Here is a 57,671-nt window from a genome sequence, read left to right on the forward strand (position 1 = left end):
TGGTTCCACTCGCTGGTTCCGTCCGCTGTACCCATTAGCTCCACACATGCCAGACGCGGGTCCACGTGCACTCGCGCTACAACGACACCAACAGGCAAGCTCAAACAGGTCCTCCCATGAACAAGCCCTCGCTCAACACGCTGCTGCAGAATTTCGAAGCCGAGCAGATCACGCGCAAGCTGCCCGACTTCAGCCAAGGCGACACCGTCGTCGTCAACGTCAAGGTCAAGGAAGGCAACCGTGAGCGCGTCCAGGCCTATGAAGGCGTGGTTATCGCGATCAAGAACGGCGGCCTGAACTCGTCGTTCACCGTGCGCAAGATCTCGCACGGCTACGGCGTCGAGCGCGTGTTCCAGACCCACAGCGCGACGATCGACTCGGTCGACGTCAAGCGCCGCGGCAAGGTCCGCTCGGGCAAGCTGTACTACCTGCGTGGCCTGGAAGGCAAGAAGGCGCGCATCAAGGAAGACCTGGCCGCCTACGCCAAGGCCAAGGCTGCCCAGTAAGTTTTGCAACCATTGGCGCCGCGGGTCCACCCGCAGCGACACCTCCAACGGCCGCCTCAGGGCGGCCGTTGGCGTTTGTGGATCGCCGGCTTCACCAGCGTGGGACTTCACCAGCGCTGGCGTAAGCTTTGGCGGCGGCCGAACGCCGCGTCGCGCGAGAGTCCATCCGTGGCCCAGGCGCTGCGCCACTGCGAATTCCGCTTCTACGAAGAACTGTGCGACTTCCTGCCGCCCGCCTGCAGGAAGCAGACCTTCACTCACGTGTTTGAAGGTACGCCCACCGTAAAGGACCGCATCGAATCCCTGGGCGTACCGCACACGGAGGTCGACCTGATCCTCGTGGATGGAGAGCCCGTCGATTTCGCGCACAAGCTCCACGGCGGTGAGCGGGTGACGGTGTATCCGATGTTCGAGTGCTTCGAACTGGGCGACACGTGCCGGCTGCGTCCGGTTCCATTGCGCGAACCGCGGTTCGTGCTCGATGTGCATCTTGGCCGCCTGGCGTCGTACCTGCGCCTGCTCGGTTTCGACTGCCTGTATCGCAACGACTACGATGATGACGAATTGCTGTGGATCTCGCGTTCACAGCACCGGATCCTGCTCAGTCGCGACACCGGCCTGCTCAAGCGGGCGGCGTTGACCCATGGCGCATTCCTGCACGCCACCGATCCGCGAAGGCAGCTGCGTGAGATCTGCGACCGCTTTCAGCTCAACGACAGGATCGCACCGTTCACGCGTTGCGCGCGCTGTAACGGCGTGGTGGAGCCGATGTCGGCCGCGACCTCGCAGAGCGATGCGCCACCACGCGTCGTTGCGGAGCATGGCCATGGCGCGTTGAGTCGCTGCAGCGGATGCCGCCAGGTATATTGGCCGGGCAGCCACCTGGTGCGTTTGCGACAGCGACTGGCGGAAGTGGGGGTGTCGATTTGAAGTTGGACGACCAGCAAGAGACGATTGTGCGAGATGAATACCGAAGCTGCTGAAAGTAGCGTGCGCCTGGACCTGTGGCTGTGGGCCGCGCGCTTCTACAAGACCCGATCGCTGGCCAAGCAGGCGATCGACACCGGCAAAGTCGATATCGGCGGTCAGCGGGCCAAGGCTTCGCGCGCCGTTCGCATCGGCGATGAGCTACGCGTGGTCAGGGGCGAGGAGACGTTCGAAGTGGTCGTGCGCGCGCTCAGCGACGTGCGCGGTCCGGCCAGCGTTGCGCAGACCCTGTACGAGGAAAGCGAGTGGTCGAAGCAGGCACGCGCGCAATTGCGTGCACAGCGCATCGCCGAGCGAACGGGTTACCAGGCGCCTGCGACCAAGCCGGACAAGCGCGCGCGGCGTCTGATCCGCGCGCTGGGCGACATCGACGCCATGTGATACAGACGGGCAGGCGAGCAAACGCCCGCCCGAACAGGATCAGCGGGGTTTGCCGAGGAACGAACCGGCCAGGCCGAGCAGGTCGGTGAAATCGGTATCGCCGTCGCCATCGCGATCCAGGACGGCGCCCAGCAGGTCGCCGCCCAAACCGCCTTGTTGTGCGATATTGCTGTGTTCCTGTCCCAACACCTGGCCCAGCAGTTGCGGCGATACATCGTTCGATGCGAGCTGCGGAGCAACCGCGTTTCCGCCTTGCGCAAACATCCGCTGCGCCAGGAACGCGAGCACGATCGGCGCCAATACCTTCAACAAGCCTCCGGCCTGGTCGCTGCCTAGCCCGGTGGCCGCGCCGAGGCCCTGCGCCGCGCCTTGCTGGCGGGCGCCGAAGATGTGGCCGAGGATCTGCGATCCCTGGCCGCCGCCGCCGAGCACCGACCCAAGCACGCTGCCGATATCCAGGCCCGAATGGTCGCGTTGCAGCGCACCGAACAACGCTTCGGCACCTTGCGCCTGACTGGCATTGCGACCAAGCGCACCGAGCAGTAAAGGCAGGGCAGCGGCAACCGCGCCACTGGCCTGCGATTGCGAAAGACCGAGTTGGCTGCCGATGTCGGCCAACGGTTGGCCTTGCAACTGGTTGAAGAGTTCGTCGGTAAGAGAAGCGCTCATTGCGGCCAGTCCTTTGTGGGGTGGGGTTCGATCCTAGCGCCAATGCAATCGGCGTTGCTGACTGTGTGATGCATTCGCTGCAACTGACATTCTTTCGCGCATAAGGAAGCCCGACGCATTGCGTCGGGCTTCCTGGCATAAGACCTCAGTGTCCAGCCTGAAATCATGCAAGGTCGAAACGATCGAGATTCATCACCTTGCTCCAGGCCGCGACGAAGTCCTTGACGAATTTCTCCTGTGCGTCGGAGCCGCCATAGACTTCCGCCAATGCACGCAGTTGCGAGTTTGAACCGAAGATGAGGTCGACGCGCGTGCCCGTCCACTTCAGCTCACCGGTCTTGCGGTCGCGCGCCTCGAACACGGCTTCGTCACCGGTCTTCGCCTTCCACTCCGTTCGCATGTCGAGCAGGTTGACGAAGAAGTCGTTCGTCAGCGCCTCAGGGCGCTCGGTGAAAACACCGTGCCTGGTCTGCCCGACGTTGCCGCCAAGCACGCGCAGGCCGCCGACCAGCACGGTCATCTCGGGTGCGGTCAGGGTCAGCAATTGCGCCTTGTCGACCAGCAGGGTCTCGGCCGGAACGCTGTACTTGCCCTTGAGGTAATTGCGGAAGCCGTCCGCGGGCGGCTCGAGCGGCGCGAACGACGCGACATCGGTCTGCTCCTGGGAGGCATCCGTTCGTCCGGGAGAGAAGGGCGCCGTGATCGAATGACCAGCGTTCTTCGCCGCCAGTTCGACACCGGCGGCGCCGCCCAGGACGATCAGGTCCGCAAGCGAGACCTTCTTGCCACCGGGCTGCGCGTCGTTGAATTCCTTCTGGATGCCTTCGAGCTTCTTGAGCACGCCTGCCAGTTGCGCGGGCTCGTTGACCTCCCAGTCCTTCTGCGGCGCCAGCCGGATGCGCGCGCCATTCGCGCCGCCGCGCTTGTCGGATCCGCGGAACGTGGATGCGGACGCCCACGCGGTCGACACCAGCTGCTGCACCGTAAGCCCCGACGCCAGGATCTTCGCCTTGAGGGAAGCGATGTCCGCTTCGTCGATCAACGGATGGTCGACCGCCGGAACCGGGTCCTGCCAGATGAGTTGTTCGGCCGGCACTTCCGGGCCGAGATAGCGCGCGCGCGGACCCATGTCACGGTGCGTGAGCTTGAACCACGCCCGAGCGAAGGCGTCGGCGAACTGGTCAGGATGATCGCGGAAGCGCCGCGAGATTTTTTCGTAGGCCGGATCGAGTCGCAGTGAAAGATCGGTGGTGAGCATGTTGGGTGCGCGCCGCTTCGACATGTCGTGCGCATCCGGGACCGTGTCCGCACCCGCGCCGTTCTTCGGCTGCCACTGATGCGCGCCGGCGGGGCTCTTGGTCAGTTCCCACTCGTAGTCGAACAGATGCTTGAAGAAATCCTGGTTCCACTTCGTCGGCGTGGTCGTCCAGGTGACCTCCAGTCCACTGGTGATGGCGTCGCCGGCGATGCCGGTGCCGTGCGTGCTGTGCCAGCCGAGCCCCTGCGCGACGATGTCTTCGCCTTCGGGTGCGGCGCCGACATGCGTCGCCTCGCCGGCGCCGTGGGTCTTGCCGAAAGTATGGCCGCCCGCGATCAGCGCCACGGTCTCCTCGTCGTTCATGGCCATGCGTGCGAAGGTTTCGCGGATGTCGCGCGCGGCTGCGATCGGATCCGGGTTGCCATTGGGCCCTTCCGGGTTGACGTAGATCAGGCCCATCTGCACAGCGCCGAACGGATTGGCCAGCTCGCGATCGCCGGAATAGCGTTCGTCGCCCAGCCATGTCGCTTCCAGGCCCCAGTTGATGTCGTGGTCCGGTTCCCATGTGTCCTCCCGGCCGCCGGCGAAACCGAAGGTCTTGAAGCCCATCGACTCCAGGGCGACGTTGCCCGCCAGGATCATCAGGTCGGCCCAGGAGATCTTGCGGCCGTACTTTTGCTTGATCGGCCACAACAGGCGCCGTGCCTTGTCCAGGCTGACGTTGTCCGGCCAGCTGTTGAGCGGCGCGAAGCGCTGCTGGCCGCGACCACCGCCGCCACGGCCATCGCCGATGCGATACGTGCCGGCGCTGTGCCATGCCATGCGGATGAAGAGCGGACCGTAGTGGCCGAAGTCGGCAGGCCACCACTCCTGCGAGTCGGTCATCAACGCGGTTAGATCCTGCTTCAGGGCCTTCAGGTCCAGGCTCTTGAATTCCTCGGCATAGTTGAATTGCGCGCCCATCGGATTGGACTTGGACGAGTGCTGGGCCAGCAGGTCCAGCTGCAGTTGATCCGGCCACCAGTCGCGGTTGGACCTGCCGCTACCGGCATGATGGAAAGGGCACTTGGCTTCAAGATTCATTGGTTCTCTCCTTCGATCGTTGGCGCCCGACTGCGGCGGCATGGAAGTCCATGTACGGATGAACGTGTTTTCCTGCGAATGACACTGCCCGATGCGTCGGCATTTCGCCTGACCGCAGCCATGTTCTTGTTGTTCGTGTCGACAGCGGGTGCAGCAACCGCGACGCAGGGATTGCTGTGCAACGACAGGCTCCCGATCGGGAAGCCCTGAGCCAACATTAGTCAGAGTCGATCGACAGGTGAAATCGAATGAATTGAACAATTCGATATGTCACGACTATGGATGGGCGCGATTTTCACGAGAACGTAACGCGCCACGACAGATATGCCCGCCGCAGCACCGCTTCGTAAATCAGGGATTTCAGGCCGAGGGCGCCAACGTGCCGAGTGTCCCCGGCGCAGGCAAGGACACGGCGCTGCGGATCAGGACAGCGCCTTCAGGCGATACAGCGCTTCCAGCGCCTGCTTGGGCGTGAGCTCGTCGGGATCGATCGATGTCAGTGCATCGAGCGCTGCGGAGGAGGGCGCAAACAGGCCGAACTGCTGGGGTGCGTCCAGTGCGGCGGGCGCGAGAGACGGCATCGGTGCGTCGCGGCTGTGCTGCTCGAGTTCGGCCAGGCGGCCGCGCGCCTGCCGCACCACCGACTTCGGAAGGCCGGCGAGTGCCGCCACCTGCAATCCGAAGCTGCGATCGGCCGGGCCGTCCTTGACCGCATGCATGAAGACCAGTTGGTCGCCGTGTTCCACCGCATCCAGGTGGACGTTGGCGATGCCGCTGCCGGGCTCGGCCAGCGTCGTCAGTTCGAAGTAGTGCGTGGCGAACAGCGTGTAGGCGCGATTGGCTTGCGCGAGATGGCGCGCGCACGCTTCGGCCAGCGCCAGGCCGTCGTAGGTCGAGGTGCCGCGCCCGATCTCGTCCATCAGCACCAGCGACTGCGCGGTGGCGTGGTGGAGGATGTAGCTCGTTTCGCTCATCTCGACCATGAAGGTCGATTGGCCGCGGGCCAGGTCGTCGCCGGCGCCGATGCGGGTGAGGATGCGGTCGATCGGGCCGATCACCGCGCGCGACGCTGGCACGAAGCTGCCGACATGGGCCAGCAGCACGATCAGCGCGTTCTGGCGCATGTAGGTCGATTTACCGCCCATGTTCGGGCCGGTGATGACCAGCATGCGGCGGTCGTCGTGCAAGACCAAGTCGTTGGGCTCGAACGGTTCGGTGCGCACCGCCTCGACCACCGGATGGCGTCCGCGCTCGATGTGCAGGCCGGGTTCTTCGGTCAGTTCCGGTTGCGCCCAGTCCAGCGACTGCGCGCGCTCGGCGAAGCAGGCCAGCACGTCGAGCTCGGCCAGCGCGGCGGCGCAGCGCTTGAGCGGCTCCAGGCGTTCGTTCAGCGCATCGAGCAACTGTTCGTACAGCAGGCGTTCGCGGCTGAGCGAACGCTCGCGCGCGGACAGCACCTTGTCCTCGAACTGCTTCAGCTCTTCGGTGATGTAACGCTCGGCGCCGGTCAGCGTCTGCCGCCGCGTGTAGTGCGTCGGCGCCTTGTCGCTCTGGCCCTTGCTGATCTCGATGTAGTAGCCGTGCACGCGGTTGTAGCCGACCTTCAGTGTCGCAATGCCGCTGCTGGCGCGTTCGCGCGCTTCCAGGTCGATCAGGAACTGGTCGGCGTGGGTCGACAGCGTGCGCAACTCGTCCAGTTCCGCGTCGTAACCCTCGGCGAAAACGCCGCCCTCGCGCGCCAGCACCGGCGGCTGCGCGACGATGGCGGAGCGCAGCAGGTGGGCGTGCTCGTCGTGCTCGCCGAGTTCGGCCGCAAGCTGGGCCAGGCGCGGCGAATCCACCGGCGCAAGCAGGCTGCGCACGTCCGGCAGCATGGACAGGCCGTCGCGCAGCGTCGACAGGTCGCGCGGGCGTGCGCTGCGCAGGGCGATGCGCGAGAGGATGCGCTCGAGGTCGCCCAGCGCGCGGAAGCGCTCGCGAATAGCATCGCTGGCGCGCGAGTCGATCAGCGCCGCCACGGCCTGCTGGCGCAGGCGCAGCGGCGCGCGCTCGCGCAGCGGGCGATGCAACCAGCGCCGCAACAGGCGGCCGCCCATCGGCGTAATGGTGGAATCCAGCACGCCCAGCAGGGTGTGGCGGCTGTCGCCGTCCAAGCGGGTATCCAGTTCGAGATGGCGGCGCGTGGCGGCGTTCATTGTGATCGCGCCGTCTCCGGATTCGACCGCGATCGAGGTCAGATGCGGCAGGCGCTGCTTCTGGGTTTCCTCGACGTAGCCGAGCAGGGCGGCCGCGGCCGCGACCGACAACGGCTTGTCTTCCAGGCCGAAGCCGGACAGGTCGTGCAGGTTGAAAAAACGCAGCAACTGGCGGCGGCCGCTGTCGGCATCGAACAGCCACGGCGCGCGACGGCGCATGCCAGTGCGTTCGGCGATGAAGGCGGGCCAGACCTCCTCGTCGGCGATCAGGGTTTCGGCCGGCTCGAGGCGGGCGAGTTCGGCCTCCAGTGCGTCGTCGCTGGTGACTTCATTGACCAGGAAGCGGCCGCCGGCGAGGTCGGCCCAGGCCAGGCCATAACCGGACTTGCCGCGGGCGACCGTCAGCAGCAGCGTGTCGCGGCGCTCGTTGAGCAGCGCCTCGTCGGTCACCGTGCCAGGTGTGACGATGCGCACGACCTTGCGCTCGACGATGCCCTTGGCCAGCGCCGGATCGCCGATCTGTTCGCAGATCGCCACCGACTCGCCCAGCGCCACCAGGCGGGCCAGGTAGCCCTCCGCCGAATGGTGCGGGACGCCGGCCATGGGGATCGGCTGGCCGGCCGACTGGCCGCGCTGGGTCAGGGTGATGTCGAGCAGCCGCGCGGCCTTGCGCGCGTCATCAAAGAACAGTTCGTAGAAGTCTCCCATCCGGAAGAACAGCAGCACGTCCGGATGCTCCGCCTTGGCGGCGAAGAACTGCTTCATCAGGGGCGTGTGCTCTTGCGGCCGGTCGGCTGGACTCATGGATCTGCAAAGGTTCGTTCAGAAAGGCCGGCCTGGGCCGGCGGCGAAAGCGGACTAGGCTAACAGCCGGAGCGGCCGCCGTGATCGCGGTCGGGCAAAAAAGCACATGGCCGGCTGGCGCGCTGATAAGCCGGAAATCCGCGCGAAAAAGCAGATATGTCCGCATTGGTGCGTTGCAGCGTGTGCCCCTACCGGCCCGCGGTTAGCTTCTTCTTAACGTTCGCCACCGTATTGCCCGCTGGGGCTGCGGCGTGCTGGGGAGCACGGGTGACGTCGGCCGCGTTCTGGGGTGCGGTCCAACTCATGAGCAGCACATCAGAACGAGGGGGAGCAATGCGTTCGATCAAGTTGGCCATGCCCGTCGGGACCCGGAAACTGCTGGCGATCGCCATCACAGCAGCGTTTACCTCCATGCCGCTGCTGGCGGCATCGGCCCAGGAGCCTGCTGGGCGAAAGGAGGAAGAAAAGGAGGCCACCACGTTGGCCGCGCTCACGGTGACCGCGCAGAAGCGAGAGGAGGCGATGCAGGACGTGCCGATTGCGATCACCGCGTTGCCCGAGCAACTGCTGCAGGACACCGGCGTGCGCGACGTCAAGGACATGCAGGTGCTGGTGCCCGGCCTGACCGTGACCAGCACGCAGAGCGAGGCGCAGACCACCGTGCGCATCCGCGGCATCGGCACGGTGGGCGACAACGCCGGCTTGGAGTCATCCGTCGGCGTGCTCATCGATGGCGTCTACCGGCCACGCAACGGCGTCGGCTTCGGCGACCTGGGCGAGATCGAGCGCATTGAAGTGCTCAAGGGCCCGCAGGGCACGGTGTTCGGCAAGAACACCTCGGCCGGCGTGGTCAACGTCATCACCAAGCATCCCCACTACGAGACCGAGGCCCAAGGCGAACTGACAGTCGGCAACTACAACGCGGTGGGGGTCTCCGGCGCGTTCAACACGGCACTGGGCGAGAGCGCCGCCTTCCGCGTCTACGCCGCCAAACGCAAGCGTGATGGGTACAACGACGTCCGAACCGGCGCCGGGCCGCGCACGGAGACCGAGGACGGCGACCAGAACTTCCACACGCTGCGCGGCCAGCTGTTGTTCGAGCCGACCGACACGCTGGACATCAACCTCAGCGCCGATTTCACCAGCCGCGAGGAGAACTGCTGCGTCGGCCTGACCACGGTGCGTGGCGCCACGGCGGCCATCATCGACAGCTTGTCGCCGGACGAAGGCGTGGCGCCGGTGGCGGACCCGTTCGCGCGCGTGGCCTACAGCAACCGCAGCACCGAGCAGGACATCAAGGACAAGGGCGTCGCCGCCGAGGTCAACTGGATCACGCCGTGGTTCGACGGGGCGACGCTGACCTCGATCACCGCGTGGCGCGACTGGGGTTCGATCAACGGGCTCGATTTCGATTTCAGCAGCGCCGACCTGCTGTATCGCAACCCCGAGGAGGACGAGTCGTTCACCGGATTCGAAACCTTCAGTCAGGAATTCCGCCTGACCGGCTCCACTGACCGAGTCGACTGGATGTTTGGCGCGTTCTATTCCGATGAGGACCTCGATCGCAACGAGACCTATCGCATCGGCAGCGGCTACGAGCCTTACTTGTCCGTCGCGCTGTTGTCGATGATCAATCCGGCTCTGGGGCGCAGTCCCACTGCACCGCTGTTCCTGTCGCAGGCGAGCGGCCGTCCGCCTGGCACGGTGTTCGCGGGTTTCGGCGCGAACGACGTCTACCGCCAGAACGCCAAGAGCGCGGCGTTGTTCACCAACAACACCTGGCACGCCACCGACGCGCTCGATCTGACGCTTGGGCTGCGTTACACCCGCGAGGACAAGGAACTCGATTCGAACTACGCCAACCCCAATGGCAGCCCGGGCTGCTCGGCGATGCTCGGACCTGGCGGCCAGGCGCGCGTGGCGCAGGCGCTGCTGGCGCGCGGCGTGCCGGCTGCCGCACTGCCGCAGGTGATTCCGCAGGTGATCGGCTTCTCCTGCCTGCCATGGGCCAACCCGCTGCACAACGGCCGGGTGACTCACCAGGAAAGCGAGGAGAAGGAGTGGTCGGGCACGCTCAAGGTTGCCTATCGCTTCAACGACCACGTAATGGGTTACGTGTCCGGGGCGCGCGGCTACAAGGCCGGCGGTTTCAACCTCGATCGCGTGCAGTCCAATACCGGCTTGTCCAGCGGCGGTTCCGGCATCCTGCCGGTCAACGACACTTCGTTCCCCGGCGAGTTCGTCGACAGCTACGAGCTCGGTTCCAAGACCACCTGGGCGGATGGCAACCTGCTGGCCAACGCCACGTTGTTCCACCAGACCTACGAGGACTTCCAGCTCAACAGCTTCCTCGGCACCAGCTTCGTGGTGCGCTCGATCCCCGAGGTGGTATCCAAGGGCATCGACACCGAGCTGCTGTGGCAGGCGACCAAGGGGCTGATGGTGCAGGGCGGCGTGACCTACGCCGATACGCGCTACGGCGACGACATCCCGGGCGGCGATTTCGTCGCACCCACCGGTGCGCTCTACAAGCTTCCCGGCAGCCGCGTCAGCTTCGCGCCGTACTGGTCGGCGGCCGGATCGGCCACCTATGAGGTGGATGTCGGCAACAGCCACATTGCACGCTTCAACCTCGGCGCCAAATACATGTCCGACTACAACACCGGCTCGGACAAGGATGTGGAAAAAGCCCAGGATGCCTACACCGTGTGGAACGCGCGGATCGGCTTCGGCGCCCGCAACAAGCGCTGGATGGTCGAGTTGTGGGGCCTGAACCTCACCGACGAGGACTACGTGCAGGTCGGCTTCGATGCGCCGCTGCAGAACGTCTCGCCGGCGCCGAACAACCCGTTCAATTCGTTCAACGCGTTCCTCGGCGCGCCGCGCACCTACGGCATGACCTTGCGGATCACGTACTGAGCCACTGCTGGTGGCCCTCCGCGCGCGGAGGCCACCGTCTGTCATCGGCGCCGCAGCGGCTTGCCGTTATAGTGGGCGCATGAAAACCGACGTCTCCGACGATTTCCTCCATCGTCTCGCCGAACAGGTCGGCGAAGCGGCCCGCGTCAACCGACAGACCCTGGTCACCGCCGAAAGCTGCACCGGTGGCTGGATCGCCAAGATGCTGACCGACATTCCCGGTTCGTCGGGATGGTTCGAAGGCGGCATGGCCGCCTACAGCTACGAAGCCAAGCAGGCGCTGCTTGGCGTACGGCCGCAGACGTTGGAGCAGCACGGCGCAGTGAGTCGGGAGACCGTGATCGAAATGGTCTCCGGTGCGCTGGTCCACTCCGGGGCCACGCTGGCCGTTGCGGTGACCGGCATCGCCGGTCCTGCCGGCGGCACCGACGACAAGCCGGTAGGCACCGTGTGGATCGCCTGGAAACGCCGCGGCGGCTATCCGACGGCCGTGACTTTCCATTTCGACGGCGACCGCGACGCGGTCCGCCGCCAGAGCGTAGCCGCCGCCCTGCATGGGTTGGCCGAGCTGATGACCTGAGGGCAGGTCGGACTGGGTGGGTGTTGACGCGCGGAAATTTTAATTAGTAGTATTGCTACTAATGGAGATCACCGACACCCAACGCGCCATCCTGGCCCTGATCGCCGAGCGGATCGATGCCGAGGGCGTGCCGCCCTCGCAGACCGAGATCGCCCGCGCCATGGGCTTCAGCAGCGTCCGCGCGGCGCAATACCACCTGGAAGCCCTGGAGCAGGCCGGCGCGATCCAGCGCATGCCGGGGCGCGCCCGCGGCATCCGCGTGTGCGTGGCTCCGGATCAGGCGGGATCGGCGCCAGTCGCGGCCGCGACGGCGGAGACCATCGCCCCTGACGATGCCCTGCGCCTGCCGGTGCTGGGGCAGGTAGCCGCAGGACGGCCGATCGGCGCGGACATCGGTTCCGACGCCGTCGTCCTGCTGGACCGTGTGTTCTTCTCGCCGACGCCGGACTACCTGCTCAAGGTCAAGGGCGACTCGATGCGCGACGAGGGCATCTTCGACGGCGACCTGATCGGCGTGCATCGCACCGGCGACGCGCGGTCGGGACAGATCGTGGTCGCACGCATCGACGACGAGATCACGGTGAAGCTGCTGAAGATCGGCAAGGACCGGATCCGCCTGCTGCCGCGCAATCCCGACTATGCGCCCATCGAGGTCGAGCCCGGCCAGGATTTCGCCATCGAAGGTCTGTACTGCGGGCTGGTGAGGCCGAACCGTTGAACGTTTCCGTCCGCGGCTTGCAGGTTTCCGCAGCACGATTGCAGCGCTTTTCCGACCCCAGCTTCGCGATATTCCCGCTAACGCCGCCGCGGCAGCACGACTAATTTTGATTCCAGGCGCTGGTGTCTCAACTGATGCGACCCGCGCCCACTAGATTGCCCGCCAACACATAACGACCTCCAAGGAATCCACGATGGACGAGAACAAGAAGCGCGCCCTGTCAGCCGCCCTGGGCCAGATCGAAAAGCAGTTCGGCAAGGGTTCGGTGATGCGGATGGGCGATCGCGTGGCCGAGCCTGCCGAGGTGATCGGGACCGGTTCGCTGATGCTCGACATCGCGCTGGGCATCGGTGGCCTGCCGAAGGGGCGCGTGGTCGAGATCTACGGTCCGGAATCCTCGGGCAAGACGACCCTGACGCTGCAGGCCATCGCCGAGTGCCAGAAGGCCGGCGGCACCTGCGCCTTCGTCGATGCCGAGCACGCGCTTGACCCCACCTATGCCTCCAAGCTGGGCGTCAACGTCGACGACCTGCTGGTCAGCCAGCCGGATACCGGCGAGCAGGCGCTGGAAATCGCCGACATGCTGGTGCGTTCGAACGCAGTCGACATGGTCGTGGTCGACTCGGTCGCCGCGCTGACTCCGAGGGCGGAAATCGAGGGCGAGATGGGCGACCAGCTGCCCGGCCTGCAGGCGCGCCTGATGAGCCAGGCGCTGCGCAAGCTGACCGGCAACATCAAGCGCTCCAATTGCCTGGTGATCTTCATCAACCAGCTGCGCATGAAGATTGGCGTGATGATGCCGGGCCAGAGTCCGGAAACCACCACCGGTGGCAATGCGCTCAAGTTCTACGCCTCCGTTCGCCTCGACATCCGCCGCATCGGCTCGATCAAGAAAGGCGACGAGATCATCGGCAATCAGACCCGCATCAAGGTGGTCAAGAACAAGCTGGCGCCTCCGTTCAAGCAGGTCGTCACCGAAATCCTCTACGGCGAAGGCATCTCGCGCGAGGGCGAACTGATCGACATGGGCGTGGACGCCAAGCTGGTCGAGAAGTCCGGTGCGTGGTACAGCGCCTACGACGAGCGCATCGGCCAGGGTAAGGAGAACGCCCGCCAGTACCTGAAGGACAACCCCGAGGTCGCCGCCCGCCTGGAGGCGGCGCTGCGCGAGAAGTACGTGCCCGCCGAAGCGCCTCGCGACTCCGCCGCAGGCGAGGAGCAGGGCGACTGACTGACGGAGCGCCCGGGTGCACGATGACGAGCCAGGCAGCGGGCACGAGGCCGGTGGAGACACCACCGGCAAGCGCAAACGCGGCCGGGGCAATAGTCGCCAGGAGCAGAGCCCGACGCAGCGTGCGCTCGGGTTTCTCGTCCGGCGCGAGCATTCGCGCAAGGAACTGACCCGAAAGCTCACCTCGCGCGGGCTGGATGCCACCGAGGTAGTGGCTGCCGTCGAGCGGCTGGCGGGAGAGGGCTGGCAGGACGACGCCCGCTTTGCCGAAAGCCTGGTCCGCAGTCGCGCCGGTAACGGCTACGGGCCGATCCGGATCCGAGCGGAACTGGCCACGCATGGCCTGGAGCGCGAGGCCATTGCCCGGGCCATGAACAGCCACGAAGGCGGCTGGGCCCAGATCGCCCGCGACCTGGTCCGGCGTCGCTTTGGCGAGGGCATCGAAGACCCGGCGGTCCGCCGCAAAGTCGCCGATTTCCTGCTGCGCCGCGGCTTCGATTCCGAAAGCGTCCGAGCCGCGACCCGGTCAGAGCCGGACGACTGACCGAGGGCGTACCCTGCCTTTATGGGAGGGCTTGATGACGCGCAGACCGCCGCGGCTCCTGCTAACCTAGCCGGCTTTCGGGTTTTGGGTTGCCTGCTCCAGTCGAGCCCCCATCTGGGTGGTATCAGGCCGGTTCTGAGCGTCCGCTCCCGGCTCCTCGAACCTGCGCAGCAATGAAGACCACTACCGAAATCCGCAGCGATTTCCTCGAATTCTTCCGTGGCAAAGGCCACACCATCGTGCCGTCCGCTCCCCTGGTGCCGGCGAACGACCCGACGTTGTTGTTCACCAACTCGGGCATGGTTCAGTTCAAGAACGTGTTCCTCGGTAGCGAGAAGCCGGGCTACGTGCGCGCGGCCGACGTGCAGCGCTGCTTGCGTGCCGGCGGCAAGCACAACGACCTCGACCAGGTCGGTTACACCGCGCGCCACCACACCTTTTTCGAGATGCTCGGCAACTGGTCCTTTGGCGACTATTTCAAGGAAGAGGCCATCGCCTGGGCATGGGAGCTCCTGACCAAGGTCTGGAAGCTGCCGGCCGAGCGCCTGGTGGTCACGGTCTATCACACCGACGATGAGGCGTTCGGGATCTGGAACCAGAAGATCGGCCTGCCCGCGGACCGCATCATCCGTATCGGTGACAACAAGGGCGCGCCGTTCGCCTCCGACAATTTCTGGCAGATGGCCGACACCGGCCCCTGCGGTCCCTGCACCGAGATCTTCTACGACCATGGCGCGCACATCGCCGGTGGCCCGCCGGGCTCGCCGGACGAGGATGGCGACCGCTACATCGAGATCTGGAACCTCGTCTTCATGCAGTTCGATCGCCAGCCCGACGGCGCCCTATTGCCGCTCCCGGCGCCGTGCGTCGATACCGGCATGGGACTGGAGCGCCTGGCCGCCGTGCTGCAGGGCGTGCATGGCAACTACGAGATCGACCTGTTCCGTCATCTGATCGGCAAGGCCGCGCAGTTCACCAGCACGTCCGATCTGCACAACAAGTCGCTGCGTGTCATCGCCGACCACATCCGCGCCTGCTCGTTCCTGATCGTCGATGGCGTGCTTCCGTCCAACGAAGGCCGCGGCTATGTGCTGCGCCGGATCATCCGCCGCGCGCTGCGCCACGGCTGGATGCTGGGCCAGAAGGGCCCGTTCTTCCATCGCATGGTGGCACCGCTGGTCGAGGTGATGGGCGACGCCTATCCCGAACTCGCTGCCAAGCGTGAGTTCGTCGAGCGCGCGCTGCTGGCCGAAGAGGAGCGCTTCGCCGAAACGCTTGATGCCGGCATGCGCATCTTCGATGAGGTCGCGGCGCGTTCGCAGGGTGCGCTTTCGAAGGGAGTGATCCCCGGCGCAGACGCATTCCGTCTCTACGACACCTACGGCTTCCCCGTGGACCTGACCGCCGACATCGCCCGCGAGCGCGGCCTGTCGGTGGACATGGACGGTTTCGATGCGGCCATGGAGCAGCAGCGCGAAACCGCCCGCGCGGCCGGCAAGTTCGGCAGTTCCACCACGATGCCGGCCGAACTGGCCGCGCAGCTGGCGCCGACCCAGTTCCTGGGCTACGAGCAACTGGCGGACGAAGGGCTGGAGGTGCTGGCCCTGCTCAAGGACGGTCGCGCCGTGGAGAAGGTCGAAGCAGGCGAAGAGGTCGCGGTGATCCTCGACCGCACGCCGTTCTACGCCGAAAGCGGTGGCCAGGTTGGCGATACCGGTGAGTTCGAGGCGGGCGCGGCACGCTTTGCCGTGCGTGACACCCAGAAGTTCGCCGGCCAGTTCCATGGCCACGTCGGCGCGCTGGCCTCAGGGTCGCTCAAGCGCGGCGATCGCGTCCGCGCCACCGTCGATGCCTCGCGCCGGGCCGCCACCGTGCTGAACCACTCGGCCACCCACCTGCTGCACGCAGCCCTGCGCGGCGTCCTGGGCGACCACGTCACCCAGAAGGGCTCGCTGGTCGCTCCCGACCGCCTGCGCTTCGACTTCGCGCATTTCGCCCCGCTCAGCACCAGCGAACTGGCTGAGATCGAGCGCCGCGTGAATGCCGAGATTCGCCGCAATTCCGCGGCCGAAGTGCATCACATGGGCATGCAGGAAGCGCTGGATTTCGGCGCGATGGCGCTGTTCGGCGAGAAGTACGGAGACCGCGTGCGCGTGCTGCGTATGGGTGATACCTCGACCGAGCTTTGCGGCGGCACCCACGTGTCACGTACCGGCGACATCGGCCTGTTCAAGATCGTCGCCGAAGGCGGTGTTTCCGCGGGCGTGCGTCGCATCGAGGCGCTGACCGGGCAGGGCGCCCTGGATTTCGTCGCCGAGGAGGAGCGCCGCCTCGAGGACGCGGCCCGCCTGCTGGGCGGAAATGTGTCCGATGTCACTGATAAGCTTAAGTCCCTGCTAGACCGCCAGAAGCGGCTCGAGCGGGAACTGGATGCCCTCAAGGCCAAGGCGGCCAGCGGTGCGACCGCCGACCTGGCGACCGCCGCGGTGCAGGTCGGGGGAATCAAGGTGGTGGCCACTCGCCTGGAGGGTTTCGACGCCAAGGCGCTGCGTGAAGCGGTAGATCGCCTCAAGCAACAGTTGGGAGATGCCGTAATCCTGTTGGCCGGGGCCAGTGATGGCAAGGCCGCTCTCGTCGCCGGAGTGAATGGTGCGGCGGCTGGCAAGATCAAGGCGGGTGAACTGATCGCCGAGGTTGCTGGTCGAATCAATGGAAAGGGAGGCGGTCGGGCGGATATGGCCCAGGGCGGAGGCGATGACGGCCCCGCGCTGGTACAGGCCCTTTCCGACGTGCCCACCTGGGTGGGTAACAGGCTGATCTGAACGATGAACGGTGATTGTCCTCGCTTGTGACCGGAAACGGCCGCTCGCTATGATGTTTCACCACACGTAGAGAATTGGAAAGCGTCCGGGGGCGATCCCGGGCGACAGAGCCGGCAAACGATTTGCCGGCAGAGGAGAATCACCATGTTGATCCTGACGCGTCGCGTCGGCGAAACCCTGATGATCGGTGACTCGGTGACGGTCACCGTGCTCGGCGTCAAGGGCAATCAAGTGCGTATCGGCATCACTGCACCGAAGGATGTTGCAGTTCATCGCGAAGAAATCTATCAGCGCATCCAGCGTGGCGAAGAACCGTCCGAGGATTCGGGAAAGAACGCAGGCTGATAAACCGCAGCCTACAAAACCGTTTGCCGTGCGGGTGCCGAGCCGTTATGCTTTGCGGCCGCAGAAAGTTGTAGATCGCGGAGACTTGCCCGAGAGGCCGAAGGGGCTCCCCTGCTAAGGGAGTATGGGGTCAAAAGCTCCATCGAGGGTTCGAATCCCTCAGTCTCCGCCAGTTTTACAGCCGCCTTGCGGCGGGTCGTTCGATGACAACATCGAAGACAAAAATTTCGGAAGGGTTTGACGAATCGGCAACGAGCCGTCATAATTTTCCGACTGAGCGCCCGTAGCTCAGCTGGATAGAGCACCAGGCTACGAACTTGGTGGTCGGGAGTTCGAATCTCTCCGGGCGCGCCACTACAAAAACACAAAGGCCAGTGAAGAAATTCACTGGCCTTTGTGTTTTTGTAGCCGAATTGCGCGTTGGAATTTGAAATGCCGGTAAGCGGTGTCGCGGCGAATCGCAGGCGCTAATCGTGGGCGCCCCCCGGCGGTGGCCATCGATTGAGCACATACCGCCCCGGTTGCTTCATGGAAATCACCTTGGCGGGATTTCCCGCGACGGTGGAATCTTCCGGCACATCCCTGACCACCACGGCGCCGGCGCCGATAGTGGCGTTGTCGCCAATCTTCACGTGTTCGACGATGCAGACGCTCGGGCCAATGTAGACGTTGTCGCCGATCTCCGCCGCTCGCTCGTAGTTGGAGCCTATGGTCGTGAACTGGCTCAGGTTGCAGTTGTTGCCGATTCTCGCCGTGTGATTGACGAGGATCCCCATCGGGTGGCCGATATAGAGTCCGTATCCAATCTCGCAATCGGAATGGATGCGCACCCCGTACTTGAACCGGAGATGCCGATGCATGAGGGCTGCGAACAGGCGCAGCGGCACGAAGCTCGTTCTTCGCAACCTCAGCCAGAAGGTGTACTTGAAGGACCTGTTGAAGGTCAGGTGATTGAGCAACGTCGCCAGCGAAGTGTCACCGGCGTATCGATAGAGATCGCTCTTGATGTACTCGTACGGTGTGATCAAGTCGGATTTCCGCGCGACAAACGCAGGCGTGCCCGGACGCTGCTCCAGGCCTTCGTGCCGCAGCGGTGGCTGCGGTTGCAACATTACGCGTATCCACGAATCGCTCGTCGTCGCATGCCGACTGCCGATCAGATGGGAACATGTTGAGGATTCACGGACTTTGGCATGAGAGCAGGCCACCGGTTGGCGACATAGCGGCCGGGAGCGTTCATGGAAACCACGCGGGCGGGATTTCCGGCCGCCGTTGCACCTTCCTCGACGTCGGAGATGACGACCGATCCGGCTCCTATCGTGGCGTTGCTGCCGATGACGACATCCTCGACGATGCAGGCGCCGGGACCAATGTAGACGTTGTCGCCGATGACGGCCGCATGTTCGTGGTTGGACCCGATGGTGGTGAACTGGCTCAGGTTGCAGTTGTTGCCGATCCTCGCCGTATGGTTGACCACCAGGCCGACCGCATGCCCGATGTAGAGGCCATAGCCAATGCGCGTGCTGGACGGAATGTGGATTCCGTACTTGATCGAAAGATGCCGGTGCATGACTTTGGCGATCAGCCGGACCAGGCCGGATTCCGCGCCACACAGCCTTAGCCAGAAGCTGTACCGGAAGCACCAGTTCAAGGCCAGGTGCCGGAGCAGTGCCGATGCCGAACTGCCGCCTTCGTAGCGATGAAGATCGCTTCGGATGTATTCGATGACCCGGCTCACGATTCGTTCCTCTTCCACGGGCGGGTTGCGCCTGCAATCCCCCTGATGGGTGAAACGACGTTCGGGCGAGCGGCCGGTCAGGCAAACCGTCGGCGCAGGAGCCTCCAGGTCGCCAGCAATCCCGGGCCAGGGTCGTCCATGCGGAAGACGTGGTAGTAGGAGCGGGTCCATTGCCCAAGGGTTTTCAGGAAAGGGCTGCGAGCAGCCGGGTCTTGCGCAAGCACCGACTTGATATCCGATACCAGGTTGCAACAACTCGCGCCGATCGGGTAGTTACGCGACGCCGGCATCACCGGCAGTTCGAGCGCATCCTCGTAGGCCATCTTGCAGACGTTGACGCCGCAACGCATGGCGAATTCGACGTACCACCATGCCCGCGTGTTGATCTCCAGCAAGCGGAATTCTCCGTTCCTGGCGTCGCGCTTGAACTCCGCGCTGAAGATGCCGCGGTACTGCAGCTTTTCAAGCAGCGTCACCAGGCTCTCCAGCGCGCTTCCCACTTCGGACAGTGGAATGCTCCGCGAGTAAGTGCTGTTCCCGAAATCCGGCGGATAGAGCCGCTCGCGGCGGCGGGCAAACAGACCCGGCAACGCACCATCGCGGTCGCGGAAGCCATCGATCAGGTAGTGGTCAGCCGAGCTGCCGGGCACGTATTCCTGCGCGACCAGCTTGAAACCTTTCTCGTCCAGCTTGTGCCAGACCTCCATGAACTCCGATTGATCCTTCGCCCATACGCCTTTCTCGCCGGTGACGCGGCTGAACGATTGCGAGTCTGCTGGCTTGATGAAAACCCGGTCGAGTTCGGCGAATGGGATCGCGGCGATATCGTCGAACGAGCGGATGGTAAAAGTACGCGGATGCGGGACGCCGATCTTCGCCAGGAACTCGCCGAATCGCGCCTTGTCCTGCAGTATCTCGAGCGTCTCGCGGCTGCTCGAGGAAACTTTGTAGCGCTCGGATAGTGTGGTGCCTGGAATATCGGCCAGCCACAGCGCTGCATCGTCCGCGCCGGGAATCAGCACCGCCCTGTCCAGCGGCATGTCCCGCAGGATTTGCCGTGCGTCCGGTCCGATCGTCCCGTCCCAGCGGGCGCCAGGCGTCGGGCGGAACCAGCGTGAGCGCGTGGCGACATCGTCCGACGGACACGCGCAATAGGTGGGAATTCCGGCCTCCGCCAGTGATCGAAGCGTGCCAAGGCCCGTATAACCTCGCCCAATGGCGACGGCTGGCGTCATTCCGGCAATGCGCTTTGCCATGCTTGCTGGCCCCTGTTCTCTGTTATGACCATATCGCCGCATTGAGAAATCGGCCCGCAGGACGCTTCGTCATGCCATGACGAAAGCCGCATTCGGGACTGCTTCGTGGGGATGGTGCTGGGCTTTGGCGCGATTGCCTAGTCACCCTGTCGGGTTACTTGCGGCAAACGGCATATGAAATCTGTCATGCTGCGCGGTTTACTTTTTTACATGACGTGTCTACGGGTTCGTTCATTCGGGTGCTGCTTCCGGCATGGTCCAACCGGAAATAGAAGCCGTAATAGCGATCGATGGAGTAGCTGGCGAAGAAGGGTATCCGCAGATCGCGCTCGAGTGATTCCCAGCGGTCGACGACGGTGTACCCCAGCGATTCGACAGCCCCGACGAACTCCGGCACGGCCATGACCCGGTATGGGCATGCGGCGACACCCATGTTCTGGATGGTGAAGTAACTGCGGGTGGGATGCATGGGCGTCAAGTTGACGAGGATGTGTTGCGGCGGCGTGGTCAATCGCCCCAGCAGTTCGGACAGGGTGTAATCCAGGTATTGCAGCGCGCCGCTGCAGACCAGCACGTCGTGCCCGTCGGCGGCCTCGCGCGAATCGGTGAATGAAAGCCGTTGCTCGGGATCCAGTTCCCTCGCGCGCTCACGTCCGGCGGCGGTCACGGCAGGCACGTCGTGCACGAGCCATCGCAGATCCTCCGGATATTGCACGTGACGACGGAAGCCGTAGTAACTGATCCCGATGTGGCCGCCAAGATCAAAGATCCGGCGCTGGCCAGCCTGCACCAGGCGGGATAGCCAGTACACCATCGGATAGTCGCTCACGCGGATCCGATCGATGCGGTCCGTGTACATGTTGCCTGCACCCGCCACGTCGTACGTGGGCGAGAGGGAGGTCGGCACCTCGGCCCGGGCTTGGTCGTAGCTGTCGAACACGCCGTAGTAAGCGTTTCCCTCCTGGAAAGGCCGTTGAAACGCGCGCCGGTAGAGCGGTTCCGCCACCAGTCGGACGATTGGGAGTTCGGCAGCCTCACAAGCGATCAGCTTGAGTTTGCTGCGAACGTGGCGAGCGATGCCTATCGTCATTTCTGGTTCCTGGTCCTTGCGGACCGAGTGAAGTCTCATTGCAGAAATACGAAACCCAGCGTGACTTGGGGACAGTTTCCTGCATCCAATTCGTCATTCGAACGCCAGATCGACGCTGATGTCCGTCTTGGAAGGCGAATTTGCGTTCTAGACAACATCGGCGCCTGCAAACTGAAGGGTGCTCCAACCCCGGGGAACCTGGTGTCGCGACGACTCTGTACTTCTCAACCATTGCCCGAAACGTCCGCGGATGCGGGCATTTCCCGGGGGTTCGACGCGTGGCGTGGTCGGGCTGGCGGGTCCGCGAGTCGACCGAAAATCCTGGTGGCGCTGGCGAAAACGCGGCCGTGGCGCCCATGGTTGTCGGAAGCCTCGCAACTGTTGGACCCGGACGAAACCGAACGGGTGCGCAGTCGCCGGGACGCAACCGACCGCGAGACGCTGACATTGGCATACGCATTGCATAGGGCAATGCTGGGTGCCGTGCTCGGAGTGCACCCGCGGGAGGTGCCGCTGCATCGTGACGATCGCGGATGTCCGCGACTGGCCGGCGATGCCGCTGCCACCAGCCTGAGCCACGCCGATGGCGCGATCGCTGTGGCGGTTGCGGTGGTGCGGGCACGGGTCGGTGTCGATATCGAGCCCAGCGCACGCCTCGATGTGATGCAGGACATCGCCTCGCGTCTATGCCACCCCAAGGAGTTGGAGGCCATCGAGGGCTTGGACGAAGGCGATCGGGCATCGGCCTTGCTGGAATTGTGGGTTCGCAAGGAAGCGGCGCTGAAGGCCACGGGCGTAGGATTTGCGGTCGAGCCGGATTCGTTCGCTCTGTCGCCGGATCGCACCGTGCGAATCGATGGAGATCCAAGGGCCTGCGCCGTGCGGTTGCTCGCGGCGGGCAGCCGCTGGAGGGTGGCCGTTGCGGGGCCAGCCGCTGCGGAAGTCGAGTACGGCTGGACCGGACCGCGAGGCGTTTTGCGTTTTCACAGGGTGAATCTGACCGGCGGCCAGGTAGTGGCAGCCCGTGTCGAGACTGCGGAGCGCGAAGTGTGAAAGCTGCTTTGACGAGCCGGAAAAGCCGAGTCATCCGCCTGCTCTGGCTTGCGGAGTCGCTACTGCTCGTCGTCGCGGTGCTGGCGGCCGCGTGGGCACGTTTCTTGAATGACCAGGCGGGATTCGACTACTTCATCAGCAACGCGCCCCTGCGCGCGGTGGTGGTCGCCACGTTCATCACCGTCTCCATGGCGGCATTCGGCCTGTACCAGGTCCACGTCCGGCTCAACCGCCTGGACTTCGTGCTGCGACTGCTGATGTCGTTCGCCTTCGGCGGCATCGCACTGCTGGTGCTCTATTACCTTGTCCCGCGGGTTTACATCGGGCGTGGCGTGCTCGCGCTCGCACTGGCATTGGGCATGGCCGGTGTGCTGCTGCTGAGGGGATTGCTGCTGTCGGCGCTGGGCGTCGATGCCTTCAAGCGGCGCGTGCTGGTGTTGGGCGCCGGCGCCAATGCATGCTTGATCACCAGCCGGCTGCGCCGTCAGGCCGATCGCCAGTCCTTTGTCCTGGTCGGATTCATTCCGGCGCCGTCACAACCCGTGCAGGTGCCGGAGGACCAGCTGCTTGCGACCAATTTCGGGCTGGCCGAGATCGCCCGCTGGCTGCACGTCGATGAGATCGTGGTGGCCGTCGATGAAAGACGCGGCGGCCTGCCGATGGCGGAAATGCTCACGTGCGCGCAGCAGGGGGTGGAGGTCTCGGATCTGTCGACCTTCTTCGAGCGCGAGGCCGGCATGGTCCGCCTGGACGTCGCCGACCCGTCCTCGCTTGTGTTTTCCGGTGGATTCGACCACTCGGTGCCACGGCGCTTGAACAAGCGCCTGTTCGATCTCGTCGCGGCGTCCGCCTTGCTGCTGGTCGCTTGGCCAGTGATGCTGCTCGTCGCCCTTGCCATCTGGCACGAATCCGGCGGTCCGATCTTCTATCGCCAGACGCGGGTAGGCCTCAACGGACGGCCGTTCGAGTTGGTCAAGTTCCGCAGCATGCGCGTGGATGCCGAGCAGGATGGGGTCGCCCGCTGGGCCCGTCGCGACGACGACCGCAGCACGCGGGTAGGGCGTTTCATCCGCATGACCCGGCTCGATGAGCTGCCTCAGTTGTTCAATGTGCTGCGCGGCGAAATGAGCTTCGTCGGTCCGCGCCCGGAGCGCCCTCAGTTTGTCGACATGCTGAGCCAGGAGATCCGCTACTACGACGTCCGACACTGCATGAAGCCGGGTCTGACGGGCTGGGCGCAGCTGCGCTATCCCTATGGTGCTTCGGTGGAGGATGCCGCCGAGAAGCTGACCTTCGACCTGTTCTACGTGAAGAACCACGGCCTGATGTTCGACCTGATGATCCTGTTGCAGACGGTCGAGGTCGTGCTGTTCCGGAGGGGGGCGCGCTGAGGAAAGTTGGATGGGCGGCGTCAGGGAACGTTTGCCTCGTCCCGTGGCGATTGGATTCCATCCTGTTCCGATGGGGGGGCGACGCGCCCCGCGGTCGGTCGGACGGGGTCGCCGAGCGAGAGGGTGTCCGCGGCCACGGCGTTTCTGGTGCCCGTTTCCGCCTGGCCTGCCACGGGAACGGCTTCAGGCACGACGCCGATCGGGGTACGAGTGAACTCATCGCCCACGTTCGATGCCAGGCGATCCCAGGAGGTCTGCAGTAGCAGCAGCAACGCGATCAACAGGATCGCGATGATCAGGGTGCGCGCGAACGGGAGCTTGGGTTCGTCCTCTTGCGCCGGAGGGGGCACGCTCGGCAGTACCCGTTTCGAACCGCTGGTCCGGACCGACGATGGGGTGATCGCATTGCGTACGTGCAAGCCGCCCGGCAAGCGCCCGTACTGACGATGAAAGTGGATGGCCGCCGTGTATAGGGCGATCAGCTCGGGAAGCGCCAGGTTTTGCGGGAGGGAATCCGGGTGGGGCCCACCTCGATCCGGATGAAGTTCCGCCACTCGCCTGCGATACGCGCGCTTGAGCTCCACCAGGCTGCAGCCCGGCCGCAGACCGAGTTCCGAGTAGAGCTGTGCGAAATCCTGTTTCATCACTTGTGCGCGGATGACAGGCCTCAGGTGCCGCATAGCGTAGCGCGATGACGAGCTGTGTACGAATTTTGCGTATGGGCCGGATGCAAAGGCCAGATTGGCCGCTGATCCTCGGTCGATACGTTCCTATCAAAGCCCTGAATGGCGCGTCCCACAGCGCAAGAGGGAGTGGAGAATGGCTGCGACGATCCTCAAGCCGGTGCCTGTCATGGCGGTCGGGCATCGACAATTGGAACCTCAGATCGAGTTCGATCCGGCGGAGTTCGATCCCTGGCGGATACAGCCTGTCCGGCACCGCCTGAGCGACCATCCTCTGCTTCAACCCGACTCGCTGCTGGCGCTGAGCGGCCGGTTGGAAGCGGTGGGCCGTATCCGCACGCATGCCAACGACGCAACGGCGGGGACGCCGTTCAACGACGCCCCGGGCCTGCACCCGAACCCGCTTTCGGCCACCGACACGCTTACCTCCCTGCGCGAGGCCAGGGCGTGGATGTCGCTGCTCAACGTGCAGACCGACGCTGTGTATCGCGAACTGGTGGGGAGCGTGCTCGACAGCGTGCAACCGCTGATCGAACCGATCGATCCTGGCATGTGCCATCGCGCCGGATGGATATTCGTTTCGTCGCCAAAGACGGTAACGCCGTTCCATTTCGACAAGGAGCACAACTTCATCCTGCAGATCCACGGACGCAAGCGCGTCTATGTCTGGGACCACCGGGATACCACCGTCGCCAGCGAGCTCGCCCGCGACCGCTTCCACCAGCGCCACGACCGCGACCAGTTGCAATGGAGCGACGCGTTCCGTGGGCGCGCCCGCGTATTCGAATTGCTTCCGGGCGATGGCGCATACATGCCGTCCACCAGTCCCCACATGGTCGAGAATGGCGACGAGCCTTCGGTCACCATTAGCTTCACCTATTACACGGATGCCACGCGCCGCGACGCGATGCTGCACAAGACCCATGCAGTGTTGCGCGACATGGGGATCGTTCCTCCGGCGGTCGGGCAATGGCCGGCGCTTGATGCGTTGACGATCTCCGCGGTGACCAACGCGCTTCGCCTACGCGGCATGGCAAAAAAACTGATTGGTCTGCCGCGCGCGACGGGATACGCGCGCTTCGCGCAGGTAGGGATGTAAACCATGGCCGTCGGGATGCCGGAGCAGGAGGGAAGGCTGTCCTTGCTCGATGTGCTGCCGCAGCGTACCGGTGCCGACGCAGGCTGGTCGCGGCTTGAATTCCCGCTCGAACCGGACCTGGGTGTAGTCGACGCTGACGCGATGCTGGCCGTACTGGCCGTGGTCGAAGCCCGCCTGACGGGCCACGACGTGCAGATGGCGACAAAACTGACCCCGGCCGGTGTCCAGCAGATCGAGGTGGGCGTCCCGCGGACAGGCTTGTGTCGCGAGTGGCGCGATCATCTCACCGGCGCGATGCGCGCGGCGACGCCGTCCCCGCTGTCCACCGCGTGGGTGGTGGATGCAACCACACGTACGGTTCTGGACAAGGCTCCCTGGGCGGCTTCGGTATGGCGCGTGTCGGCTGGAGCTTCGGTCGAGGTGGCTTTCCGCGAACCCTTGTACGCCGAATCGGTCGAGTTGGTCTGGCGCTCCGTGCAACGGGTATTGCGCTGGCTGATGGGGCCTGACGCCGCCTTCGAGGCGGTCGATCTGCTGGACGAGGCGCAGCGACGGCAGTTGCTGGACTGGAACGATACGCACGTGGCGAAGTCGGGAAGCGAAACCGTCCATGGGCGTTTCGCGGAGGTGCGCGACCGCCAGCCGGACGCGCCGGCGGCGGTCGACGACGTGGTGACGTTGAGCTACGCGGATCTGGACGGGCGCGCCGATGTCCTCGCCCACAGGCTCCATGTCGCAGGCGTGCGACCCGGCGACGTGGTCGCGCTGGCAGCGCAGCGTTCCGTGTCGGCCGTGGTCGCGGTGCTCGGGATACTGAAGGCCGGCGCCGCCTATCTTCCGCTGGATGCGCATCATCCCTGCGATCGCCTGAAATTCATGATCGAAGACGCCGGCGCGCACGTCGTGCTGGTCGACCCGGAGGGTGGCGAGCTGATGCTGCCGGCGAGCGCGCACGCACTGGCGATCGACGATGGTTGGAGCGATCGCGATTGGGCCGCCACCGACGATATCGTCAGTACCACCGATTCGCTCGCCTACGTGATGTATACGTCGGGATCGACCGGCACGCCCAAGGGCGTCGAGATCCGGCATCGTTCCATCTTGCGCCTGGTGTGCGGTGTCGATTACATCGCGTTGAGCCCCGAAACCCGGATGTTGCATGCGGCGCCCCTTGGCTTCGACGCCTCGACGCTGGAGATCTGGGGCGCCCTGCTCAATGGCGGATGCGTGGTGGTGCATGGCGAAGCCGTGCCTACCGGCGAGGGCTTGGCGAGCACGATCGGGCGGCACGGCGTCACCACCGCATGGTTGACGGCCGCGCTGTTCAACACCGTGGTGGACGAGGATCCGCGACAACTGGCCGGCCTGCGCGAGTTGTTCACGGGCGGCGAGGCGCTGTCGGTCGATCACGTGCGGCGCATGCGTTCGGTGGCGCCGCAGACCCGGTTGCGCAACGGCTATGGGCCGACGGAGTGCACGACCTTCACCTGCACGCATGCCATCGACGACGTCCCCGCGATGGATTGCAGTTCCATCCCGATCGGGCGCCCCATCGCCGATACGCAGGTCCATGTGCTCAATGCGCGGCACGAGTTGGTGCCCATCGGCGTGATCGGCGAGCTGTACGTGGGCGGAGCCGGTCTTGCGAGAGGCTATCTCAAGCGTCCGGAACTGACCGCGGAGCGGTTTGTCCCCGATCCGTTTGGTGCTCCCGGCGAGCGTCTTTACCGCACCGGCGACCAAGTCCGCTGGCGCAACGACGGCACCATCGAATTCATCGGACGCGCCGACACCCAGGTCAAGATCAGGGGATTCCGGATCGAGCTGGGTGAAATCGAGGCCACGCTGGCGCGTCATCCTGCCGTGCAGTCATGCGCCGTGCTGGCACGGGCCGACCAGCCCGGCGACAAGCGCCTGGTCGCTTATTACGTGGCCCGGCGTGAGCCACCATCAGCGACGGCGTTGCGCTCGTACCTGGCCTCGCGCCTGCCTGATTTCATGGTGCCGGTGCGCTACATCCGTCTCGGCGCGCTGCCGGTGACGGCGAACGGCAAGCTCGACCGCAGGGCCTTGCCCGCGCCCGACAGGAGCCGTCCGGAATTGGCAGTGGCCTTCGAGCCCGCCATCAGCGATTCCGAGCACAGCATCTGCGAGGCGTTTGCGGCCCTGCTCGATGTCGAACGGGTCGGTCGACACGACAACTTCTTCGAGCTGGGCGGCAGTTCCCTGGTGGGGCTGCGCCTGCTGGAGCAACTGCGGACGATGTTCCCCGGGCAGGGCCGTGCCATCGCAGCCACCGTGCTGTTCCGTTGCCCGACGCCGGCACTGCTGGCGCTGGAACTTGGGTCGCGCGCTGCGGGCACGCACAGTGACCTGCGCGTACCGGCGCCGACAATCGATCGCGGGACGGAGGAGCCCATCGCCATCGTCGCCATGGCCGGCCGGTTCCCCGGCGCCGCCAACATCGAGGCTTTCTGGCAGAACCTGTGCGAGGGACGCGATTCGATCACCGTGTTCTCCCCCGATCAACTCGATCCTTCGATCGCACTGGCCGAGCGTGCCGATCCGGCTTACGTGCCTGCTCGCGGGGTCATCGAAGGGGTCGACGAGTTCGACGCCGCCTTCTTCGGCATCAGCCCCAAGGAAGCCGAGTTGATGGATCCGCAGCAGCGCATCTTCCTGGAGCTGTGCTGGGAGTGCCTGGAACGCGGCGGGCACGTTCCCGACGCGGGCTTGGCGAGGATCGGCGTGTTCGCCGGCATGTACAACGCCACCTATTTCCAGCGGCACCTGGCCTCGCGTACCGACCTGATCGACCGCATCGGCGCATTCCAGGTCATGCTCGACAACGAGAAGGACTACATCGCCACCCGCACCGCGCACAAGCTCAATCTCACCGGTCCGGCGATCAGCGTCCATACCGCGTGCTCGACCTCGCTGGTGGCGATCTGCCAGGCCATGGACAGCCTGCGCGCGGGCCGCTGCGAAATGGCGCTGGCGGGCGGCGCGTCGGTGACTTGTCCGCCCCGTAGCGGCTATCGCTACCAGGAAGGCGCGATGTTGTCGCCCGACGGCCACACCCGCACCTTCGATGCGTCCGCGCAGGGCACGGTGTTCAGCGACGGCGCGGCGGTGGTATTGCTGAAGCGGTGGTCCGATGCCATCCGCGACGGCAACCCGGTGTTCGCGTTGATCCGTGGCGGAGCGGTCAACAACGACGGCGGAAACAAGGCCAGCTTCACCGCACCGAGCAGCGAAGGACAAGCCGCGGTGGTCGCGATGGCGCACGACGATGCGCGCGTCGATCCGCGCAGCATCGGCTACGTCGAGGCGCACGGAACGGCGACACCGCTCGGGGATCCGATCGAGATCGAGGGTCTCAACAAGGCATTCCGCCGCAGTACAACCGATGTCGGGTTCTGCCGGATCGGCTCGGTCAAGACCAATATCGGCCACACCGTCATAGCGGCCGGCGCGGCCGGTGTCATCAAGACGGCTTTGTCGCTGCACGAGGAGCGCATCCCGGGCAACGTGCATTTCCATGCGGCCAATCCGGCGCTCGCCCTGGACGGCTCGCCCTTCGTGGTCAACGCATCGCTCAGCGCGTGGCCGCGGGGCGATGAGCCGCGCCGGGCCGGTGTGAGTTCCTTCGGCGTCGGTGGTACCAACGCGCACGTCGTGCTGGAGGAGGCGCCGCCACTGCAGCAATCGGAGCCGGGCCAAGGTCCGCAATTGCTGGTGCTCTCGGCGCGCACGCCGACCGCATTGGCGCGCGCCGCGTCCGACCTCGCCGCTCATCTGCAACAGAATCCGGACGTGAACCTGGGCGATGTGGCATGGACGCTCGCGGTGGGACGCAAGGCGTTTGCGCATCGCCTCGCCGTGGTGGCGGAGAACGCGCCGAGCGCCGCAGCGGTGCTGGACACGCCAGAAATCAAAGCCATTGCCTTGCGCAGCCGACCTGCGCGGAGCCGCGATGTCGTCTTCATGTTCCCGGGGCAGGGCGCCACCTATCCCGGCATGGGGCGTGGGTTGTATGCCAGCGAGCCCGCATTCCGCGCCGCCGTGGATGAGTGCATCGAAGCGCTGGCGGGCGAACTCGACTTCGACCTGCGTGAGCGGCTGTTCTCCGATGACCAGGAGGCGCTGCTGCCGACGTCGATGATGCAACCGGCGACGTTCGTGATCGAGTACGCATTGGCACGACTGTGGATGGATCATGGCATCGTGCCCACGGCGATGATCGGCCATAGCGTCGGCGAGTTTGTCGCCGCGACGCTGGCCGGTGTGTTCGCGCTGCGCGATGCGCTGCGGTTGGTGGCGCGACGCGGCGCCCTGATGCAGGCGCAGCCCGCCGGCGGCATGCTTTCGGTGCGGCTTGCGCTGGACGATCTGTTGCCGCGGATTCCCGCCGCGCTGTCGCTGGCGGCGGAAAATGCTCCCGGCAGTTGCGTGGTGTCCGGACCGCTGGAGGAGCTGTTGGTGTTCCAGGCGCAACTGGAGGCCGACGGCGTGGCGTGCCGCGCGCTGCGCACATCGCACGCATTCCATTCGGCGATGATGGACCCGGTGGTCGCACCGTTCCGCGCGGAAGTGGCGGCGATGCCCCGTTCGGCGCCGGCCATTGCGATCATTTCCACCGCAACCGGCCAGTGGCTGGATGAGAACTCCGCGACATCTGCGGACTACTGGGCGCGCCACCTGCGCGAGCCGGTGCGCTTCGCCGCTGCGCTGCGGCAGTTGCAGGAAAAACCAGGGCAGCTGCTGTTGGAGGTAGGGCCGCGCGCGACGCTGTGCGCGCTGTCGCGGCAGCATCCGGTGGTCCAGAAGCAGCAGATACCGGCCGTTGCCACGCTGTCCGACGATGTCGCTCGCGAACCCGTGGATTTCCGAAACGCCGCGGGCGCGCTGTGGTGCAGTGGCGTCGCCGTCGATCCGGCACGCTTCGACCGGCGCGAGCGTCGCCGGCGCGTGCTGCTGCCTACCTATCCCTTCGAACGCCAGCGCTACTGGGTCGACGCCGTGCCGGCGATCCCGGCGGCTCCGGTGGGCGATGCCCCTTTCGATCCCACGATTGTGCCCGCTGTGGCCGTCGCCCAGACGGTCCTGGAGAACGTCATGCCGCAACCTGCCATGTCCGCTGCGCCCGTTGCCGACACCACGCCGGTCGATCGTCGCCCGCGCCTGATCGCGCAGCTGAAGGACGTGTTCGAGGACGTGGCGGGATTCGACATGGCCGACGCCGAAGCGGACGCCAATTTCATGGAGCTGGGCCTGGACAGCCTGATGCTGACGCAGGTCGCGCTGCAGCTGGAGAAGGCGTTCGGAGTGAAGGTCAGTTTCAGGCAGCTGATGGGCGAATGCGCGAGCCTGGGCCGGCTCGCCGGCATGATCGACGCGCAGCTGCCGCCGGAAGTCGTCGCGCCGGCGCCGGCAGCGATTCCGCCATCGCCATCGCCCGCCATTGCCGCGCCGGTTGCGGCGCAAGGCGTGCCGGTGATGGCCGGGGATGGCGATTTCACCCGCCAGGTGATCGCCCAGCAGATGCAACTGATGGCCCAGCAGCTTGCGCTGCTGAGCGGCAACGCGGCGGTCGCATCGGCGCCCGTGTTGCAGGCGCCCGTGCCGCAGGCCACGGTACCGGCGGCGCCGTCGCCGTCCGTCCAGGCCCCGGTGCAGCCTTCCACGCAGGCGACGGTGAGCGACGAGGAAGCCGCGCTGGCGCACACCAAGTACGACGTGAAGAAGGCCTTCGGCGCCATCGCGCGGATCGACAACCACGCGACGATCGAACTGAGCGAGCGGCAGCGGGCCAGGCTCGACGACTTCATCGCGCGTTACGTCGCGCGCACGCGCAAGTCCAAGGAATACACGCAGGCGCACCGCGGACACATGGCCGATCCGCGCGTGGTCAACGGCTTCCGGCCGCTGACCAAGGAGATCGTCTACCAGATCGTGATCGAGCGCTCCAGGGGATCGCACATGATCGACCTGGACGGCAATGACTACGTCGATGCGCTCAATGGCTTCGGCATGAGCCTGTTCGGCTGGCAACCGGATTTCGTGCTCGACGCGATCCGCCAGCAACTGGAGCTCGGCTACGAGATCGGCCCGCAGCATCCGCTGGCGGGCGAGGTGGCCAGGCTGGTCTGCGAGGTCACCGGGCATGACCGCGCCGCGCTGTGCAATACCGGATCGGAGGCGGTGCTGGGCGCGCTGCGCATCGCGCGCACCGTCACGGGACGCAACACGGTGGTGCTGTTCACCGGCTCCTACCACGGCATCATCGACGAGATGATCGTGCGCGGCACCAAGAAGCTGCGCGCGGTGCCGGCGGCACCGGGCATCCTGCGCAACACCGCCGAGAACGTGCTCGTGCTGGATTACGGGACCGACGAGTCCATGCAGATCATCCGCGACCGCGCCAGCGACATCGCGGCCGTGCTGGTGGAGCCGGTGCAGAGCCGGCGTCCCGACTTCCAGCCGCGCGAGTTCCTGCAGCAGCTGCGCCAGGTCACCGCCGATGCCGGCGCACTGCTGGTATTCGACGAGGTCGTCACCGGCTTCCGTGCCCATCCCGCAGGCGCGCAGGGCCTGTTCGGCATACAGGCCGACCTGGCCACGTACGGCAAGGTGGTCGGCGGTGGCTACCCGATCGGCGTGATCGCCGGCAAGCGCGACTACATGGATGCGCTCGACGGCGGGCACTGGCAGTTCGGCGACGACTCCGTGCCGACCGTGGGCGTGACGTACTTCGCCGGCACCTTCGTGCGCCATCCGCTGGCGCTGGCCGCCGCGCACGCGGTGCTGCTCCACATCAAGGAACACGGGGTCGCGCTGCAGCAGTCGCTCAATGCGCGCGCCACCGCCATGGTCGAGGAACTCAATGCGTTCTGCGCTGACCGTGGCGCGCCCATCGAGGTCCGGCACTTCGCCTCGGTATGGAAGACCTTCTTCCTCGAGGACCACCCGCTGCAGGACCTGCTGTTCGCGATGATGCGCAGCCGCGGCGTGCACATCCTAGACAACTTCCCGTGCTTCCTGACCACGGCGCATTCCGACGCCGACATGCAGCGCATCGTCGCCGCGTTCAAGGAATCGGTGATCGAGTTGCAGGAGGCCGAGTTCCTGCCCAGGCACAGCGCGACACCGCACACGGTGATGGACGCGGAGCGCCCGGCGGTGGCCGGCGCACGACTCGGGCGCGACCCGGATGGGCGCCCGGCGTGGTTCGTTCCCAATCCGGAACAACCGGGCAAGTACCTGAAGGTAGGGGGATGAACGTCGTGCAGTCATCACCGCAGAACCCGGTCGATTACGATCCCTTTGCCGAGGGCACGCTGGCGCGCGTGGTTCCCACCACGGAGCCGCAGCGCGAAATCTGGCTGGCGGACCAGCTGGGGCCGGATGCTTCGTTGGCATTCAACGAGTCCGCGCGCATGCATCTTCGCGGCGTGCTCGATGTCGCGGCCTTGCGTACGGCGCTGCAGGGGCTGCTGGACCGGCACGACGCCCTGCGATCGAGCTTCGGCCCCGATGGCGAAACGATGTGCGTGCTCGATGCAGTAACGCTACAAATCGACGAGCGCGACCTGTGCGCCCTGGACAGCCAGGAACGTACGCAGCTGGTCGAGCGCCGGCTGCGCCTGGCGGTCGATACGCCGTTCTCGCTGGAACACGATCGCCTGTTTCGCGCCGAACTATTGCGCCTGGCGCCCGACGAGCATGTCCTGATCCTCACCGCGCACCACATCGTCTGCGATGGCTGGTCGTGGTGGGTGTTGGTGCAGGAATTGGGAACGCTGTACGCAAAGCACTCCGGGGCCGCTGCCAGGGAGCTGCCCGTCGCCGAGAGTTTCGCGGACTACGCGCTGGCGCAGAGCATGGATCCGCACCCGGTACTTGCCGACGACGAACGCTATTGGCTGTCTCGTTTCAGCGGCGAAGCGCCGGTACTCGAGCTACCTGGTGACCGTCCGCGGCCGGTGCGTCGCAGTTTTGCGTCGTCGCGCGAGGACTATGAACTCGATCGCAGGCTGGTCGAGGCCCTGCGTGCGCTGGGTGCCAAGCACGGCTACAGCCTGTTCTCGACGCTGCTGGCCAGTTTTGCCGGCCTGATGTCGCGTCTGAGCGGGCAATCGCAGGTGGTGGTCGGCATTCCTGCCGCCGGGCAGGCGATCGACGGGCACGACCACCTGGTCGGCCACTGCGTCAACGCGCTGCCGCTGCTGTTCGACCTGGACATGCAAAAGCCCGTCACGCACGCGCTCGAGCAGGCGCAATCGACGCTGCTGGACGCCATCGACCACCAGCGTTACACCTTTGGCACCCTGCTGAGGAAGCTGAGGATCGGCCGCGATCCGTCGCGCCTGCCCTTGATCAGCGTGATGTTCAACATCGACCAGGCGCTCGAGCAGCAGCGCCATGCGCTGCCGGGTCTGGAGCTGGACTTCGATACCAATCCGCGCAGCCACGAGAACTTCGAGTTGTTCGTCAACGCGGTGCAAGTCGAAGGCGGGATGCGCCTGGAATGCCAGTACAACGCGGCATTGTTCGACGGCAGCACGATCCGGCGCTGGCTCGGGTACTGGCGCACGATGCTCGAAGCGATGGTGCAGGACGAGACTCAGTCTTTCGCTCGCCTGCCGCTGCTCGCCGAAACCGAGCGTCGGCAGGTGTTGGTGAAGTGGAACGACACCCAATTCGACGTGCCGCAAGACCTGTGCGTGCACGATCTGTTCGAGGCGCAGGTGCAGGAGACACCGCAGGCTACGGCAGTGCGCTTCGAAGACCAGTCACTGACCTACGCCGAACTCAACGCCCGCGCCAACCGGTTGGCCCACCATCTGCGCGAGCTGGGAGTCCGGCCCGATGCCAGAGTGGCCATCTGCATCGAACGCAGCACGGAACTGGTGGTGGCGGTGCTGGCGACGCTGAAGGCCGGGGGCGCCTATGTTCCGCTCGATCCGACCTACCCGCCGGAGCGACTGGCCTACATGCTCGAGGACAGCGGGCCGACGGTCGCGATCGTGGCGGGGCAGGCGCTGGCGACGACGGGAGAGCAGGACAGGACGCCGGCGTTCGATATGCGCGCCCTCGATATTCCAGTACTCGATCTGCGTGCACCGTCCCCGGCGTGGCAAGGTCATCGGCAGGAAAATCCCGATAGAGCCGGCATCGGACTCACGCCGCAGCACCTGGCCTATCTGATCTATACCTCCGGCTCCACCGGCAAGCCGAAAGGCGTGATGGTGGAGCACGCCGGTGTCTGCAACTACCTGCAATGGGCGCTGCGCTACTACGGCCCCGCCGACGCCATCGTGTCCTCTTCGCTGGCGTTCGATGCGACCGTAACCAGCCTGTTCACGCCGCTGTTGTGCGGGCGGGCGATCCGCATGCTGCCGGAGCGCCAGGAAATCGACGGCATGCTGGCGTTGCTCCGGCGCGGTGAGGGTTGCGGGTTGATCAAGATCACGCCCGCCCACCTGGACCTGCTTGGCCAGCGCCTGTTGGAGTCGGGCGACAAGCCCAACGTCGGCGTATTTGTCGTCGGCGGCGAGGCGCTGCCGCCCTCCACGGTGCAGATGTGGCGCCAGCTGCAGCCGGGCGTGCGCATGGTGAACGAGTACGGCCCCACCGAGACAGTGGTGGGGTGCGTCGTCCACGACATTCCCGAGGACTTCGATGCGACGCGGCCCGTGCCCATCGGCACGCCGATCTCCAACATGCGCATCTACATCCTCGACGGCCAGGGCCAGCCGGTACCGACCGGAGTCGTGGGAGAGCTGTGCATCGCCGGTGTCGCCGTCGCCCGCGGGTACCTGGGACGTCCGGAGCTGACCGCCGAGCGCTTCATTCCCGACGGCTTCTCGGGCAAGGCGAACGGTCGCATGTACAGGACAGGCGACCTGGCGCGATGGCTGCCCGACGGCAAGATCGAGTACATCGGCCGCAACGACTTCCAGGTCAAGATCCGTGGCTTCCGGGTCGAGCTCGGGGAGATCGAGAAGACGCTGGAATCGCATGCCGCGGTGGCGCAGGCGGCGGTGATCGCGCGTGAGTTCCAGCCCGGCGATACGCGCCTGGTGGGATATCTCGTGGCCAAGCCGGGCTCGCGGATCGATCCGAACGCGTTGACCGCGCACCTGCGGGCGACGCTGCCGGAATACATGGTGCCGCCGCATCTCGTGATGCTCGACGCGCTGCCGCTATCGAGCAATGGCAAGGTGGAGCGCAAAGCACTGCCTGCGCCGGAAGGAAATGCATCGGCGCACGGTCGCGTCGCCCCGCGAAACGCCCTCGAGCACGACATCGCTGGGGCGATGGCGGGCGTGCTCGGGCTTCCCGAGGTCGGCATACACGATGATTTCTTCGCCTTGGGTGGGCACTCGCTGCTGGCGGCGCAGTTGATCGCGAGGCTGAACCGGCAACTCGACCGGTCGTTGTCCTTGCGCGCGATGTTCGACCGGCCGACCGTAGCCCGCCTGGCGGAGCTTCTCGCCGACGAAGCCAACGAAGGCGTGAAGCGACCGCATGAAACGATTCCGCGCCGCGCCGACCCGACGCGCGCGCCGATGTCGCTGATGCAACAGCGGCTGTGGGTGCTGGAACAGATCGATCCGGGCAAGATCACCTACAACGGTCCATCCGCGCACCGCCTGCGCGGCCCGCTCGATGTCGACGCCCTGGAGCGAGCGTTCCAGGAGCTGCTGCGCCGGCAGACGTCGTTGCGTACCCGCTTCGTCGACCACGGCGACGGCGCGGTGCAGGAAATCTGCGAGGACGTGGGAGGCTCGCTGCTGCCGATCCAGGACCTGTCGTCGCTGGCGCCGGAGAAGCGCGAGGCGGAGCTGAGGGCGCGCATCGAGCCGCTCATCGCCACGCCGTTCCAGCTGGATCGCGTGCCGCTGTTCCGCGCCCACCTGTTCAGGCTCGACGAGCAGGACCACGTGCTGTTCTTCATGACCCACCACATCGTCTGGGATGGGTGGTCGTTCGATCTGTTCTACGCAGAGATGGCCGCGTTCTACGCGGCGTTCAGTACTGGACGGCCGTCACCGCTGCCGGAGCTCGAAGTCGACTACGGCGATTTCGCCACGTGGCACTTGGAGCGCATGGCCGCGGGCGAGTTGCAGCAGCAACTGGCTCACTGGAAGCAGCACCTGGAAGGTGAGCTCGAACCGCTGCAGTTGCCGGCCGACTTCCCGCGTCCGCCGCAGCCATCGGGTCACGGCAGCACCGAGTGGGTGCGTTTCGACCGAGCCATGGCCGATTCGATGCGCGCCATAGGCAAGCGCGCCGATGCCACGTTGTTCATGACGCTGCTTGCGGCCTACTACGTGCTGCTGCACCGGCTGACCGGGCAGCGCGACCTGGTGGTGGGCGTGCCGGTGCGCAATCGCGGCACCGAGGCCCTCGAACGCATCATGGGTTTCTTCGTCAACATGCTGCCGTTGCGGCTGAAGATCGACCCGGCGATGCCATTTCTGGATCTGGTGCGGGCGGTGCGCAATACGGTGGTGGAGTCCTTCACCTATCCGGACGTGCCGTTCGAGGAACTGGTGCGCGAGCTGCACGTGCCGCGTGACATGAGCCGTTCGCCGATCTACCAGGCGTTGTTCTCGTTCCAGGATGTGCGCCAGCGACCGACCGACTGGGGTTCGTTGCGGCACGAGCGGTTCCCGGTATTCCAGCCCGGCATCGCCAACGACATCGGGTTGTGGTTTGTCGAGAATGCGCAAGGGTTGATGGGCGGCCTGGCCTACAGCACCGACCTGATCAGCGCGGACACAGCAGCGTTGTTCCATCACCGCTTCAGCGCGCTGCTCGAAGCCGTGCGGGACGATCCGACCACGGCGGTGGGCGATCTGGACATCTTTTGCGCCAGCGACCGCGACCGGGTGCAACAGTGGAACGCCACGTCCGCGCAGGTTCCCGGCGAAGGCACGCTGCACGCACTGCTGGGCGCCCAGGCGGCACGCGGGCCGGAGCGTGTCGCGCTGCGCTTCGGGGAGCGGTCTGTTACTTACGGCGAACTGGATGCCAGCAGCAACCGGATTGCGCACATCCTGCGACATCGTGGGGTCCGCAACGGCGACTTGGTGGGTGTCTGCCTCGATCGCGGCCCCGACCTGGTGGCGGCAATGATCGGCGTGCTCAAGGCCGGCGCGGGCTACGTGCCGCTGGATCCGGCCTATCCGGCCGCGCGCCTGCACTTCATCGCCGAGGACGCCGGGCTTTGCCTGATCATCGCCGAGGGCGAGCTGGCGGCACCATTGGACCTGCCGCGGCAGCGGCTGTTGCTGCTCGACGACGATCGCCTCGAGATCGATGCGGCGCGTGCCGATGCTCCGCAGGACGCCGAGGTCGATGGGGAGTCCATCGCTTATGCGATCTACACGTCTGGTTCCACCGGTCAGCCCAAGGGCGTGCGCATTCCCCATCGCGCGGTGCTGAACTTCCTGGCCAGCATGCGACGCGAGCCTGGTCTGGATGAGCGCGATCGGCTGCTGGCGGTCACCACGACGTCGTTCGACATCGCCGTGCTGGAGCTGTTCCTGCCGCTGTCGGTGGGCGCCGAAGTGATCATGGCCAGCCGCGAGCAGGCGGCCGATGGCCATGCGCTCGCGGTGCTGCTGTCGGCCAGTGGTGCGACGGTCATGCAGGCCACGCCGTCGACCTGGCGGATGCTGATTGAAGCCGGATGGCGTGGCGCGCCGCGGTTGCGGGTGCTGGTCGGAGGCGAGCCGTTGGCGCCGGAGCTGGCCGCGCAGTTGTGCGCAGGCTGCGCCGAAGTCTGGAACATGTACGGTCCGACCGAAACCACGGTGTGGTCGACGTGTTGCAAGGTCGAGCGGCCGGAGGCAGGCATCACGATCGGTCGCCCGATCGCCAACACGACGGTGTGGGTGCGCGATGCACGTGGCCAGCCATGCCCGGTCGGCGTGCCAGGCGAGATCTGGATCGGCGGCGACGGCGTCGCGTTGGGCTACCACCAGCGGCCGGAGCTGGATGCCGAACGCTTCGTGCCCGACCCGTATTCGTCCAAGCCCGGTGCGCGTCTGTATCGCAGCGGCGATCGCGGTCGCTGGCGTGCGGACGGCATGCTCGAGCACTTGGGGCGGCTGGATTTCCAGGTCAAGGTGCGCGGCAACCGCATCGAGCTGGGCGAAATCGAAGCGCGCGTGTCGGCCGATCCCGCGGTGGCGAACGCCGTGGCGGTAGTGCGCGAGGACAGGCCGGGAGACCTGCGGCTGGTGGTGTATGCGGTGGCGCGGGCCGCAGCGCAGATCGATATCGCCGGCTTGCGTGTGCGTTTGAAGTCGGTGCTGCCCGATTACATGGTGCCGCAGCACATCGTGGCGCTGGACGCGATGCCGCTGCTGCCCAACGGCAAGCTCGACCGCAAGGCGTTGCCGGCGCCGGTCGTCGTCGGAGAGGAAAGTAAGGTCGTCGTCGACGAAACCGAAGATCCGCGCGTGCGCTATCTCGCCGCGCTGTGGGCCGAACTGCTGGGTACTTCGGCAGGGCCCGACGACAACTTCTTCGACTTGGGCGGGCATTCGATGCTGGCGGTGCAGATGGCCAATCGCGTCGCGCGCGATACCGGTGCCCGCATCCGGCTGGTTCGCCTGGCGACGCAGACGTTGTCGCAGGTGGCAGCTGAGCTTCCGGACACCGTCGCCGCGCCCGTTGCCGGTGCGCCGGCACGCGGATTGGTGCGCAACGTGATGCGACTGTTCGGCATCGCTGCGGCGGAGGGCAAGCCTTGATCCGCTGGCGCTATCTGCAATGGCATCACGGCGCCTGCAGGCCAACCTGCAGGCGGGTGGGATGATCGTGGGCGTCTGGGAACCTCTCTGGCTCGGCGCTGGCGAGCAGCGCCTGTATGCCGCCTTGCATCCGTCGAAGGCAGCGTCGCCTCGGCTGGGCCTGGTGCTGGCGCCGCCGTTGCTGCATGAGCAACCGCGCAGCCGCCGGCTTATGACCGAGCTGGCCACGGCTTTTTCGGAGGTCGGAGTGCCATGCCTGCGCTTCGACTACTTCGGCACCGGGGATTCGGCGGGCGGTGGAGAGCAGCTCGAGTTCGCATCGATGCGGCGCGACCTGCAGCATGCGGCGCAGGCGCTGAAAGTAGGCGGCGGTGTCGAGCGAATCGGCGTGCTGGCCGTTCGCGGTGCCGCCTTGCCCGTGTTTTCGTGGATCCGTGAAGGCGGCATGGCAGAGCTGCTGGTGCTGTGGGAGCCGGTCGTCGACGGGCAGGCATGGCTCGCGGAGCTGGAAACGCGCGATGCGGTCGAGCGCAGGTCGCCGAAGCGTTATCCCATTGCCGCAGGTGCATTGCCGCCCGGCGTGTCCGGCGACGACCTGCAGTTGATGGGCTACCCCGTTTCGGCACAGTTGCGCCGTGACATCGCGCAGGCCGGCGTCGCCGACGATGGCGTGCATGCGCATCGCTGCTGGGCTGTACTGCGGGAGGACAACGACATCCTGCCCATCACGCTGGAGCGGGTGTTCAAGCTGCCCGCCGACACGCCGCTGATCGGTGCAGCCGTCAGCATGGATGCATCGGTTTTCGTCACGCCCGGCCTGCAACGGGTCGTGGATGAACTGGGTCGGGCCCTGCGGGAGGAGCGCTGAAGTCATGGACACGATGGTGCAGTTCGGACCGGAGCGACGCCTGGTCGGCGTGCTTACCGGCACTCCGGCGTCATCGCAGCGGCCGATCGTGGTGCTGCCCAGTGCCGGCCTGTTGCCGCGCGCCGGCCCGTTCCGGCTCCATGTCGAACTGTCGCGGCGATTGGCGCTGCAGGGTGTCAGCTGTTTTCGTTTCGACGTGCCGGGCGTCGGTGAGGCGCCGCGCCTGAAGGGCTGCGGCGGACGCGAGGCCACGCTGGCCGCGCTCGACCACCTGGCTACTTTCCATGGTGCGCGACAGTTCGTCGTGGGCGGCGTCTGCAGTGCCGCCGACGTGGCCTGGGGCGTCGCCCTGGCCGACTCGCGCGTATGCGGTGTATTGATGCTGGACGGGCTCAGCTATACCGGGCCGTGGTTCCAACTGGCACTGGCGGCAGGCGTGTTCAAGCGGCCCATACGCGAATGGCCCGGTGTGGTGCGGCGGCTGATGGGCCGCATGCAGAAACAGGAAAGCGAGCGCGCACCGGTGATCGAGGACTACCGCGACTGGCCCGAGCGACCGCAGGCGCAGAGCGAATTCGCGCGCTTGGTGGCGCGCGATGTGCGTTCGTTGTGGGTCTACACCGGCGGTTATACCGCGCGGTTCCTGCATCCACGCCAGTTCGCCTGGAGTTTCGGTGGTGCGGCGCACGACCGGCGCGTAGCCATGCATTACTGGCCCGATTGCGACCACACCTACTTCGCCAGGGCGCACCGCGACCGGCTGCTCGATACCGTGGAAGGCTGGCTGGTCAGCAGCTTCCCGCCACAGGGAATGTCCGCATGAGCGCCGAGCCCATCGTTCCCACTGCCATGCCGTCAACAGATGATCGCAACGTGCATTCGCATACACCGCTGTATGCGAGTGCTCATCAACGCGCTCTACGCGTGGCCTGCGTAATGCCCGCACGGGTGCCGGCGTGGCTGGCCCGGCTGCAGGAACTGGCCGCGGAGCATGACTGGCTGGAATGGACGTCGGTCCCGGTGGCGGGATTGTCGAACCATCAATTTCGCGTGCCCGGAGATCTACGCGCATTCCTGCGCCATGAGCGCTCGCGGCGGCCGCATGGCTCGGGTGCTTTCGCGCCGGTCGCGCTGCCGGTGTCGGTGCAGGGAGCAGACCTGGCTTCGGTCCAGGCCCGCCTGGCGGTATTGCGGCCGGACCTGATCGTGTTGATGGGCGCCCCGGATTGGGTCGAAGCGCTCGCACCGCAAGCCGCACTGGGCTGCTGGACGATCGACGATACGCTCGGCGATGCCGATGCGGCTGCGCAGGCGCTGCTATGGCCATTGCTGCGCGGCGAAACGGCGACAGCCGTCGAGCTCGAACTCGCAAGCCCGGGGCAGACTCCCATCGGTCTGGCCACCAGTTGGGGCTCCACGTGCCAGACGTCGGCCACCCAGCAGTGCGAGCACGCGTTTCGCAAGATTCCGGCCTTGGTGCTGCGTGCGCTGCGCGGCCTGCAGCAGGCAAACCTGGGGTCGCCATCGTCGCGGCAAGCGACTTTGCGGTTGAAGGCTTCGCCATTGCATGCCGGTGCGGGAATACGCGCGCTGGCCCGGACGCTCGCGGTTCGCTTCGGTATCCGCTGGCAACATCAAAGGCAGCCCTTTGAAGATCCCTGGTTCGTTTTGATCCGGCAGGACCGGGATCCGCTGGATCCCGAGCGGCCGGACATCACGCGATTCCAGGCGCTGACAGCCTCCGCTGCGCTGGGAACCCAGATCTGGGCCGACCCCTGCAGCATCGAGGCCGGCGACCGCAAGCTGATCTTCGTCGAAGAGTGCACGCCCGACGCGCGCATCGCCCACATCGCCTGCCTGGAAGTACCAGAGCAGGGGCCGGTGCGACGACTCGGTGTCGTGCTGGATCGCCCTTACCACTTGTCGTTCCCACAGGTATTCCGCTGGGAAGGGACTTGGTACATGACCGTGGAGTCCGGACAAGCCCGTTGCGTCACGCTGTATCGCGCACAGGGTTTTCCGATGATGTGGCAGCCCATGGGGGACCTGCTCAGCGGTCGCCACTGCGTCGACCCGGTGCTCCATCACCATGAGGGCCGCTGGTACCTGTTCGCCAACATCGCCGAAAGCGGCGGCAGCACGTGGGACGAATTGTTCCTGTTCGTGGCCGATACGCTGACCGGTCCGTATGTTCCCCATCCCGCCAATCCGATCGTGGCCGACGTGCGTCGCGCGCGTCCGGCCGGCCGGCTCTTCCTGCATGACGGACGCCTGATCAGGCCTGCGCAGGACTGCGCGGCCAGCTATGGCGCGGCGACCGTGTTCAACGAAGTGCTGACGCTCAGTCCGACCCAGTACCGCGAATGTCCGCTTGGGCGCCTGGATGCGAGTTGGGTGGACGGGCTGGACGGTTGCCACACCTACAGCGCCACCGGTCGCCTGGAGGTGCTCGATGCACGCGGTGTGCCGCGCAATGCTGCGCTGCGGAAGGTCGTCTGATCGCGAGCAGTGTCGTCGAGAAGATGCGGGTCAAAGCCACGATGGTGGCAACTATCGATCGAGGTCGATCAACAGGCAAAAAAAAGGAGTGCCCGGGTGAGGGGCACTCCTTTGAACGTCCGAACTTCGAACGAGGATGCAGTTGGCCTTGAAGCTTCAGTAGACCTTGAAGCTGGTGTTGGCCTGGGTGGTGGCGCCGTTGGCGGTGCCGACGACCTTCACGTTGTAGGTGCCGATCGAGGTGGAGCCAGTACCCGAGACGAAGCTCATCTTGGCGTAGCCGTAGCTGTCGGTGGTCACGGTCTGGACGATCGTGCTGACGCCATCCGGCTTGACGGCAGTGAACTTCACCGACGCACCCTGGAGCGGCTTGCCGTCCTTGAACACCCAGCTGCTCACCTTGACCGTGGAGCCGCGGTAGTACGAGGTCTTGTCCGTCGAGACGGTCTCGGTCAGGCCCGTGGGAGCCGGAGCCGGAGCCGGCGCGGCGCCGGTGCCAACGGTGAAGCTCGAGTTGGCGCTGGCGGTCGCCGAGCCGCTGGTGGCGACGGACGACACCTTGTACGTGCCGATCGAGCTCGAACCGGTGCCGGTGACGAAGTTCCAGCGGGCAAAGCCGTCGGCGCCGGTGGTCACGGTCTTGACGAGCGTGTCGACGCCGTTCGGCTTGACCGCGGTGAACTTGACGGTGGCACCGCTGACGGCATTGCCGTTGAGGAGCACACGCGAGCTCATGTAGACGGTCGCACCGGCGGTGTAGGCCGTCTTATCCGTGGCGACGGTTTCGGTCAGACCGGTGGTCGGCGGAGTGGTCGGCGGAGTGGTCGGCGGCGGGGTCGGATCGGTCGGCGGCGGGGTCGGATCGGTCGGCGGCGGGGTCGGGTTGGTCGGCGGCGGGGTCGTGCCACCGGCCTGGACCTCGTACGCACCGATGTCGGCCTGGGTACCCGACGGACGCGGGGCCATCACGAAGTCAGTGGTCACGCCGCTGACAACCGGCACCTTGTCGATCACCGGGCTGCCGGCCAGCGGCTGCGCGTCGAACGTGGCCAGGTTGGTGTTGGTCAGCTTCGGATCCTGGCAGACGCTGCCCGACGGGCACTGGCCGTTCTTGACGTTCCAGAACAGGTTGCCCTTATAGGTCAGCGAGGCCGTGCTGTTGTAGACGATGTGACCGGTCGACAGCGTGCTCGGAGCCAGGTAGTACGGCTTGCCGATGATGGCGTTGTTCTGGATCGTGAGCTTGGCGGCGGAGGTGCCACCGGTGCTCATGATCGCGCCCTGGCCTTCGCTGATGATCGTGTTGTGACGCACGTTCACCACGTTGCCGTCCTTCATCGAGATCGACAGCGCATTGCCGTTGGCGCGGCACATGTCGCCGGCCTGCATGTAGCCCTTGCCGGAGAAGTAGCTGCAGTAGCCGTCCAGGACCGAGTTCTCGATCGTGGCGTTGCCGTTGGTCTTGAGCTGGTTGCCGGCATTCGCATACGAGTGCAGGCGACGCACGGTCAGGGTCGTGCCGGCGGCACCGTCGAGGTACAGCAGGTCGACACCGTCGGAGACGTTGTGGTGGACGTCGGAGTCCTCGATCAGCCACTGGCCACCGGTGTAGTAGGTGCCCATGCCGTCGCCGTAACCGCCGGCCTTCTGCGCCCAGCAGTTGATCTTCTCGCCGGTCTGCCAGTTCTCGGCACAACCGTTCCACGCAATCTCGACCTGGCGCAGGATCATCTGGCCGCTGTTCGAGCTGGAGCTGGTGCCGACGTTGCCGTCCCAGCCGGCCCAGCCGTTGGCGTTCATCTTGACGCGCTCCATGGTCCAGTTGGACAGGCCACCGGCGTTCATCGCGTAGCCCGCCAGACCGTGGATGTTGAGGTCATGCAGCCACACGTTGCTGGACGCGCTGGCCTGGATGCCGGCGCGGGCCCAGTTGCCGTACGGAGCGGAGGTCTTGTTGCACGCGGCCGAGGCGGTGCTGTGGCTGGAGATACAGTTGCTCTTGTCGGTGATCTCGAGATAACCGACTTCAACGTTGTTGCTGCCAACCAGGTTCAGCACGCTGTTGGTGCGCTCGGCGCCCCACAGCTTCGGCGGCTTGGCGCTGTTGCCCAGGATGCGGGTCTTGGCCGTGCTGGTGCCGGACGGAATCTTGCCGAGCGCGCACGCGCTGCGGTCACCGGAGGCGCAGGTGCCGGCCATGCCAGCGGCGCCGTAGCCGATCATGTATTCGCCCGAGCCGATCATGAGCGTGTCACCACCGGCAATGCGCGGGGTGCCGCTGCTCGGCAGGGCATAGTAAGGATGCTTCCAGGCGCAGTTCTGGGCAGTGCCGCTACCGGAATACGGAGCGTCGGCACGGCCATTACACTGATTGGCGTCGCCGCCATCGGTACGAACGAAGTAGGTGGTGGCGGCCTGGGCGGAACCAAATGCTGCGAAACCGATCGGGGCGAGTAGCAGGGTGAGAGCGGACTGCGTGACCGCACGACGCGAAATTGCAAAAGACATCAGGGATACGACTCCTGTAAGGCCATCCGTAGTAGCGGGGGAAGAAATGGGCCAGTCCGTTGAGCCAGGGGTCGCATCCTAGGGACGGGGACCCCGGCAAAACGTGGCACGCTTCACAATTCGTGCCCGCAACCATTGACGACACCCCCATACCCCTGTTCACGAATGTGGAGCGTTCACACACGGCCGCGTTCACCTCTTCGAAGCGTAAAAGTGCCGTTAACTGCGAGTGGCCGATGGGCCCCGCTGCGCAGAAATTTCACGATCCCAAGCCCCTTTGCGACGCACGATGGGCCGGCGATCGCCTTGATGAGTGCGCTCTCTTGATCCCCCTGCAGCACCGGGAACGATTTCAGAGTCGGTGCCGCTAGCGCGGACGCTCCTGCGCAACTGGCCGAAGAGCAGGTTTGGATGCGTTTGTTGATATGTGTCGACGCCGCGCGTGCTGCGCGTCCCCCGCGTCGCGCATCACGATGACAAGGCGGGCCATGACCGGGCAAACACGATGCAGGCATTTCCCCAGATCGCGATGATCGTCCCGGCTTCCCTCTACCCAACCACCAACCGCGATGCATGCCATGACGATGGCCGGACGACGGTGGCCGGTGGTCGGGTGGTGTGCGGCAGTGCCTGCGGGCGATGGCGCCCATGACGCCGCCGTCTGCCGACGCGGCCTCCATGAAACCCGCGAATACGGTTGGTGTTGGTAAGCACTACGCGCGCTACTCCAGCGCGACGGTGATGGTGATGCTTGCCGGGCTGATCTCGTTCCCGGCGCTGACGCGACTGCTGGACAACACGCAGTACGGCATCCTGGGTTACTACGACACCTGGATCATGATGACCGTGGCGGTCATCAAGCTCGGCGCCCAGCACGCGATCCTGCGGCTCTATCCCTTCGGCGGCGACGAGTCGCGCCTGACCCACTTCGCGACCAACCTGGTGTTCCTGCCGATGATCATCTCGGTGGCGCTATGGAGCATCGGCATCATCGCCTTCACCAGCGTCAGCTGGTGGAGCGGCGGCTCCATCTCCCCGGTGTTGTGGTGCGCGATCCTGTCGATCCCGTTGCTGGTCTTCAACAGCCAGGTCGAGATGACCCTGAGGGTCAGCGAGCGCTCGCGGCTGCTTACGACGACCAAGATCGCCTCGCGGTGGTTGGAGTTGCTGGTGGTGCTCGGCGCCGTCGTCCTGATCCAGCGCAGCGCGCTGTCGGTGTATGCGGGCAAGCTGTTGTGCATGCTGATCGTCGCGGCTTTCTATGCGCGCTGGGTCCATCGTCACCTGCATTTCTCGCGCGCCGCCATCGACCTCGATTCATACCGGGCGTCGCTGCACTACAGCCTGCCGCTGGTATTGAACGAGATCGCCGGGGCCGCGCTGGTGTCGATCGACCGGGTCATGCTCAAGCACATGATCGGTGACTACGCCGCGGTCGGCATTTACACGGTGGGCTACGCGTTGGCGATGCAGCTTGGCGTGCTGGTGAACGCGCCGATGTGGGACGCCTTCAATCCGGTGGCCAACCGCATCCACGGCCAGGAAGGCCCGGCCAGGGTTCGCGCACTGAAGTCCAGGGTGCTGCTGCCGGCGACCTATGCCTGCATCGGTGTGGCCGCGGCGATCTGGGCGATCGGCTCGGATGCCTTGCAGATGCTCAGTGGCCCCAGTAAGGCCGCATCGGGGCCGGTGTTCGCCTGGGTCGGGACCATGTTCGCAATGGTGCTGTTGCTGGACCTGAGCGGGTACGGATTGCTGCTTCTCAAGCGATCCAAGACCGTAACGGCGCTGATGCTGCTGGCGCTGGCGGTGAACATCGGCCTGAACCTGATCTGGATTCCGGCCTACGGCTACATGGGCGCGGTGTACGCGACAGTGGCCGGGTACATGACGCTGGGCGTGACGCGCTGCGTGCTATGTCCACGGGACTTGTTCCAGATGCCCGAGCCACGGGTCCTGTCCATTGCCGTCGGTTCCGCCACGGTATTCCTGCTGGCAGTGTATTTTGCGGATCTGTCGGTGTTCCATGCGCCCTGGCAGCGCGTAGCGGTTGCCGGCGTACTGTGGCTGTCGTGCTACTTGGCGCCTGTGCTCATGCTGGATCACCGCGTGTGGCGCCTGGTCACGCACTGGCGCACCGAGATGACGATTCGCTGATTGGGGAAACAAGGCATGTGGCTGCTTTCACCCCTGAGCTGGTTGCTGCTGTCGGGGCTCGGGGCCTGCATCGCGGCACGACGGCGGTCGTCCCGATGGTTGCGGTTGCTTCTCGCCGCCGCCGTGTTGTCCACGATCGCGATGACGCCGATGTTCGCCAACCTGCTGCTGGGATGGCTCGAGCGGCCGCAACCCGTGCCGCCGCACTGCGTTGCCTCGCCGCCGCAGGTGGCGGTCGTACTGGCAGGCGGAGTGGACCGGGTTTCCAACGACGAGCGTGATATGTCGGTACTCGGCGCCGCATCGCGCCGTAGATTGGAAAGCGCAGTCGACTGGTGGCGCGAGCGACCGGGCCGGGTGATCGTGGTGTCGGGTGGCCCGGCCTGGCGCGGTGGCACTCCCGAAAGCCGATGGATGATCCGCCACGCACAGCGCCTGGGCGTGCCCGCGGCGGACCTGCGCGGCGAGGAGACTTCGTCGAACACCTGGGAGAACGCACAGGAAGTGGCGGCGATCGCGCCTGCGTTGCCGCGCCGCGTCGTGTTGATCAGTTCGGCCATGCACCTTCCACGCGCCCGATATGCGATGGAACGCGCCGGGTTCGACGTCTGCCCGATCGCCACCGACTGGCGCAGAACGCCGTTCGGATTGCCGGGCTACCTGATTCCGCAGAGCAGCGCGCTGTTGAAGACAGAGGCGGCGCTGCACGAGTTGGTGGGGATGGCGTATTACCGTTGGCTGGCATCGCGCGACGGACGAAATCGGCATGATTGAGATCGGCGCGATTGAGATCGGCGCGATGAGAGCGGCGCGATGAGAGCGGCGTGATTGAGATCGGCGCGATCGAGTGCGCTGCCCGCTATGGTTTGCGCGAACCCTGCGCCTGCACTTCGATCGCGCCGATATCCGGTGCGGTCCCGACCGGGCGCGGCTTGCGGTTGAAGTCGTCCTTCGGCTGGGGCAGTGCCTTGCCGGCGTCGATCAATGGGCTGCCGGCCCGGGGCGTGGCGTTGAAATGGGCCAATGACGCATCGGTCAAGCCCGGGTCGCTATCGCAGAGGTTGCCGGCGGGACATTTGTTGTCCTTGATCTTCCAGAACAGATTGCGCTCGAATACGACGGACGCGTCGCTGTCGCTGGCGTAATGACCGCAGACGTCGTCGTGATTGCCGTCCTTGGAGCGCCATTCGCTGCCGCCGAGGAAGACGTTGTTTTGCACCAACACCCTGGCCGCATCATTGCCGCCCAGCGTGATCAACAGGCAATCGCCCTGGCCGGCCAGCGTGTTGTGACGCACAGTCGCCAGCGCACCGCCAGTCAGCGTGAGGGACAGCGTGTTGCCCATCGCCCGGCAATGGTCGGTTTCGATCATGTTGGAAGTGGGGAAGCTGGCGAAATAGGCGCAGCTTCCGACGGCGATGCTGTTCTCGATCGTGACGGGGCCGGCAACCTTGATCTGGTTGCCGCCGTTGCCTTCGGCGCGCACGCGTCGCACCGTCACGCTGCCGCTGCCGTCCATGTAGAGCAGATCCAGGCCGTCGGAGGTGTTGTGGTGAATCCGCATGTCCTCGAACAGCCATTGGCCGCCGCTGCGCGCGGTCCCAAGGCCGTCGCCGTAGCCGCCCTGTTTTTGCCCCCAGCAGCCGAAGACCTGCTTGCCGGGATAGCGTTCCCCGCAGCCGTTCCACGAGATCTCTCCGCCGCTGAAGACCATGCGCCCGCTGTTGCTGGAACTTCCACCCTTGCCCTGGCTGATGTCGCCGTCCCAGCCGGCCCAGCCATTGGCACGCAGCTTCACCCGTTGCAGCGTCCAGTCGCGCACGCGGCCAGCGCGGATGCCGTTGACGGCCATGCCGTGGATGTCCAGGTCGCGCAGCAGCACGTTGCCCGAGTCGCGGGCATAGAGGCCGTACTCGCCCCAATCGCCGAAGGGGGCCGCGTCGCTGCGACAGCGCTCGGTTTCGCCGGCGGTCTTTCCGGCATGGTTGTGTCCCTTGATGCACCCGCTGTGGTCGGTCACTTCCAGGCAGGCGAGTTCGACATTCGAACTGTCTTCCAGCCGGAGCACCATGCGTGCGCGTTCCGTGGCCCATAGCTCGGGCATCTTTCCCTTGCATTGGCCCATGTCGTTGTTGCCGAGGATCCGCGTGAGCTGGGTAGGCGAGGGACCACCGGGTACCGGCGCCATCACGCAGTCGGCGCGCGAGTCGCTGCTGCATGCGTCGGCGTCCGGCGCACCGAAACCCATCATGTAAGAGCCATCGTGGATGACCAGCGTGTCACCGCCGGCAATGCGCGGCGGCTTGCCGGGGGGCAGGGCATTGAAAGGATGCTTCCACGCGCACGACTGAGCGCTGCCCTTGCCCGGATAGGCGGCGTCGCTTCGCCCGTCGCACTGTTCGCTGTCGCCGCCGTCGCTGCGCACGTGGTAGGTGGCGGCCGTCGCCGGAGCTGCTGCGGCCACGAAGAGCAGCAGCGCTGATATTGCCAGCTCACTGGCCGCGCGGACGTGCGCGGCCGTCACTTGGAGAGTATCCGATAGCGGCCGGGCAGGATGCGCTCGGACAGTGGATAGCGACCTGCGATCGCCTGCGCCAGGTCCAGGCGCGGCGTATCGCTGGCCTTGGCGGCGGCGATGGCGGCGTGCCGCTTCAGCAGCGTGTAGCGCTCCACCAGGCCGCACATGATCCAGAAGTTGGCCATGACCAGTCCCTCGTGGAATGGCGAGCCGTACAGGTTGCCCATCGCCATCGCGATCACGGCCACGGTGAAGCCCATCCCCAGGGCGTTGACTTCGGCATCCGAGCCGTCGTCGGACCGACGCAGGGCGAGTGCCAACCGCAGCATGCGCCACAGCACCCACAACATCGCGATCAGGGCGAGCGGACCGCACTCGGTCAGCATCAGCACGTACATGTTGTGCGCATCGAAGTCGGAATAGTCGGAGTATTCGCCGATCTTGCGCGGGAAGCGGTTCAGGCCCACGCCTGCCGGGTGGTCCTGCCACATCTTCATCGCGCCTCCCCAGATCTCGAAGCGGCTGGCGGTGCTGACATCGAGCTGGGCGCGCCCCGAGGGGGTGTACTGCTGCGTGCCTGCGACGCGCTCGGTGACGCCTTCGGGGAGCAGGCTGATGGCGGGTATGGTGGCCAGCGCCAGAAGTACCGCCAACACCAGGTGGCGGCGTACCAGCAGCAGCGCCACCGCAAGGATCGCGATCAGATACGACTGTCGTGAATAGGTCAGCATGATGGCCATCGTCACGATGACGCAACCGCCGATTGCGATCGCAGTCCATACCTTGTGGCCACGCAGGAACAGAGCGTATGCGACAAACATCGGCAGGAACATGGCGAAGAACACGCCGGCGCGGTTGGCCGAGCGATAGTCGCCGAACGGCCCGGCGAAGCGGTTGGTTTCGGAATAGCTGGCGAAGGCGTTGTTGGCCAGGCCCTGCATCAGTGTGTCCGCGCCCGCTGCCACCACCACCGCCAGGCACAGGTAGATCAGCTGGCGTGTCCCGCGTAGGTCCTGCTTGCAGCGTCGGTATACGAAATAGAACAGGGGCGGGAACACGAAGTTCTTCAGCGCGGTGATGTCGGCCTGCGAATCACCCGGCAGGGTCGTCACGGCGATGAGATAGCCGATCAGCACGGCCAGGAACAGGAAGACCAGTGGAGGCGTGAGCACCCCGGTGGTGTGGCTGGTGAGCTGGTCGCGCGGCGACAGCACCAGCGCTATCACCATCGCGATCAGCAGGAGGTTGGCCAGGTTGAGCGCCGGGATGCCGGTGTCCAGCGGCAGGTACAGCAGGTTCGGCATCAGCACGATGGGAACCGCGAGGATCAGCCTCAGCAGCATGGTCAGGCCCCTTGCGGCGTGGCGTCGAGGAAGCGCTGCGCCCACAGTTCCAGGCAGATCACCTGCCACAGCGCTTCGCGCCGGTCGGCGCGACCGCTGGTGTGTTCGACAAGCAGCGCGCACGCGGCGCGCGGGTCGCACAGGCCGCGCTCGCGAAAGGCGCGGCTGGTGAACGTGTCGTGCGCCATCTCGCGCAGCGGGCCGCGGAACCATTGCGCCAACGGTATCGCGAAGCCCTGTTTGGGCTTGCTGAGCGGACGCTGCGGCAGCCAACGTTCGGCGACGCGGCGCAACAGGAATTTGCCTCGGCCGTGACGAAGCCGGAACGACTCCGGCAGGCTCAGCGCGAACTGTGCCAGTTGCGGATGCAGGAACGGCGAGCGTCCCTCCAGCGAATTGGCCATCGCCATGCGGTCGAGCTTCACCAGGATGTCGTCGGGCAGGTAACTCTGAAGGTCGATCGCCACGGCGCGGTCCAGCGACGAGCGGCCCGCACCCAAATCGGCATCGGCCTCGTCCAGGCATGGCAGGTGGTAGTGGCGCGCACCGCCGGCGTCGGGATGCAGGGCACGGGCGGTGTCGGCTCGCATCAGCGCGACGCCGCTCAGGTAGCGCTCTTCGCGCGGCAACTGCAGGCGCTCGCCGATGCGGCCCAGGCGGCCGCCAAGCGGATCGGGCAGCAGCGCGCCGGCCACCCGCAGCGCCGCAGCGGCCGGACGGCCGAGCAGACCCAACTGGTCGAGCGTCAACAGCCGCAGGTATCGGTCATAACCGCCGAACAGCTCGTCGCCGCCGTCGCCGGTCAGCACCATCTTGACGTGGCGCCGTGCCAGTTGTGAAACGAGGAACGTCGGCACCGCCGAGGAGTCGGCGAACGGCTCGTCGAAATGCCAGGCCAACTCGTGCAGCAGCGACACCGCATCGGGTTCCACCACCAACTCGTGGTGCTCCGTGCCCAGATGCCGCGCAACCTGGCGCGCATCGTCGAGTTCGCTGAAGGCTTCTTCCTTGAAGCCGATGGTGAAGGTCTTGACCGGCTGCGACAGGTGTCGCGCCATCAGCGCCACCACCGTGCTGGAGTCGAGCCCGCCGCTGAGGAATGCACCGAACGGCACGTCCGATACCAGGCGACTGGAAACGGCGCTGTCGAGCAGGCCGGCCAGCTCCTCGGTGGCCTCGTCTTCGGACAGCGAGGTCTTCTTTTCCAGGCTGGGACGCCAGTAGCGGTGAATGTCGATGCGGCCATCGCGGCAACGCAGCCAGTGTCCTGGCGGCAGCTTGGATACGCCGGCGAAGATGCTGCCGGGCGAGGGCACGTAGCCATAGGTCAGGAAGGCGCGCAGCGCATCGGGGGCGACGTCGCGCGGGCAGTCGGTCGACTGCAGCAGTGACTTCAGCTCCGAGCCGAACAGCAGGCGCCTGGGGTTGTTGGTGTAGTAGAGCGGTTTCTCGCCGAAGCGGTCGCGCGCGAGCAGCAACTCGTCCGTGCGCCGGTCCCAGATGGCGATCGCGAACATGCCGTCCAGGCGCGCGAAAGCATCGGCGCCATGGCGCAGATAGCAGTGAAGGATGACTTCGCCATCGCCCTGCGTGCGGAAGGTGTGGCCTTCACGTTCGAGTTCCAGGCGCAGGTCGCGGAAGTTGTAGATCTCGCCGTTGAACACCAGGCAGACCTGTCCGTCAGCGGCATACAACGGCTGGTGTCCGCCGGCGACGTCGATGATCGACAGCCTTCGCATGCCGAGCATGGCGCGTTCGTCGCGGTGCAGGCCGTCGTCGTCGGGACCGCGGTGGCGGATCACCTCTATCATGCGCCGCCCCAACGACTCCGATGGCGGCTGTTGGCCGGCAGACACCACCATTCCCGCGATTCCGCACATGGTTCACACGCTCCGGTTGGGAACCGCGGCGGCGACCGGCGCAGGTTCGTCGTCGTACAGAGCGACCAGTTTGTTGAGCACACCGTCCAGCCCGGCCTGGCGGACCACCGCGGCGCGCGCCGATTCGCTCATCGCGCGCCATTGCCCGGGATCGAGCGAGGCGGCTGCGAGCAGGCTGGCGGCCAGCCCGTTGCGGTCGCCGACCTCGAACAGCCAGCCGTTCTCGCCGGGGTGCACGAAGTCCTCATTGCCGCTGATCCGGCTGGCGACCATGGGCAAACCCGAAGCCATGCATTCCAGCAGCGTGTTGGACAGCCCCTCCATGCGCGATGGCAACACGCCGATGGTGGCCTGCGCCAGCAGGTCCTCGATGTCGGTGCGGTGTCCGGTGAAGGTCACACGCTCGGCGATTCCCAACGCCTGCACGTCGGCTTCGAGGTTGGCGCGCTGCGATCCGGTGCCGACGATCGTCAGCGTGGCCTCGGGGTGGCGCGGTGCTATGTCGGCGAAGGCGGCCAGCAGGGTCGGCAAGCCTTTTTCCCGGACCAGCCGGCCAATGAACAGGAATCGCGGCGGATGCAGCGACGGACGAGCGGGCGGCAGGAAGCGCGCACTATCGACGGCGTTGGGAATGGCCGCGATGCGTGCCTGCGGCACGCCGCGGGAAAGCAGAGTGGCGGCGATGCGTTGGCTGATGGCCTGCCAGGCGTCTGCGCGCATCAACACGCGTCGCACCAGCTTGCCACGCCATCCCGAGTCCGGCGACAGCGCGCCGCGATCCAGGTCCCACGAACCGGACACCTTGATCACCACGCGCTTGCCCAGCCACGGACCCAGCCAGGCGCAGATCACGCCCCATTGTCGCGCGACGTGGACGTGCCAGACATCGAAGTCGTCGCGATGCCGGTACAGGAACCGCGCCAGCGCCAGCCACAGCGCGGGCCCGCCGATCAAGCGCAATCGCGGGTACCGCAGTCGGAACACCGGTACGCCGTCGACGTGGGCCAACTCGGCCTGGGGGGCGTGCTCGGCGAGGGGAGCTACGACAGCGACGTGAATGCCACGCTGATGCATCGCCCGGGTCAGCGTGCGAACCTGCGCTTCCGCGCCGCCGCCGCGGTCGGGAGGATACGGCCCCTCCATCACCATCAGGACGCGGGCATGGCCGTTGGTATCGTCGCGGTTCATGGCCGGTCATCCACGGCGGAACGGCCCGGCAGGCCGTCGCGATTGCGGCTCGCGCGCGGTTCCGTCCCACGCAGTACACGGTCGTAGATGGCGGTGGTGTCGGCCACCATCGTCGGAACGGTGTGGCGCGCATGGACCTGGTCTTGCGCTTCGGCGGAAAGGCGGGCACGAAATGCGGGATCTGTGCCCATGCGACGCAGGCAGGCACCCAGCGCATGGTGATCGTCGTTGGCGAACAGCAGGCCGGTACGCCGGTCCTCGACCAGCTCGCGGTTGCCGCCGACCGCCGAAGCGATCACCGGGCATCCCACGGCCATCGCCTCGAGCACCGCATTGGACATGCCTTCCTGGCAGGACGGCAGCACCAGGAAGTCCGCGGCCTGCATCAGCGCGATGGCGTCGCGACGCTCACCCAGGAAGCTGACGTCGGCGGTCAGCCCCGAGGTAGCGACCATCATGCCCAGGTCGTCGCGCAGGGGGCCGTCGCCGGCGATGGCGAGCCAGGGGCGCGACTGCATGGACAATCCCGCCAGCGCCCGCACCAGGCAAGCCGGGTTCTTTTCCCGCACCAGCCTGCCGACGAACAGGCCGAAGGCACGCCCGTGCGGCACGCCTATGCTGTGGCGTAATGCGGCGCGCTGGTTCTCGTCCAGCATCGCGGGGATGTCGACGCCGTTGGCGACGACGTCGAAGCGATCCAGCGCAATGCCGGTGTGGGTGGAGGCCGCCTTCGCGCAGGCCAGGGCATTGGCGATGACCGCATCGCTGCGCGACAGAGCGAAACGCTTGAGCTTCCAAAACTGCGGCGACTCGCTCAGGTACAAGCCGCGCACGGACGAGACTTGCCGTGGAGCATGCGGCACCAGCAGCCGCGCCACCGCCGTCCACAACTCGGCGGTCAACGAAAAGGCGTGCACCAGGTCGTAGCGACCGCTGCGCAACAGCGCGGCATAGCGCAGGACGAAACCGGGATCGAAACGGCCCTGCTTGGGCAGGTGCCGCACCGCGATCCCGAGGTCTTCGACTTCACCGATCAGGAACGAGGGATTGCGGAAGTACAGCAACTCCGGCTGCCAACGTGTGCGATCCAGTCCCGTAAGCAGATGCGTGATCTGGCGCTGGCTGCCGCCAACCTCCATCTCGTCGCTCACCACCAGCAGGCGTTTAACGGCCATTGGCGACCTCCGCCATGTAGCCATGCAGGCGCGTGGCTTCCTTGCGGGCATCGAAAGCATGCTCGATGCGGACCCGGGCACGTGCGGCCAACCGGGCCCGCAATTCGGGTTCCTCCAGCAGGCGCTGGATGGCGTCGGCCAGCGCCACCGGATCGCGCTCGGATACCAGGATGCCGTCGCGGCTGTCCTCGATCAGTTCCGGTATCCCGGACACGCGCGTGCTCACCACCGGACAGCCGCTAGCCATCGCTTCCATCAGCGCCACCGGGATGCCGTCGCGGTTGCCGTCTTCGGCGACCTGCGAGGGCAGCACGAACAGTGTGGCGGAGTTCATCGAGCCACGCACGACGTCCTGGGTCTGTGCGCCGGCAAAGTCGATCATGTCCGTGACGGCGCAGTCGTGGGCGAATTGGCGCAGTTCGTCGCCCATCGGGCCGGAGCCTATCAGGCGGCAGTGGAAGCGAACGTCGCGCTGGCGCAACAGTCCCAGCGCCTCGATGAGCGTCTCGAAACCCTTGATCGGATCGAGCCGGCCCACCGCGAGGATCGTGGCGGTGGCGCGGCCGTTGGGCTGCCATGGGTTCTTGTCGAGGTCGACGCCGCAATGCACGACCTTGAGCTTGTGCTCGGCCTTCGGCGTGGCATGGTGACTCAACCAGTCGACGTTGTAGTGCGAGATGGTGACCGCCAGTGCCGCATCGTCGATCTTGCGCGCCAGCATCTGCCGCTCGATGAAGATGTCGTGGGCGTGGCATGTGAACCCAAACGGGCGGTCGAGGACGCGGCCCAGCACCCAGGCGACCGTGGTCGGATAGGTCGCCCAGTGGGCGTGGATCAGCTGCGGGTCGAATCCCTTCAGCCACGACACGTGCTCCAGGCCGCGAAAGACCGCGACCAGCGACTTCACCATCACCACCGGATGGCGCCAGCTGTCGGCCACGATGGCGGCCAGCGAACCCAACACCACTCCGGGATGGCGGGCGATGGCCGTCAGCGATTGGGTCAGCGTGCGCAGCAGGTGCGGATGCAGGGCACGATCGAGCAGCGCGGCGGACTCGCGCTGGATCGGATCGCGCGACGGCGGCTTCAGCGACAGGATGCGGACATCGACGCCCTGCGCGATCAGCGCGGAGATCTCGCGGACGATGAAGGTCTCGCACAGGCAGGGGAACTGCGAGACGACGTACAGGGCCCGCTGCAGCGGAACTTGCTCGCTCATCGCGACACCCCGCGCGGCGTGGTCCGCCAAAGGTGCGCATTGGGATTGCGCAGGTAATCGGCAAGCCCGAGCAGTGCGCTGGCATTGAGGCTGAGGAACGCCGCGGCGAGACGGGCCGGCAGCCAGGCCCGGGCCAGCGCGGGAACGCCACGTCCGAGCAGTGCCAGCGCATACGCCAGCAACTGCAGCATGAACACGATCAGGTAGAACCGCCCCGCGGTAGCCGCGAGCGCCGCATTGCTGAGCAGTGCCAGCAGCAACAGCCACGGCGCGAGCAGGCGCAACCACTTGTGTCCCCACAGCCGCCACGCCAGCGGATGCGCGCCTGGCACGGCCAAATGCGGCCAGCGATGCAGCAATTGGTAGTTGCCGCTGAGCGTGCGGCGCTTGCGGGCTTCCTCGGTCGCCGGATCGGCGGCGGCGCGGTCGTACGCCAGCGCCTGCGGAACGAACACGACGCGGTATCCCGCCTCGGCGATGCGCAGCGGAATCCACATGTCGTCGAGCACGATGCCCGGCGGAACTTCACCGATCGCGGCGCGGCGCGCCGCATACAGCGCTCCGGTCACGCCGACCAGGGAACCGCTGGCGCTCTCCACGCGGCGGATCGCCTTCTCGTAGCGCCAGTAGGCGTCGATGCCGCGGCCGTAGCCCTGCGCCGATTCGAGGACCAGTTCGCCGCTGGCTGCTCCGACGAGTTCGTCGGCGAAAGCGGCCGCCAGTGCGCGCACGGCACCGGTGTCGATGCGCTGGCGCACGTCGGTGAACAAAACGAGGTCGGCATCCAGGGAAGCCAGGGCGCTGCCTATGCAAGCGGACTTGCCCTGGCGTTGCGGGTGGGCGAGGACGCGGATGCGTTCCGGGCTTGCTTCGCCAGCGATTCGGCGGGCGGCCGCTTCGGTGGCATCGTCGCAACCGTCGCAGACGACGGTGATGCGCAGGCGATCGGCTGGATAGTCCAATGCCAGCAGGTTGTGCAGCTTGTCCTCGAGCAGGGCCGCCGCGTTGTGCACCACCAGCAACACGTCGACCCGCGGCGTCTGCGCACGCGCCAGCACGGGGCGCGGCCGCAGGCGCGCCAGCGCCGTCATCAACGCGGGGTAGCCGAGGTAGGTGAACACCAGCGCGAGCAGGCTCAGCCAGAACACCAGCTCAACCAAAACGATGCCGGGACGCATCGACTCCATGTCAG

At 66.0% G+C, this 57,671-nt stretch carries 36 protein-coding genes and 2 tRNA genes; 22 read left to right on the forward strand and 16 right to left on the reverse strand.

The features are described from left to right. Positions 1-116 precede the first annotated feature (116 nt). The 3 genes from rplS (at position 117) to J2X06_RS06690 (ending at position 1,874) form a co-directional block, all read left to right on the forward strand. Complete coding sequence (gene rplS, locus J2X06_RS06680) at positions 117-506, forward strand: 50S ribosomal protein L19 (protein ID WP_310059921.1); 390 nt, start codon at positions 117-119, stop codon at positions 504-506. 168 nt (positions 507-674) lie between these two features. Next, positions 675-1,436: a Mut7-C RNAse domain-containing protein gene (locus J2X06_RS06685; protein WP_310059924.1), complete on the forward strand. Its 762-nt coding sequence runs from the start codon at positions 675-677 to the stop codon at positions 1,434-1,436. Positions 1,437-1,469: 33 nt separating this feature from the next. Then, on the forward strand, positions 1,470-1,874 hold the full coding sequence (locus J2X06_RS06690; protein ID WP_310059927.1) for an RNA-binding S4 domain-containing protein: 405 nt from the start codon (positions 1,470-1,472) through the stop codon (positions 1,872-1,874). Positions 1,875-1,913: 39 nt separating this feature from the next. Here the strand turns inward: J2X06_RS06690 and J2X06_RS06695 are convergent, their stop codons facing one another. The 3 genes from J2X06_RS06695 to mutS all read right to left on the reverse strand — a co-directional run bounded on the left by J2X06_RS06695 (position 1,914) and on the right by mutS (position 7,883). Beyond that, on the reverse strand, positions 1,914-2,543 hold the full coding sequence (locus J2X06_RS06695) for a DUF937 domain-containing protein (RefSeq protein ID WP_310059930.1): 630 nt from the start codon (positions 2,541-2,543) through the stop codon (positions 1,914-1,916). Positions 2,544-2,706: 163 nt separating this feature from the next. Beyond that, entirely contained in the window at positions 2,707-4,884 is a 2,178-nt protein-coding gene (gene katG / locus J2X06_RS06700) for a catalase/peroxidase HPI (RefSeq protein ID WP_310059933.1), read from the reverse strand. Positions 4,885-5,306: 422 nt separating this feature from the next. Continuing rightward, positions 5,307-7,883: a DNA mismatch repair protein MutS gene (mutS, locus tag J2X06_RS06705; protein WP_430539514.1), complete on the reverse strand. Its 2,577-nt coding sequence runs from the start codon at positions 7,881-7,883 to the stop codon at positions 5,307-5,309. A gap of 333 nt (positions 7,884-8,216) precedes the next feature. Between mutS and J2X06_RS06710 the strand changes: the two genes are divergently transcribed. From J2X06_RS06710 to J2X06_RS06750, 9 genes are all read left to right on the forward strand, one after another. Next, positions 8,217-10,802, forward strand: a complete 2,586-nt coding sequence (locus J2X06_RS06710; protein WP_310059940.1) for a TonB-dependent receptor — start codon at positions 8,217-8,219, stop codon at positions 10,800-10,802. A gap of 79 nt (positions 10,803-10,881) precedes the next feature. Next, entirely contained in the window at positions 10,882-11,382 is a 501-nt protein-coding gene (locus J2X06_RS06715; protein ID WP_310059942.1) for a CinA family protein, read from the forward strand. Between the two features lie 61 nt (positions 11,383-11,443). Then, a complete protein-coding gene (gene lexA, locus J2X06_RS06720) occupies positions 11,444-12,100 on the forward strand; it encodes a transcriptional repressor LexA (RefSeq protein WP_310059945.1) in 657 nt (218 codons plus the stop codon). A 193-nt stretch (positions 12,101-12,293) separates the two neighbouring features. Then, positions 12,294-13,331 carry a recombinase RecA gene (recA, locus tag J2X06_RS06725; protein ID WP_310059948.1) on the forward strand — a complete coding sequence of 346 codons (1,038 nt, stop codon included), beginning with the start codon at positions 12,294-12,296 and terminating at the stop codon, positions 13,329-13,331. A 16-nt stretch (positions 13,332-13,347) separates the two neighbouring features. Continuing rightward, positions 13,348-13,875 carry a recombination regulator RecX gene (recX, locus tag J2X06_RS06730; RefSeq protein WP_310059949.1) on the forward strand — a complete coding sequence of 176 codons (528 nt, stop codon included), beginning with the start codon at positions 13,348-13,350 and terminating at the stop codon, positions 13,873-13,875. Between the two features lie 173 nt (positions 13,876-14,048). After that, positions 14,049-16,697, forward strand: a complete 2,649-nt coding sequence (gene alaS, locus J2X06_RS06735) for an alanine--tRNA ligase (protein WP_310059952.1) — start codon at positions 14,049-14,051, stop codon at positions 16,695-16,697. Positions 16,698-16,841: 144 nt separating this feature from the next. Then, positions 16,842-17,042 carry a carbon storage regulator CsrA gene (gene csrA, locus J2X06_RS06740; protein ID WP_310059955.1) on the forward strand — a complete coding sequence of 67 codons (201 nt, stop codon included), beginning with the start codon at positions 16,842-16,844 and terminating at the stop codon, positions 17,040-17,042. 79 nt (positions 17,043-17,121) lie between these two features. Further along, positions 17,122-17,214 (forward strand) — tRNA-Ser (locus J2X06_RS06745). Positions 17,215-17,319: 105 nt separating this feature from the next. Then, positions 17,320-17,396 (forward strand) — tRNA-Arg (locus J2X06_RS06750). Between the two features lie 113 nt (positions 17,397-17,509). Here J2X06_RS06750 and J2X06_RS06755 read toward each other — a convergent pair. The 4 genes from J2X06_RS06755 to J2X06_RS06770 form a co-directional block, all read right to left on the reverse strand. Further along, entirely contained in the window at positions 17,510-18,154 is a 645-nt protein-coding gene (locus tag J2X06_RS06755) for a serine O-acetyltransferase (RefSeq protein ID WP_310059956.1), read from the reverse strand. Positions 18,155-18,198: 44 nt separating this feature from the next. Next, complete coding sequence (locus tag J2X06_RS06760; RefSeq protein WP_310059959.1) at positions 18,199-18,780, reverse strand: serine O-acetyltransferase; 582 nt, start codon at positions 18,778-18,780, stop codon at positions 18,199-18,201. Positions 18,781-18,857: 77 nt separating this feature from the next. Further along, the gene (locus tag J2X06_RS06765; RefSeq protein ID WP_310059961.1) at positions 18,858-20,078 is read right to left on the reverse strand and encodes a hypothetical protein; all 1,221 of its coding nucleotides are present in this window, start codon (positions 20,076-20,078) and stop codon (positions 18,858-18,860) included. 142 nt (positions 20,079-20,220) lie between these two features. Continuing rightward, positions 20,221-21,126, reverse strand: coding sequence for a TIGR04325 family methyltransferase (locus J2X06_RS06770; protein WP_310059963.1), 906 nt, complete (start codon positions 21,124-21,126; stop codon positions 20,221-20,223). On the opposite strand from J2X06_RS06770, the gene J2X06_RS06775 reads away from it, so the two are divergent. Both J2X06_RS06775 and J2X06_RS06780 read left to right on the forward strand, forming a co-directional pair. Continuing rightward, a complete protein-coding gene (locus J2X06_RS06775) occupies positions 21,103-22,179 on the forward strand; it encodes a 4'-phosphopantetheinyl transferase family protein (protein WP_310059966.1) in 1,077 nt (358 codons plus the stop codon). The two genes, J2X06_RS06770 and J2X06_RS06775, sit on opposite strands and share 24 nt — an antisense overlap. Before the next feature lie 8 nt (positions 22,180-22,187). Next, a complete protein-coding gene (locus tag J2X06_RS06780) occupies positions 22,188-23,570 on the forward strand; it encodes a TIGR03013 family XrtA/PEP-CTERM system glycosyltransferase (RefSeq protein ID WP_310059968.1) in 1,383 nt (460 codons plus the stop codon). A 20-nt stretch (positions 23,571-23,590) separates the two neighbouring features. Here J2X06_RS06780 and J2X06_RS06785 read toward each other — a convergent pair whose 3' ends face one another. Next, positions 23,591-24,214, reverse strand: coding sequence for a J domain-containing protein (locus J2X06_RS06785; protein WP_310059970.1), 624 nt, complete (start codon positions 24,212-24,214; stop codon positions 23,591-23,593). Between the two features lie 175 nt (positions 24,215-24,389). Here J2X06_RS06785 and J2X06_RS06790 point away from each other — a divergent pair, with 175 nt between their 5' ends. The 6 genes from J2X06_RS06790 (at position 24,390) to J2X06_RS06815 (ending at position 42,491) form a co-directional block, all read left to right on the forward strand. Further along, the gene (locus J2X06_RS06790; RefSeq protein ID WP_310059972.1) at positions 24,390-25,352 is read left to right on the forward strand and encodes a cupin-like domain-containing protein; all 963 of its coding nucleotides are present in this window, start codon (positions 24,390-24,392) and stop codon (positions 25,350-25,352) included. A gap of 3 nt (positions 25,353-25,355) precedes the next feature. Then, positions 25,356-32,633, forward strand: a complete 7,278-nt coding sequence (locus J2X06_RS06795; RefSeq protein WP_310059974.1) for a polyketide synthase — start codon at positions 25,356-25,358, stop codon at positions 32,631-32,633. Then, positions 32,630-39,124 (forward strand): non-ribosomal peptide synthetase, encoded by a 6,495-nt coding sequence (locus tag J2X06_RS06800; RefSeq protein WP_310059976.1) that lies wholly within the window; start codon positions 32,630-32,632, stop codon positions 39,122-39,124. Before J2X06_RS06795 ends, J2X06_RS06800 begins: the two co-directional genes overlap by 4 nt. A gap of 19 nt (positions 39,125-39,143) precedes the next feature. Next, positions 39,144-39,992, forward strand: a complete 849-nt coding sequence (locus J2X06_RS06805) for a hypothetical protein (protein WP_310059979.1) — start codon at positions 39,144-39,146, stop codon at positions 39,990-39,992. Between the two features lie 4 nt (positions 39,993-39,996). After that, on the forward strand, positions 39,997-40,815 hold the full coding sequence (locus J2X06_RS06810; protein WP_310059982.1) for a hypothetical protein: 819 nt from the start codon (positions 39,997-39,999) through the stop codon (positions 40,813-40,815). 113 nt (positions 40,816-40,928) lie between these two features. Then, on the forward strand, positions 40,929-42,491 hold the full coding sequence (locus tag J2X06_RS06815; protein WP_310059984.1) for a glucosamine inositolphosphorylceramide transferase family protein: 1,563 nt from the start codon (positions 40,929-40,931) through the stop codon (positions 42,489-42,491). A 156-nt stretch (positions 42,492-42,647) separates the two neighbouring features. Here the strand turns inward: J2X06_RS06815 and J2X06_RS06820 are convergent, their stop codons facing one another. Continuing rightward, positions 42,648-44,999, reverse strand: coding sequence for a choice-of-anchor Q domain-containing protein (locus J2X06_RS06820; RefSeq protein ID WP_310059986.1), 2,352 nt, complete (start codon positions 44,997-44,999; stop codon positions 42,648-42,650). A gap of 678 nt (positions 45,000-45,677) precedes the next feature. Between J2X06_RS06820 and J2X06_RS06825 the strand changes: the two genes are divergently transcribed. Both J2X06_RS06825 and J2X06_RS06830 read left to right on the forward strand, forming a co-directional pair. Then, positions 45,678-47,156 carry an oligosaccharide flippase family protein gene (locus J2X06_RS06825; RefSeq protein ID WP_310059989.1) on the forward strand — a complete coding sequence of 493 codons (1,479 nt, stop codon included), beginning with the start codon at positions 45,678-45,680 and terminating at the stop codon, positions 47,154-47,156. Between the two features lie 15 nt (positions 47,157-47,171). Further along, positions 47,172-47,930 (forward strand): YdcF family protein, encoded by a 759-nt coding sequence (locus J2X06_RS06830; protein WP_310059992.1) that lies wholly within the window; start codon positions 47,172-47,174, stop codon positions 47,928-47,930. 85 nt (positions 47,931-48,015) lie between these two features. On the opposite strand, the gene J2X06_RS06835 is transcribed toward J2X06_RS06830, so the two are convergent. Genes J2X06_RS06835 through J2X06_RS06865 form a run of 7 tightly spaced genes read right to left on the reverse strand, consistent with a single transcriptional unit; the run spans position 48,016 to position 57,666 of the window. Further along, positions 48,016-49,680, reverse strand: coding sequence for a right-handed parallel beta-helix repeat-containing protein (locus J2X06_RS06835; RefSeq protein ID WP_310059993.1), 1,665 nt, complete (start codon positions 49,678-49,680; stop codon positions 48,016-48,018). After that, positions 49,677-51,017 carry an O-antigen ligase family protein gene (locus tag J2X06_RS06840; protein WP_310059996.1) on the reverse strand — a complete coding sequence of 447 codons (1,341 nt, stop codon included), beginning with the start codon at positions 51,015-51,017 and terminating at the stop codon, positions 49,677-49,679. Before J2X06_RS06840 ends, J2X06_RS06835 begins: the two co-directional genes overlap by 4 nt. Positions 51,018-51,019: 2 nt before the next feature. Continuing rightward, positions 51,020-52,897, reverse strand: a complete 1,878-nt coding sequence (gene asnB / locus J2X06_RS06845) for an asparagine synthase (glutamine-hydrolyzing) (protein WP_310059998.1) — start codon at positions 52,895-52,897, stop codon at positions 51,020-51,022. A gap of 3 nt (positions 52,898-52,900) precedes the next feature. Then, entirely contained in the window at positions 52,901-54,085 is a 1,185-nt protein-coding gene (locus J2X06_RS06850; protein WP_310060000.1) for a glycosyltransferase, read from the reverse strand. Next, positions 54,082-55,260 carry a glycosyltransferase gene (locus J2X06_RS06855; RefSeq protein WP_310060002.1) on the reverse strand — a complete coding sequence of 393 codons (1,179 nt, stop codon included), beginning with the start codon at positions 55,258-55,260 and terminating at the stop codon, positions 54,082-54,084. Before J2X06_RS06855 ends, J2X06_RS06850 begins: the two co-directional genes overlap by 4 nt. Beyond that, positions 55,250-56,479, reverse strand: a complete 1,230-nt coding sequence (locus J2X06_RS06860) for a glycosyltransferase (protein WP_310060004.1) — start codon at positions 56,477-56,479, stop codon at positions 55,250-55,252. The genes J2X06_RS06855 and J2X06_RS06860 overlap by 11 nt, the downstream gene beginning before the upstream one ends. After that, on the reverse strand, positions 56,476-57,666 hold the full coding sequence (locus J2X06_RS06865) for a glycosyltransferase family 2 protein (protein ID WP_310060006.1): 1,191 nt from the start codon (positions 57,664-57,666) through the stop codon (positions 56,476-56,478). Before J2X06_RS06865 ends, J2X06_RS06860 begins: the two co-directional genes overlap by 4 nt. Positions 57,667-57,671: the final 5 nt, after the last annotated feature.

Origin of the sequence: Lysobacter niastensis (assembly GCF_031457115.1) — a bacterium.
Taxonomy (GTDB): Bacteria; Pseudomonadota; Gammaproteobacteria; order Xanthomonadales; family Xanthomonadaceae; genus Lysobacter_J; species Lysobacter_J niastensis_A.

Coding starts and splice junctions, on each gene's coding strand:
- rplS (WP_310059921.1), top strand. CDS start 117: ATGAACAAGCCCTCGCTCAACACGCTGCTGCAGAATTTCGAAGCCGAG.
- J2X06_RS06690 (WP_310059927.1), top strand. CDS start 1,470: ATGAATACCGAAGCTGCTGAAAGTAGCGTGCGCCTGGACCTGTGGCTG.
- J2X06_RS06695 (WP_310059930.1), bottom strand. CDS start 2,543: ATGAGCGCTTCTCTTACCGACGAACTCTTCAACCAGTTGCAAGGCCAA.
- katG (WP_310059933.1), bottom strand. CDS start 4,884: ATGAATCTTGAAGCCAAGTGCCCTTTCCATCATGCCGGTAGCGGCAGG.
- mutS (WP_430539514.1), bottom strand. CDS start 7,883: ATGAGTCCAGCCGACCGGCCGCAAGAGCACACGCCCCTGATGAAGCAG.
- J2X06_RS06710 (WP_310059940.1), top strand. CDS start 8,217: ATGCGTTCGATCAAGTTGGCCATGCCCGTCGGGACCCGGAAACTGCTG.
- J2X06_RS06715 (WP_310059942.1), top strand. CDS start 10,882: ATGAAAACCGACGTCTCCGACGATTTCCTCCATCGTCTCGCCGAACAG.
- lexA (WP_310059945.1), top strand. CDS start 11,444: ATGGAGATCACCGACACCCAACGCGCCATCCTGGCCCTGATCGCCGAG.
- recA (WP_310059948.1), top strand. CDS start 12,294: ATGGACGAGAACAAGAAGCGCGCCCTGTCAGCCGCCCTGGGCCAGATC.
- alaS (WP_310059952.1), top strand. CDS start 14,049: ATGAAGACCACTACCGAAATCCGCAGCGATTTCCTCGAATTCTTCCGT.
- csrA (WP_310059955.1), top strand. CDS start 16,842: ATGTTGATCCTGACGCGTCGCGTCGGCGAAACCCTGATGATCGGTGAC.
- J2X06_RS06755 (WP_310059956.1), bottom strand. CDS start 18,154: ATGTTGCAACCGCAGCCACCGCTGCGGCACGAAGGCCTGGAGCAGCGT.
- J2X06_RS06765 (WP_310059961.1), bottom strand. CDS start 20,078: ATGCGGCGATATGGTCATAACAGAGAACAGGGGCCAGCAAGCATGGCA.
- J2X06_RS06770 (WP_310059963.1), bottom strand. CDS start 21,126: ATGACGATAGGCATCGCTCGCCACGTTCGCAGCAAACTCAAGCTGATC.
- J2X06_RS06785 (WP_310059970.1), bottom strand. CDS start 24,214: ATGAAACAGGATTTCGCACAGCTCTACTCGGAACTCGGTCTGCGGCCG.
- J2X06_RS06790 (WP_310059972.1), top strand. CDS start 24,390: ATGGCTGCGACGATCCTCAAGCCGGTGCCTGTCATGGCGGTCGGGCAT.
- J2X06_RS06795 (WP_310059974.1), top strand. CDS start 25,356: ATGGCCGTCGGGATGCCGGAGCAGGAGGGAAGGCTGTCCTTGCTCGAT.
- J2X06_RS06800 (WP_310059976.1), top strand. CDS start 32,630: ATGAACGTCGTGCAGTCATCACCGCAGAACCCGGTCGATTACGATCCC.
- J2X06_RS06805 (WP_310059979.1), top strand. CDS start 39,144: ATGGCATCACGGCGCCTGCAGGCCAACCTGCAGGCGGGTGGGATGATC.
- J2X06_RS06810 (WP_310059982.1), top strand. CDS start 39,997: ATGGACACGATGGTGCAGTTCGGACCGGAGCGACGCCTGGTCGGCGTG.
- J2X06_RS06815 (WP_310059984.1), top strand. CDS start 40,929: ATGCCCGCACGGGTGCCGGCGTGGCTGGCCCGGCTGCAGGAACTGGCC.
- J2X06_RS06820 (WP_310059986.1), bottom strand. CDS start 44,999: ATGTCTTTTGCAATTTCGCGTCGTGCGGTCACGCAGTCCGCTCTCACC.
- J2X06_RS06825 (WP_310059989.1), top strand. CDS start 45,678: ATGAAACCCGCGAATACGGTTGGTGTTGGTAAGCACTACGCGCGCTAC.
- J2X06_RS06830 (WP_310059992.1), top strand. CDS start 47,172: ATGTGGCTGCTTTCACCCCTGAGCTGGTTGCTGCTGTCGGGGCTCGGG.
- J2X06_RS06840 (WP_310059996.1), bottom strand. CDS start 51,017: ATGCTGCTGAGGCTGATCCTCGCGGTTCCCATCGTGCTGATGCCGAAC.
- asnB (WP_310059998.1), bottom strand. CDS start 52,897: ATGTGCGGAATCGCGGGAATGGTGGTGTCTGCCGGCCAACAGCCGCCA.
- J2X06_RS06850 (WP_310060000.1), bottom strand. CDS start 54,085: ATGAACCGCGACGATACCAACGGCCATGCCCGCGTCCTGATGGTGATG.
- J2X06_RS06855 (WP_310060002.1), bottom strand. CDS start 55,260: ATGGCCGTTAAACGCCTGCTGGTGGTGAGCGACGAGATGGAGGTTGGC.
- J2X06_RS06860 (WP_310060004.1), bottom strand. CDS start 56,479: ATGAGCGAGCAAGTTCCGCTGCAGCGGGCCCTGTACGTCGTCTCGCAG.
- J2X06_RS06865 (WP_310060006.1), bottom strand. CDS start 57,666: ATGGAGTCGATGCGTCCCGGCATCGTTTTGGTTGAGCTGGTGTTCTGG.